The sequence below is a fragment of the Pseudomonas sputi genome, from assembly GCF_021603585.1.
In the GTDB taxonomy this organism is placed as follows: Bacteria; Pseudomonadota; Gammaproteobacteria; order Pseudomonadales; family Pseudomonadaceae; genus Aquipseudomonas; species Aquipseudomonas sputi.
Genome location: NZ_BQHI01000019.1, coordinates 1 through 56,453, shown reverse-complemented (window position 1 = coordinate 56,453; position 56,453 = coordinate 1). Strand labels below are relative to the sequence as shown.

55 protein-coding genes (1 of these 55 running past the window's edge) are annotated in these 56,453 nt (G+C 60.3%); 19 read left to right on the top strand and 36 right to left on the bottom strand.

Annotation, left to right across the window (positions count from 1 at the left end; all coding sequences use genetic code 11):
* A protein-coding gene (locus tag L6D81_RS21770) for a methyl-accepting chemotaxis protein (RefSeq protein WP_236181881.1) crosses the window boundary here: on the bottom strand, positions 1–1,368 show its 5' portion. The gene continues 258 nt to the left of window position 1, outside the view; only the first 1,368 of its 1,626 coding nucleotides appear in the window; its start codon is at positions 1,366–1,368; the stop codon falls past the left edge of the window.
* A gap of 130 nt (positions 1,369–1,498) precedes the next feature.
* Positions 1,499–2,554, bottom strand: a complete 1,056-nt coding sequence (locus tag L6D81_RS21765; protein WP_373874327.1) for an amidohydrolase family protein — start codon at positions 2,552–2,554, stop codon at positions 1,499–1,501.
* A 128-nt stretch (positions 2,555–2,682) separates the two neighbouring features.
* On the opposite strand from L6D81_RS21765, the gene L6D81_RS21760 reads away from it, so the two are divergent.
* Together L6D81_RS21760 and L6D81_RS21755 are read left to right on the top strand one after the other, a co-directional pair.
* The gene (locus L6D81_RS21760) at positions 2,683–3,099 is read left to right on the top strand and encodes an OsmC family protein (RefSeq protein WP_236181879.1); all 417 of its coding nucleotides are present in this window, start codon (positions 2,683–2,685) and stop codon (positions 3,097–3,099) included.
* A 61-nt stretch (positions 3,100–3,160) separates the two neighbouring features.
* Positions 3,161–4,051 (top strand): pirin family protein, encoded by an 891-nt coding sequence (locus tag L6D81_RS21755; RefSeq protein ID WP_236181878.1) that lies wholly within the window; start codon positions 3,161–3,163, stop codon positions 4,049–4,051.
* A 41-nt stretch (positions 4,052–4,092) separates the two neighbouring features.
* On the opposite strand, the gene L6D81_RS21750 is transcribed toward L6D81_RS21755, so the two are convergent.
* The 4 genes from L6D81_RS21750 to L6D81_RS21735 form a co-directional block, all read right to left on the bottom strand.
* Complete coding sequence (locus L6D81_RS21750) at positions 4,093–4,821, bottom strand: dienelactone hydrolase family protein (protein WP_236181877.1); 729 nt, start codon at positions 4,819–4,821, stop codon at positions 4,093–4,095.
* Between the two features lie 68 nt (positions 4,822–4,889).
* Positions 4,890–6,794, bottom strand: a complete 1,905-nt coding sequence (gene htpG, locus L6D81_RS21745; protein ID WP_236181876.1) for a molecular chaperone HtpG — start codon at positions 6,792–6,794, stop codon at positions 4,890–4,892.
* An 81-nt stretch (positions 6,795–6,875) separates the two neighbouring features.
* Positions 6,876–7,328 (bottom strand): PaaI family thioesterase, encoded by a 453-nt coding sequence (locus L6D81_RS21740; RefSeq protein WP_007959014.1) that lies wholly within the window; start codon positions 7,326–7,328, stop codon positions 6,876–6,878.
* Positions 7,325–7,801: a PaaI family thioesterase gene (locus L6D81_RS21735; protein ID WP_236181875.1), complete on the bottom strand. Its 477-nt coding sequence runs from the start codon at positions 7,799–7,801 to the stop codon at positions 7,325–7,327. The genes L6D81_RS21740 and L6D81_RS21735 overlap by 4 nt, the downstream gene beginning before the upstream one ends.
* A 158-nt stretch (positions 7,802–7,959) precedes the next feature.
* Between L6D81_RS21735 and L6D81_RS21730 the strand changes: the two genes are divergently transcribed.
* Positions 7,960–8,196 carry a hypothetical protein gene (locus L6D81_RS21730; RefSeq protein WP_007959016.1) on the top strand — a complete coding sequence of 79 codons (237 nt, stop codon included), beginning with the start codon at positions 7,960–7,962 and terminating at the stop codon, positions 8,194–8,196.
* A gap of 77 nt (positions 8,197–8,273) precedes the next feature.
* On the opposite strand, the gene L6D81_RS21725 is transcribed toward L6D81_RS21730, so the two are convergent.
* The 12 genes from L6D81_RS21725 to sdhC all read right to left on the bottom strand — a co-directional run bounded on the left by L6D81_RS21725 (position 8,274) and on the right by sdhC (position 22,571).
* Positions 8,274–8,675 carry an MAPEG family protein gene (locus L6D81_RS21725; RefSeq protein WP_236181874.1) on the bottom strand — a complete coding sequence of 134 codons (402 nt, stop codon included), beginning with the start codon at positions 8,673–8,675 and terminating at the stop codon, positions 8,274–8,276.
* A complete protein-coding gene (locus L6D81_RS21720; protein WP_085608854.1) occupies positions 8,675–9,412 on the bottom strand; it encodes a DUF599 domain-containing protein in 738 nt (245 codons plus the stop codon). Before L6D81_RS21720 ends, L6D81_RS21725 begins: the two co-directional genes overlap by 1 nt.
* A 151-nt stretch (positions 9,413–9,563) precedes the next feature.
* Entirely contained in the window at positions 9,564–10,877 is a 1,314-nt protein-coding gene (gene brnQ, locus L6D81_RS21715; RefSeq protein WP_236181873.1) for a branched-chain amino acid transport system II carrier protein, read from the bottom strand.
* A 329-nt stretch (positions 10,878–11,206) separates the two neighbouring features.
* Positions 11,207–12,091, bottom strand: coding sequence for a succinate--CoA ligase subunit alpha (gene sucD / locus L6D81_RS21710; protein ID WP_011333119.1), 885 nt, complete (start codon positions 12,089–12,091; stop codon positions 11,207–11,209).
* A complete protein-coding gene (sucC, locus tag L6D81_RS21705) occupies positions 12,091–13,257 on the bottom strand; it encodes an ADP-forming succinate--CoA ligase subunit beta (protein WP_007959029.1) in 1,167 nt (388 codons plus the stop codon). Before sucC ends, sucD begins: the two co-directional genes overlap by 1 nt.
* Before the next feature lie 200 nt (positions 13,258–13,457).
* The gene (lpdA, locus tag L6D81_RS21700) at positions 13,458–14,894 is read right to left on the bottom strand and encodes a dihydrolipoyl dehydrogenase (RefSeq protein WP_236181872.1); all 1,437 of its coding nucleotides are present in this window, start codon (positions 14,892–14,894) and stop codon (positions 13,458–13,460) included.
* A gap of 97 nt (positions 14,895–14,991) precedes the next feature.
* Complete coding sequence (gene odhB / locus L6D81_RS21695) at positions 14,992–16,215, bottom strand: 2-oxoglutarate dehydrogenase complex dihydrolipoyllysine-residue succinyltransferase (protein WP_085648494.1); 1,224 nt, start codon at positions 16,213–16,215, stop codon at positions 14,992–14,994.
* Positions 16,216–16,257: 42 nt separating this feature from the next.
* Positions 16,258–19,089 (bottom strand): 2-oxoglutarate dehydrogenase E1 component, encoded by a 2,832-nt coding sequence (locus tag L6D81_RS21690; RefSeq protein ID WP_236181871.1) that lies wholly within the window; start codon positions 19,087–19,089, stop codon positions 16,258–16,260.
* 253 nt (positions 19,090–19,342) lie between these two features.
* Positions 19,343–20,047, bottom strand: coding sequence for a succinate dehydrogenase iron-sulfur subunit (locus tag L6D81_RS21685; RefSeq protein WP_007959035.1), 705 nt, complete (start codon positions 20,045–20,047; stop codon positions 19,343–19,345).
* An 11-nt stretch (positions 20,048–20,058) separates the two neighbouring features.
* Positions 20,059–21,831, bottom strand: a complete 1,773-nt coding sequence (sdhA, locus tag L6D81_RS21680; RefSeq protein WP_011333114.1) for a succinate dehydrogenase flavoprotein subunit — start codon at positions 21,829–21,831, stop codon at positions 20,059–20,061.
* A gap of 3 nt (positions 21,832–21,834) precedes the next feature.
* The gene (sdhD, locus tag L6D81_RS21675) at positions 21,835–22,203 is read right to left on the bottom strand and encodes a succinate dehydrogenase, hydrophobic membrane anchor protein (protein WP_007977503.1); all 369 of its coding nucleotides are present in this window, start codon (positions 22,201–22,203) and stop codon (positions 21,835–21,837) included.
* Positions 22,197–22,571 carry a succinate dehydrogenase, cytochrome b556 subunit gene (sdhC, locus tag L6D81_RS21670; RefSeq protein WP_011333113.1) on the bottom strand — a complete coding sequence of 125 codons (375 nt, stop codon included), beginning with the start codon at positions 22,569–22,571 and terminating at the stop codon, positions 22,197–22,199. Before sdhC ends, sdhD begins: the two co-directional genes overlap by 7 nt.
* A 365-nt stretch (positions 22,572–22,936) precedes the next feature.
* Between sdhC and gltA the strand changes: the two genes are divergently transcribed.
* Positions 22,937–24,226 carry a citrate synthase gene (gene gltA / locus L6D81_RS21665; protein WP_007959044.1) on the top strand — a complete coding sequence of 430 codons (1,290 nt, stop codon included), beginning with the start codon at positions 22,937–22,939 and terminating at the stop codon, positions 24,224–24,226.
* A gap of 1,041 nt (positions 24,227–25,267) precedes the next feature.
* On the opposite strand, the gene L6D81_RS21660 is transcribed toward gltA, so the two are convergent.
* The 3 genes from L6D81_RS21660 to L6D81_RS21650 all read right to left on the bottom strand — a co-directional run bounded on the left by L6D81_RS21660 (position 25,268) and on the right by L6D81_RS21650 (position 28,316).
* Positions 25,268–26,926, bottom strand: coding sequence for a cation acetate symporter (locus L6D81_RS21660; RefSeq protein WP_236181870.1), 1,659 nt, complete (start codon positions 26,924–26,926; stop codon positions 25,268–25,270).
* Positions 26,923–27,234 (bottom strand): DUF485 domain-containing protein, encoded by a 312-nt coding sequence (locus L6D81_RS21655; RefSeq protein ID WP_011333111.1) that lies wholly within the window; start codon positions 27,232–27,234, stop codon positions 26,923–26,925. The genes L6D81_RS21660 and L6D81_RS21655 overlap by 4 nt, the downstream gene beginning before the upstream one ends.
* Before the next feature lie 230 nt (positions 27,235–27,464).
* Complete coding sequence (locus tag L6D81_RS21650; protein ID WP_236181869.1) at positions 27,465–28,316, bottom strand: glycine betaine ABC transporter substrate-binding protein; 852 nt, start codon at positions 28,314–28,316, stop codon at positions 27,465–27,467.
* A gap of 287 nt (positions 28,317–28,603) precedes the next feature.
* On the opposite strand from L6D81_RS21650, the gene L6D81_RS21645 reads away from it, so the two are divergent.
* Positions 28,604–30,199 (top strand): glycoside hydrolase family 17 protein, encoded by a 1,596-nt coding sequence (locus L6D81_RS21645; protein WP_236181868.1) that lies wholly within the window; start codon positions 28,604–28,606, stop codon positions 30,197–30,199.
* A 119-nt stretch (positions 30,200–30,318) separates the two neighbouring features.
* Here L6D81_RS21645 and L6D81_RS21640 read toward each other — a convergent pair whose 3' ends face one another.
* Positions 30,319–30,672, bottom strand: coding sequence for a hypothetical protein (locus tag L6D81_RS21640; protein WP_236181867.1), 354 nt, complete (start codon positions 30,670–30,672; stop codon positions 30,319–30,321).
* A 223-nt stretch (positions 30,673–30,895) separates the two neighbouring features.
* On the opposite strand from L6D81_RS21640, the gene L6D81_RS21635 reads away from it, so the two are divergent.
* Both L6D81_RS21635 and L6D81_RS21630 read left to right on the top strand, forming a co-directional pair.
* A complete protein-coding gene (locus L6D81_RS21635; RefSeq protein WP_085747084.1) occupies positions 30,896–32,194 on the top strand; it encodes a serine/threonine protein kinase in 1,299 nt (432 codons plus the stop codon).
* Positions 32,187–32,975 (top strand): MlaA family lipoprotein, encoded by a 789-nt coding sequence (locus tag L6D81_RS21630; RefSeq protein ID WP_236181866.1) that lies wholly within the window; start codon positions 32,187–32,189, stop codon positions 32,973–32,975. The genes L6D81_RS21635 and L6D81_RS21630 overlap by 8 nt, the downstream gene beginning before the upstream one ends.
* Positions 32,976–33,039: 64 nt before the next feature.
* Here the strand turns inward: L6D81_RS21630 and L6D81_RS21625 are convergent, their stop codons facing one another.
* Positions 33,040–33,954, bottom strand: coding sequence for a DUF808 domain-containing protein (locus L6D81_RS21625; RefSeq protein WP_236181865.1), 915 nt, complete (start codon positions 33,952–33,954; stop codon positions 33,040–33,042).
* 134 nt (positions 33,955–34,088) lie between these two features.
* Between L6D81_RS21625 and L6D81_RS21620 the strand changes: the two genes are divergently transcribed.
* Positions 34,089–34,694, top strand: coding sequence for a TetR/AcrR family transcriptional regulator (locus L6D81_RS21620; protein ID WP_236181864.1), 606 nt, complete (start codon positions 34,089–34,091; stop codon positions 34,692–34,694).
* Positions 34,695–34,785: 91 nt separating this feature from the next.
* On the opposite strand, the gene L6D81_RS21615 is transcribed toward L6D81_RS21620, so the two are convergent.
* Positions 34,786–35,226, bottom strand: coding sequence for a GlcG/HbpS family heme-binding protein (locus L6D81_RS21615; protein WP_236181863.1), 441 nt, complete (start codon positions 35,224–35,226; stop codon positions 34,786–34,788).
* A gap of 268 nt (positions 35,227–35,494) precedes the next feature.
* Between L6D81_RS21615 and gcl the strand changes: the two genes are divergently transcribed.
* The 8 genes from gcl (at position 35,495) to L6D81_RS21575 (ending at position 44,924) form a co-directional block, all read left to right on the top strand.
* A complete protein-coding gene (gene gcl / locus L6D81_RS21610; protein ID WP_011333103.1) occupies positions 35,495–37,270 on the top strand; it encodes a glyoxylate carboligase in 1,776 nt (591 codons plus the stop codon).
* Positions 37,271–37,331: 61 nt separating this feature from the next.
* Positions 37,332–38,114: a hydroxypyruvate isomerase gene (gene hyi, locus L6D81_RS21605; protein WP_011333102.1), complete on the top strand. Its 783-nt coding sequence runs from the start codon at positions 37,332–37,334 to the stop codon at positions 38,112–38,114.
* Between the two features lie 42 nt (positions 38,115–38,156).
* The gene (locus L6D81_RS21600) at positions 38,157–39,050 is read left to right on the top strand and encodes a 2-hydroxy-3-oxopropionate reductase (RefSeq protein WP_163974329.1); all 894 of its coding nucleotides are present in this window, start codon (positions 38,157–38,159) and stop codon (positions 39,048–39,050) included.
* A 177-nt stretch (positions 39,051–39,227) separates the two neighbouring features.
* Positions 39,228–40,502 carry a glycerate kinase type-2 family protein gene (locus L6D81_RS21595; protein ID WP_236181862.1) on the top strand — a complete coding sequence of 425 codons (1,275 nt, stop codon included), beginning with the start codon at positions 39,228–39,230 and terminating at the stop codon, positions 40,500–40,502.
* Positions 40,499–41,914, top strand: coding sequence for a pyruvate kinase (gene pyk / locus L6D81_RS21590; RefSeq protein WP_207866278.1), 1,416 nt, complete (start codon positions 40,499–40,501; stop codon positions 41,912–41,914). Before L6D81_RS21595 ends, pyk begins: the two co-directional genes overlap by 4 nt.
* Before the next feature lie 145 nt (positions 41,915–42,059).
* Positions 42,060–42,974 (top strand): urea transporter, encoded by a 915-nt coding sequence (locus tag L6D81_RS21585; protein ID WP_236181861.1) that lies wholly within the window; start codon positions 42,060–42,062, stop codon positions 42,972–42,974.
* 21 nt (positions 42,975–42,995) lie between these two features.
* Positions 42,996–43,820, top strand: coding sequence for an ion transporter (locus tag L6D81_RS21580; RefSeq protein WP_236181860.1), 825 nt, complete (start codon positions 42,996–42,998; stop codon positions 43,818–43,820).
* Positions 43,821–43,925: 105 nt separating this feature from the next.
* Positions 43,926–44,924 carry a sulfate ABC transporter substrate-binding protein gene (locus L6D81_RS21575; RefSeq protein ID WP_236181859.1) on the top strand — a complete coding sequence of 333 codons (999 nt, stop codon included), beginning with the start codon at positions 43,926–43,928 and terminating at the stop codon, positions 44,922–44,924.
* 55 nt (positions 44,925–44,979) lie between these two features.
* Here the strand turns inward: L6D81_RS21575 and L6D81_RS21570 are convergent, their stop codons facing one another.
* Entirely contained in the window at positions 44,980–45,600 is a 621-nt protein-coding gene (locus tag L6D81_RS21570) for a DUF5666 domain-containing protein (RefSeq protein WP_236181858.1), read from the bottom strand.
* A gap of 240 nt (positions 45,601–45,840) precedes the next feature.
* Between L6D81_RS21570 and L6D81_RS21565 the strand changes: the two genes are divergently transcribed.
* Positions 45,841–47,028: an MFS transporter gene (locus L6D81_RS21565; protein ID WP_236181857.1), complete on the top strand. Its 1,188-nt coding sequence runs from the start codon at positions 45,841–45,843 to the stop codon at positions 47,026–47,028.
* Positions 47,029–47,074: 46 nt separating this feature from the next.
* Here the strand turns inward: L6D81_RS21565 and L6D81_RS21560 are convergent, their stop codons facing one another.
* Positions 47,075–47,479: a type II toxin-antitoxin system HicB family antitoxin gene (locus L6D81_RS21560; RefSeq protein ID WP_236181856.1), complete on the bottom strand. Its 405-nt coding sequence runs from the start codon at positions 47,477–47,479 to the stop codon at positions 47,075–47,077.
* Positions 47,480–47,757: 278 nt separating this feature from the next.
* Between L6D81_RS21560 and L6D81_RS21555 the strand changes: the two genes are divergently transcribed.
* The gene (locus L6D81_RS21555; protein WP_236181855.1) at positions 47,758–48,225 is read left to right on the top strand and encodes a helix-turn-helix domain-containing protein; all 468 of its coding nucleotides are present in this window, start codon (positions 47,758–47,760) and stop codon (positions 48,223–48,225) included.
* A complete protein-coding gene (locus tag L6D81_RS21550) occupies positions 48,222–48,797 on the top strand; it encodes a PIN domain-containing protein (protein WP_236181854.1) in 576 nt (191 codons plus the stop codon). Before L6D81_RS21555 ends, L6D81_RS21550 begins: the two co-directional genes overlap by 4 nt.
* Before the next feature lie 51 nt (positions 48,798–48,848).
* Here L6D81_RS21550 and L6D81_RS21545 read toward each other — a convergent pair whose 3' ends face one another.
* From L6D81_RS21545 to ccmA, 10 genes are all read right to left on the bottom strand, one after another.
* Positions 48,849–49,256: a hypothetical protein gene (locus L6D81_RS21545; protein WP_085605822.1), complete on the bottom strand. Its 408-nt coding sequence runs from the start codon at positions 49,254–49,256 to the stop codon at positions 48,849–48,851.
* 25 nt (positions 49,257–49,281) lie between these two features.
* Positions 49,282–50,484 (bottom strand): c-type cytochrome biogenesis protein CcmI, encoded by a 1,203-nt coding sequence (gene ccmI, locus L6D81_RS21540; RefSeq protein WP_236181853.1) that lies wholly within the window; start codon positions 50,482–50,484, stop codon positions 49,282–49,284.
* Positions 50,481–50,951 (bottom strand): cytochrome c-type biogenesis protein, encoded by a 471-nt coding sequence (locus L6D81_RS21535; RefSeq protein ID WP_011333089.1) that lies wholly within the window; start codon positions 50,949–50,951, stop codon positions 50,481–50,483. The genes ccmI and L6D81_RS21535 overlap by 4 nt, the downstream gene beginning before the upstream one ends.
* The gene (locus L6D81_RS21530; protein WP_236181852.1) at positions 50,948–51,484 is read right to left on the bottom strand and encodes a DsbE family thiol:disulfide interchange protein; all 537 of its coding nucleotides are present in this window, start codon (positions 51,482–51,484) and stop codon (positions 50,948–50,950) included. Before L6D81_RS21530 ends, L6D81_RS21535 begins: the two co-directional genes overlap by 4 nt.
* Positions 51,481–53,469, bottom strand: coding sequence for a heme lyase CcmF/NrfE family subunit (locus L6D81_RS21525; RefSeq protein ID WP_236181851.1), 1,989 nt, complete (start codon positions 53,467–53,469; stop codon positions 51,481–51,483). The genes L6D81_RS21530 and L6D81_RS21525 overlap by 4 nt, the downstream gene beginning before the upstream one ends.
* A gap of 3 nt (positions 53,470–53,472) precedes the next feature.
* On the bottom strand, positions 53,473–53,928 hold the full coding sequence (ccmE, locus tag L6D81_RS21520) for a cytochrome c maturation protein CcmE (RefSeq protein WP_085699419.1): 456 nt from the start codon (positions 53,926–53,928) through the stop codon (positions 53,473–53,475).
* On the bottom strand, positions 53,925–54,101 hold the full coding sequence (ccmD, locus tag L6D81_RS21515; RefSeq protein ID WP_011333085.1) for a heme exporter protein CcmD: 177 nt from the start codon (positions 54,099–54,101) through the stop codon (positions 53,925–53,927). The genes ccmE and ccmD overlap by 4 nt, the downstream gene beginning before the upstream one ends.
* Positions 54,098–54,853, bottom strand: coding sequence for a heme ABC transporter permease (locus tag L6D81_RS21510; RefSeq protein ID WP_236181850.1), 756 nt, complete (start codon positions 54,851–54,853; stop codon positions 54,098–54,100). Before L6D81_RS21510 ends, ccmD begins: the two co-directional genes overlap by 4 nt.
* A 78-nt stretch (positions 54,854–54,931) precedes the next feature.
* Positions 54,932–55,600 carry a heme exporter protein CcmB gene (ccmB, locus tag L6D81_RS21505; RefSeq protein ID WP_007959235.1) on the bottom strand — a complete coding sequence of 223 codons (669 nt, stop codon included), beginning with the start codon at positions 55,598–55,600 and terminating at the stop codon, positions 54,932–54,934.
* Positions 55,597–56,232, bottom strand: coding sequence for a cytochrome c biogenesis heme-transporting ATPase CcmA (ccmA, locus tag L6D81_RS21500; RefSeq protein ID WP_007959232.1), 636 nt, complete (start codon positions 56,230–56,232; stop codon positions 55,597–55,599). The genes ccmB and ccmA overlap by 4 nt, the downstream gene beginning before the upstream one ends.
* Between the last annotated feature and the right edge of the window lie 221 nt (positions 56,233–56,453).

Here is a 56,453-nt window from a genome sequence, read left to right as displayed (position 1 = left end):
CAGGGTCGAGCGCGCTCGGACGTTGCTTTGCTGCATCGAGCTGACCGCCGAATCGGTGCCCTGCTGAATGCCGCCGATCATCTGCTCGATCTCCTGGGTTGACTGCTGAGTGCGATGAGCCAGCGCCCGCACCTCATCCGCCACCACCGCAAAACCGCGTCCGGCATCCCCCGCCCGCGCCGCCTCGATCGCCGCGTTCAACGCCAGCAGATTGGTCTGTTCGGCAATTGAGCGGATCACATCCAGCACCTTGCTGATGCTGTAGACCTTCTGCGCCAGATCCTCCACCTGCGTGGCATTGGCAGTGACATCGTCCGCCAGCAGCTCGATGGACGACACGGTCTGCTGCACCTGCTCGCGGCCATGCTGGGCAATGCGGTCAGACTCACGGGAAGCCTCGGACGTCGCGACGGCATTGCTCGCCACCTCCTCCACGGCGGCGGTCATCTGATTGACTGCCGTGGCGGCCTGTTCGATTTCCAGGCTCTGCTGGTGCAGCCCCCGCGTCGCGTCCTCGGTGACGCAGCTCAACTCTTCCGAGGCCGAAGCCAGTTGACTGGAGGACTCCGAGATCTGGCGGATGGTGTCCCGCAAGTTGTGCTGCATGCTTTTGAGCGCATGCAGCAGACGCGCCGGTTCGTCCTTGCCGGAAATGCTGATATCCCCGGTCAGATCGCCACCGGCCACCACTTGCGCGACATTGAGCGATTGCGACAGCGGCAGCACGATGCTGCGGGTCAGCAACAACGCCAGCGCGATGGTAATCAGCGCAGTGATGCCGATCATCACCCCGACCCACACCCGCGAGTTGGTGAACACCAGCCGTGCGGCCTCTGTGGCGAGGTTGGCGTTGTGCTTGTTCAACTCGACCAGCTCACGCAGGGTCACTGCAATTTCATCCGCCAGCGGGCTCATCTGCCCGTTGAGAATGGCGGCCGCCTCTTCCACTCGTCCCTGAGCAGACAACGTCATCACCTGCGCCTGCAGTTCCAGGTACTTGTGTTCGGCAACCCTGAAGCGGTCGAACAACGCACGCTCTTCAGGCAGTACGATCAACACGTCATAGCGCTGCTGGGCCTCACTCAAGACACCGCGCAACTCATTGAGCTTGGCCACGTTCTGGTCCAGCGCCTGTGGATCGCGATTGAGCAACAGGCGCATGGTCAACGCGCGCAGGCGCAACATGTCCTGGCTCATCTCGCTCACCGCCATCACACTGGGCAGCCAGTTATTGTCGACCTCGTCGGATTGCGCGCGCATGTTCGCCATCTGCAGCAGGGCGAACGCCCCAAGGGCAAACACCATCAGCGCCAGCACGCCAAAACCCAGCCCGGCCCGGGGCGCAATATTGAGACTACGGATACTCATTGCTCTGGTTCCTTCCAAAAGCGCTGCATCAACCCTGCAGCTGGTTGCTCTAGAAGGTATCGGCCCTTTGGAAAAATGCGTAAGACCAAAACGTGATATCAAATAGCCTTGATACTTCGAACCTACAGCATTAACGATTCAGCGCGGTTTTCTCGGACTTGAGCGATGTTCGCGGCAGGATCGCGAGAAAGTTGTCCCGTGCGACTTTTTTAGCGACCGCCTCGGGCAAGGCGTCGAGAAACGGCTTGAAACCGTGGATTTCCTTGCCGAGTTTATTGAATCGCCCGACCACGTCCGAACCGATCATGAAGCGATCCGGGTAGCGCTCCACCAGTTGCACCCACTCCGCCCGCGGCTGACCCTTTTCGTCCAGCAGATAAGGCGTCAGCAGGCTCCACGACAGATCGATGAACAGGTTCGGATACGCATCCAGCATTCGCGTAAGGGTCGGCAGCAGAAAATCCAGCTGCGTTTGATGACGATGGATTTCGGCGCTGGTGCCGGCATGCGCCCAGATGAACCGCGTGTGCGGATGATTACGCAGCGGCTCTTCGATTTCCTTCAGGTACAGCGGATTCTTCTCACGCTTGGAAGTGATGTTGGAATGCAGCATCACTGGCAGATCGTTTTCGGCGGCCAGGTGATAGATGCGGGTCATGGCTTCGTTGTTGGCGCGTGGCGTGTCGCCGGAGGTCAGTGCCGTAAGGTCGTCGTGACGGGTGAAGACCTCGCCGATGCCCTGCCACAAGCCAGGATACAGATCGAGCATGCGCTGGATATGCGCAGCGGAGTTTTTGTCGTTGGGGTTGAAGCCTGAAAGAAACGGGTGAAAGGACTGACGTTGCTCCGGCGTCAGCTTTTGCACAGCGTCGGCGACAATCACGTCAGTCGCGCTGTACCAATAGGCATCGGCGTCATCGCCGGCGTAATAACGCGGACGCTTCGGCTCGTCTTCATGCCACTTCTTCGCCACGGGAATGCCGGAAATCATCACATGCTCGATGGCATTTTCCTTCATGGCGGTCAGCAATTTCGGCATGCCGGCGGTTTCCTGGAAAAAATCCACGTAATGCAGGTGCGCATCACTGTAGGTGTATTCCCGGGCAGTGGCGGCATTGGTGAAAACCACCAGCCAGGCAAGGCTCAAACGAAACAAGGACACAAGCATTCTCCGGCAGACAGGCATAGCCTAGACCCTCGCCGGGCAACGAGGGTTCACCCGGCGAGAAAGTGGAACGCGCCTGTGTGGGAATGCTCTATACCTGCAAGGTCTTTTTTGATCGAATCCCTTTTCCTGTCGCTTGCGAGGTTCACATGACCGTTACCGTCAATACCGTGTCCGCCGAAGGTTTTCGCCACACCGTACAGATCGATGAGCATGAACTGTTCGCCGATGTCCCGACCACTGCCGGCGGCGAAGGCTCGGCTCCGGAGCCGCACGATTACTTCGACGCCGCCCTCGGCGCCTGCAAGGCCCTGACCCTGAAGCTGTACGCGAAAAAGAAAGAGATTCCGCTGACCGGCGTCGGCGTTGAGGTCAAACGCGACAACAGCGAGGAGCAGAAAGGCAAGTATGCCCTGCACGTAACCCTTACCCTCAAGGGCGTGCTCACCGATGCCCAGCGCGAAGAACTGCTGCGCGTGGCCGATCGCTGCCCGATCCACAAGCTGATGACTACCAGCGAAGTCACTATCGAAACCCACGCCCCCGTCGGCTTCGACAGCCAGTAATCACCCCGACGACACTGGCGGGTTATGCTCCACGCATCACCCGCCCAGCCTGGAATGGACCATGGACACCCAACCCCTGATCATCCGCCCGCGCGCCGAAGACGTCGAAGGCCAGCCGATCCTGCGCCCGCTGCCGTCAGCCAAATGCCGCAGCGTCGGGCCTTTCGTGTTTTTCGACCACATGCTCGAAACGGTTTATCCCGCCGGTAAAGGCATGAACATCCGACAGCACCCGCACATCGGTCTGTCGACCCTCACGTATTTGTTCGACGGGCAGATCCAGCACAAGGACAGCCTGGGTTCGGATCAGGTGGTCAGCGCCGGCGATGTCAGCTGGATGACCGCCGGCACGGCGATCGCTCACGTCGAGCGCACGCCCGAACCGTTGTGGGAACAAAGCTTCAAGATGCACGGCTTGCAAATCTGGCTCGCCTCGCCCAAAGAGCACGAACAAGGCCCGGGGCATTACAGTCACCATCCAGCCTCAACCTTGCCGGTCAGCGATAACCTCGGCGTGCAGATCCGCATGATCGCCGGGTCAGGCTTTTGCCTGGAATCACCGGTGCCGGTGCTTTCTCCTACGCTGTATGCCGAACTGAAGATGCAAACCGCGACCACACTGCTGATCCCGACCGAACATGAAGAGCGGGCGCTGTACGTGTTGAGCGGCGATGTGCAGTTGAATGGCGAAACGATTGAGCCGCATGCGCTGGTGGTGTTGCCGGCCGGGGAAGAGATGAGCCTGTTCGCCGAGAGCGACAGCCACGCCGTGTTGTTCGGCGGTGCGCCACTGGACGGGCCACGGCGGATCAACTGGAATTTTGTCGCGAGCGATCCGGCAGCAATCGATGAGGCGCGACGCAAGTGGGCGGCCGGGGATTGGCCGACAGTGCCAGGGGAAGTGGAGCGGATCGAGCTGCCCAAATCGCGCAGCGAACCGACACCGTTGTAAACGAGAACTCCCACGTTTGGCGTGGGAGTACTTTCAGTCGATCAGCCGTTGAACACTTCTTCCAGCAAGTCATGCATCGACTTGAACGCCCGCGCTGCGGTCTTCGCGTCGTACATCATCTTGCCCGGCACATTGGCGTGCGGATCAGTGAACGAGTGCACCGCGCCGCCATAGCTCAGCAACTGCCAGTCCACACCGGCGGCGTTCATCTCGTCTTCAAATGCCGGCAACTGCTCTTTCGGCACCAGCGGATCCAACGCGCCGTGCAGCACCAGCACCGAGCCCTTGATGTTCTTCGCGTCCGCCGGGTTCGGGGAATCCAGTGTGCCGTGGAACGACACCGCCGCTTTCACCGGGGCACCGGTGCGGGCCAGGTCCAGCGCACAGCAGCCGCCGAAGCAGAAGCCGAACACCGCCAGTTTCGAGGCATCGACCGCCACCTCGCCCTGCTTCTGCAATTGCTCGAATGCGGCCTGCAGACGCTTGCGCAGCAGCGCACGGTCGTCCTTCAGTGGCATCATCGCCGCGCCGGCCTGATCGGCATTCTGCGGACGCACGGCCTGACCGTACACGTCAGCGATCAGCACCACATAACCCTTGGCCGCCACCGATCTGGCGATCTCTTCAGCGCCAGCGCTGACACCCATCCAGTCCGGCGCCATCAGCAGGCCCGGACGCGCACCTGTGTGCTCGGCGTCGAACGCCAGGCGACCTTCATAAGGCTGGCCGTCAATCTGATAGACCACGGAACGTACAGTGACTTGGCTCATTTCTGACTCCTGATTGATTGAACACCAGAATGAAAAAACCCGCCGAAGCGGGTTTTTCTACAGCTTGATCAGGCCGACAGCTCGACCAGCAGCTTGTTCAGACGGGTCACGTAAGCGGCCGGGTCTTTCAAGCTGTCGCCAGCCGCCAGGGCGGCCTGGTCGAAGAGGATGTGCGACAGGTCGCTGAAGCGATCTTCGCTGGCCTCGTTGTCGAGCTTCTCGATCAACGGGTGGCTCGGGTTGAATTCGAAGATCGGCTTCGAATCCGGCACCTTCTGCCCGCTGGCCTCGAGGATCTGACGCATTTGCAGACCCAGGTCCTGCTCGCCAATGGCCAGAATGGCCGGCGAATCGGTCAGGCGATGGGAAACCCGGACTTCGGCAACGGAATCGCCCAGTGCGGTTTTCAGACGCTCGACCAGACCTTCTTTCGACTTGGCGACTTCTTCTGCGGCCTTTTTGTCCTCTTCCGAGTCCAGGTTGCCCAGGTCCAGGTCACCGCGCGCGACGTCGACAAACGTCTTGCCGTCGAACTCGCTGAGGTAGCTCATCAGCCACTCGTCGATGCGATCGGTCAGCAGCAGTACTTCGATGCCTTTCTTGCGGAAGACTTCCAGGTGCGGGCTGTTCTTGACCTGCGCGTAGGTTTCGCCGGTGAGGTAGTAGATCTTGTCCTGGCCTTCCTTGGCGCGCGCCAGGTACTCGGCCAGACCGACGATCTGCTCGCCGTCGGTGCCGTTGGTCGACGCGAAACGCAGCAGACCGGCAATTTTTTCCTTGTTGGCGAAATCTTCTGCCGGGCCTTCTTTCATGACCTGACCGAAGTTTTTCCAGAAGCCTTTGTATTGCTCAGGCTCGTTTTTCGCCAGTTTTTCCAGCATGTCCAGCACGCGCTTGGTCAGCGCCGACTTCATCGAGTCAATGATCGGGTCTTTCTGCAGGATTTCCCGCGACACGTTCAGCGACAGGTCGTTGGAGTCGACCACGCCTTTGATGAAACGCAGGTACAGCGGCAGGAACGACTCGGCCTGATCCATCACGAACACGCGCTGTACGTACAGCTTCAGGCCTTTCGGCGCTTCACGCTGGTACAGATCGAACGGTGCGCGGGCCGGCACGTACAGCAGCGAGCTGTACTCGAGCTTGCCTTCGACCTTGTTGTGGCTCCACGACAGCGGATTTTCGAAGTCGTGGGCGATGTGTTTGTAGAACTCCTGGTATTCCTCGTCCTTCACTTCGGTGCGAGGGCGGGTCCACAGGGCGCTGGCGCGGTTGACGGTTTCCCATTCAACTTCAGGCTTCTCTTCGCCTTCGGCAGCGGCCACTTCTTTCGGCAGCTCGATCGGCAGCGCGATGTGGTCGGAGTACTTCTTGATGATGTTGCGCAGGCGCCAGCCATCGGCAAACTCGTCTTCACCGGCTTTCAGGTGCAGGACGATGCGGGTGCCACGTTCCGGTTTGTCGAGGGTGGCGACTTCGAATTCGCCCTCGCCTTTCGACGACCAGTGCACGCCTTCGCTGGCAGCGGTGCCGGCGCGACGGCTGTACACGTCAACCTGGTCGGCAACGATGAATGCGGAGTAGAAACCCACACCGAACTGACCGATCAGGTGCGAATCCTTCTTCTGATCGCCGGACAGGTTTTTCATGAAATCGGCGGTGCCGGATTTGGCGATGGTACCCAGGTGGGTGATCACATCGTCACGGTTCATGCCGATGCCGTTGTCTTCGAGGGTGACGGTCTTGGCGTCCTTGTCGAAGCTCACACGGATTTTCAGTTCAGCGCCACCTTCGAGCAACTCAGGCTTGGCCAGGGCTTCGAAGCGCAATTTGTCGACGGCGTCAGAGGCGTTCGAGATCAATTCGCGAAGGAAGATTTCCTTGTTGGAATACAGCGAATGGATCATGAGGTGCAGCAGTTGCTTCACCTCGGTCTGGAAGCCCAGGGTTTCCTTTTGAGTTTCCACACTCATGGTCATCAAACTCCAATCAGATGGCATTGGCCGCGACCTTGCCGGTCGGCGGCGGGTTGTTCTGTGAGTTGGGGGCGTGCTTCAGGATTTCAAGGGCTCATCGATTTTGAAATGCGCGCGGGCAGTGGCGATCGGTTCGCTTTCGGTACTTTGCCAGGCCGTGACCGCGACGTTGGCCACCCGCCGGCCCTGACGGCACACCTGACACCGGGCCCAGGTATCGCGAAACTGCCCGGCCCGCAGGTAATCGAGGGAAAAATCGATAATCTTCGGCACACCGGGCGCACCAGTGAAAATCAGCAGGTGCAGGGCCGCGGACAGCTCCATGAATCCGGCAATCACCCCGCCATGGATCGCCGGCAGTAAAGGGTTACCAATGTTGTCCTTGTTGGCCGGCAGTTTGAATAACAAGTCATCACCGACCCGCGAACACTCGACGCCGATGAGTCCGGCGTAGGGGATCAGTTTCAGCAGCGGCGCGTAGTCCCCCTTCTCGTGCGCCTCTTGCAATTGCTGCTTGAAATCATCGCTCATCGGTTTTCTCCCTTGATTGCGCCACCGAAGCCTTTGGTGCCTTTAAGGCCCCTGCCCATGCGCATGAAGGTACCGACCACATGGGCAATCGGCTGCTCGGGATCATCCTGATAGGCAAAGCCGCGAGCGAAGATCACATCGGTGGTGACTCGATAACATTGGGCGAAGCCATACACGTCTTTATGCGGCTCGGCGGCGTGCATGTAGTCGATGCGCAGATCGAGGGTCGGGCAGACTTCGAATTCCGGCAGCACGCACAGGGTCGACATGCCGCACGCGGTGTCCATCAGCGACGTGATCGCCCCGCCGTGGACCACACCGGTCAGCGGGTTGCCCACGATTTGCGCACTGTACGGCAGTACCACCGTCAGACCTTCGCGACTTGCGCTATGCACCTTCAATCCCAGCACCTGACAGTGGCGCAAGGCCGAGAGAAACCGTGTCGCACGCTCAAAAACGGGGTTTTCGGCCATTTGATAATTACTCTTGTTAGTCGCTATTCCCCGTAGTGGAAAGAACAGCAAAAGTTCCATTGCAAAACAAACTTATATATCTGAAAGAAATGAGGAACTTAAGCCTTGGGCCTGAGCTCTTAAGGCCAGTAGTTATTTTCCATAAGGAGAAACACCCCATGCGTAAGACTTTAGCTATTGCCTTGATGTTGACCGCTTCCCTCGGTCTCGCTGCCTGCGATAAAAAATCCGAGGACAAAGCTCAAGATGCCAACCAGCATGCTGAACAAGCTCAGCAAGACATGAACAAAGCTCAGGATAAAGTGAACGACGCAGCGAAAGAAAACGCCGAAGCTGCCAAAGCTCAGGCCGAATCGAACGCTGCAGCGCAAGAAGAAGCTGCCAAGAAGCAATAAGCCGCTTCTCGCTGGCAAAAAAGAAAACCCGCCAAGTGCGGGTTTTCTTTTGCCTGTGATTTTTTACCCATGCTGCCTTAGAGCAAGGCAGTTCTAAAAGTCGGACTAATCATCAACAACAATGAACACACTAAGCCGACCAGCCAGACCAGACTGCGCAGCGTGGGAATATCTGCCAGATAAAACCACAAATAGAAAATCCGTGAGAGTACGAAGATGATCGCCAAGGTATCGATCAGCCATCCCGCCGTCTGCGTGGTATGTGCCACCAGCACGCCAACGGCAAACAGGATGAACGCTTCGATGCTGTTCTGATGTGCCGCCAGCGCCCGGGCACCGTAACCGGTGAGTTGCGCCTGCTGCTGACGCGGCAGGTGGTTGTTGTAACCGCCCTGCTCTTTCATGGCCTTGCTGACCGGCATACGCGCCACGTAAATCAACAGTGCACTGATAAACACACACCAGAACGGAATACTCATCAAGCAGCCTCTTTGTTCGCTTCGGGCAATGGTGCCTCTGTAGGGGTATAGACCATTACATCGAGCACGTCGGAATGAAACTCCCGGCGATACAACACCAGTACCACGCCGGCGCTCATCAACATGAACAGCCACGGGCTGACGAACCACGCCAACATGCTCATCCCGAAGTAATAGGAACGCAGACCGAAGTTGAACTGGTTGGCCGCCATCGAGATCACCCGTGCCGCCCGCGAAGCGAATGCCTTGCGCTCCTGCTCCGAGACCTGCCGCTCGCCGATCATCGGGGCCGAGCCGACAAGAATGGCGGCGAAGTTGTACTGGCGCATGCACCAGCTGAAGGTGAAGAAGGCATAGACGAACACCAGCGCCAGGCACAGCAACTTGATCTCCGACATGCCCTGTGAGGCCTGCTGCACCATCGGAATATCCGCCAGCAATGACACCGCGCGCTCGGAAGCGCCAAGCACGGTCAGAATGCCCGCCAGGATAATCAGCGTGCTGGAGGCGAAGAACGAGGCGTTGCGCTCAAGGTTGCCGATCACGCTGGCGTCGGCGATGCGGTTGTCGCGCAGCAGCATGCGGCGCATCCAGTCTTCGCGGTACAGGTGCAGCACGCTGGCCAGGCACGCGGTGTCACGGGCCTTCCAGGTGGCATAACGGGTGTATCCGCCCCAGCAGATGACAAACCAGAGCGCGGCCAGCAGATGGATCAGGTTGGCTTGGATGAACGACATGCAATTCCCTGTGATGAAGATTTCGGCTCCCCTTCGACGTTAGTCGAGGGAAAAAGACACTGCCTCACGCCCATAAAAAATGCCCCGTATCGATTGATACGGGGCATTTCTGTTTAATCGCTCGGCAGCCGCTTGTGGCGGCCCGGCAGTCTTAGGCGAGCGCTTCGGCGCGCTTGCCCAGCAGGCGGTCGCAAACTACGGCAACCACCAGGGTCATCACGCACGGCACCAGCCACGCCAGACCTTGCTCGCTCAGCGGCAGGTGGGCCAGTTGCGATGGCATCCAGTCAGCCAGACCGGCGCCTTTCAACGCATCGATGGTGCCGAACACGAACGACACCAGCATCACCGGGCCCATGATGCGGCTCTGCTCATGCCAGAACGCAGCGCAGAAGCTCAGGGCCACCAGCACGATGCACGGCGGGTAGATCGCGGTCAGCACCGGGATCGAGAACGCGATCAGCTTGGTCAGGCCCAGGTTGGACACCAGCAGCGAGAACGCCGCCAGGATGATCACCAGGGTCTTGTACGACAGCGGCAGTACGCGGCTGAAGTATTCGGCACAGGCGCAGGTCAGGCCAACCGCCGTCACCAGGCACGCCAGAGAGATCAGCACGGCGAGGAAGCCACTGCCCAGCGAACCGAAGGTGTGTTGCACGTAGGCGTGCAGCACCGCCGCGCCATTGGTTGCGCCTGCAGCCACTTCATGGCTGCCCGCCCCCAGACGGAACAGGCTGACATACACCAGCGCCAGACCGACGCCGGCAATCAACCCGGCGATGATCGCGTAACGGGTGATCAGCGCTGGCGATTCGACGCCACGGGAGCGGATTGCGTTGACGATGACGATGCCGAACACCAGCGCGCCCAAGGTATCCATGGTCAGGTAACCATTGATGAAGCCTTGGGAGAACGGTGCCGCAACGTATTCCGGGGTGGCTACGCCGATGTCACCGGCCGGCAGTGCGAATGCGGCGATGCCGAGCACGGCCAGGGCGATGATCTTCAGTGGCGCGAGGAAGCGCCCGACGGTGTCCAGCAGACGCCCAGGGTAGAGCGAAATGAAGAACACCAGCAGGAAGTACACCGAACTGTAGAGGAACAGTGCCAGCGGGCTCTCGCCGGTCAGCGGCGCCAGACCGACTTCAAAGGAGACGGTCGCGGTTCGCGGGGTGGCGAACAACGGGCCGACGGCCAGGTAGCAAGCCGCTGCGAGCACGCCACCAGCGATTTTGCCGATCGGGCTGCTCAGGGCGTCCATTGCGCCACCGACCTTGGCCAGTGCGACCACGGTGACCACCGGCAGGCCGACAGCCGTGATCAGGAAGCCCAGCGCCGCGATCCAGACGTTAGGCCCGGACTGCAAACCGACGATAGGCGGGAAGATGATGTTGCCGGCCCCGACGAACAGGGCGAATGTCATAAAGCCAAGTGCCAGGATGTCCTGACCTTTCAAAACTTTCATTAAGGAAATACCACACTACTGAATCGGAATTTAGAGGGGGATTTCCCTGTGGGGTTAGGGAAATGCTGTCAATCCGTATAAGACTGACCCGTTTAGCGCGTTGCATGCCTTGTGGGCGGCAGACGCAAAAATGGCGGCTAGCCTAACGAATTTGCCCGACAAACGCACTGTTAGAGGGCGAACTATCCGATACGCGACGTTTCTGTGTCGCGTTTTTGCATGTTATTGGGTGAGTGCTTATAAATTGCCATCGTCCACCCGAACGCCAGAAACGACAAAGGCCACCCGAAGGTGGCCTTTGTTGCTGGAGCAGAGAAATCAGCCGAAGCTTACTTCTTCACTTCCCAGCCAGTCAGCTCGGCCAGGGCCTTGCCGATGTCTGCCAGCGAACGCACGGTTTTCACGCCTGCGTCTTGCAGAGCAGCGAATTTCTCGTCTGCAGTGCCTTTGCCGCCGGAGATGATTGCGCCAGCATGGCCCATGCGCTTGCCCGGAGGAGCAGTCACACCCGCGATGTAGGAAACAACCGGCTTGGTCACGTTGGCCTTGATGTAGGCAGCCGCTTCTTCTTCAGCCGAACCGCCGATCTCGCCGATCATGACGATCGCTTCGGTCTTCGGGTCTTCCTGGAACAGCTTCAGGATGTCGATGAAGTTCGAACCCGGGATCGGGTCACCGCCGATGCCGACGCAAGTCGACTGACCGAAACCGGCGTCAGTGGTCTGCTTCACAGCTTCGTAAGTCAGGGTGCCGGAACGGGAAACGATACCGACCTTGCCTGGCAAGTGAATGTGACCTGGCATGATGCCGATCTTGCATTCGCCTGGGGTGATCACGCCTGGGCAGTTAGGGCCGATCAGGGTAACACCCAGCTCGTCGCACTTAACTTTGGCGTCCAGCATGTCCAGGGTAGGAATGCCTTCGGTGATGCAGACGATCAGCTTGATGCCGCCGAACGCTGCTTCCAGGATCGAGTCCTTGCAGAAAGGAGCCGGAACGTAGATCACGCTGGCGGTGGCGCCAGTGGCTTCTACAGCTTCTTTCACGGTGTTGAACACAGGCAGGTTCAGGTGAGTGGTGCCACCCTTGCCTGGCGTCACGCCGCCAACCATTTTGGTGCCGTAGGCAATGGCTTGTTCGGAGTGGAAAGTACCCTGCGCGCCGGTGAAACCCTGGCAGATGACTTTGGTGTCTTTATTGATCAGGACGCTCATTACTTGCCCTCCGCAGCTTTAACGACTTGTTGAGCAGCGTCGGTCAGGCTGGTAGCAGCGATGATGTTCAAACCGCTTTCTGCCAGTACTTTAGCGCCCAGTTCAGCGTTGTTGCCTTCAAGACGAACAACAACCGGGATTTTCACGCCGACTTCTTTCACTGCACCGATGATGCCTTCGGCAATCATGTCGCAACGAACGATGCCGCCGAAGATGTTAACCAGTACTGCAGCGACATTGCTGTCGGACAGAATGATTTTGAAAGCTTCGGTTACGCGTTCTTTGGTAGCACCACCACCTACGTCGAGGAAGTTGGCTGGCTTGCCGCCGTGCAGGTTGACGATGTCCATGGTACCCATGGCCAGGCCGGCACCGTTCACCATGCAGCCGATGTTGCCTTCCAGCGCTACGTAGTTCAGTTCGAACTTGGCAGCGTGCGCTTCGCGCGGATCGTCCTGCGACGGATCGTGGAAAGTCTTCAGCTTAGGCTGACGGTACATTGCGTTGGCGTCGATGTTGATCTTGGCGTCCAGGCAGTGCAGATCGCCGTCAGCCTTGATCACCAGCGGGTTCACTTCCAGCAGAGCCAGGTCGTGATCCTTGAACAGCTTGGCCAGACCTACGAAGATCTTGGCGAACTGAGCAACCTGCTTGCCTTCCAGACCCAGCTGGAATGCCAGCTCGCGACCCTGGAATGGCTGAGCGCCAACCAGTGGATCGATCGTGGCTTTCAGAATTTTTTCTGGAGTGTCGTGAGCGATTTTCTCGATGTCCACGCCACCTTCGGTGGAAGCCATGAACACGATGCGACGGCTCGAACGGTCAACGACAGCGCCCAGGTACAGCTCTTTAGCGATATCAGTGCACGATTCAACCAGGATCTTGGTGACTGGCTGGCCGTTGGCGTCAGTCTGGTAAGTCACCAGACGCTTGCCCAGCCACTGCTGTGCGAAGGCTTTGGCGTCTTCTTTGCTGCGAACCAGCTTGACGCCGCCCGCTTTACCGCGACCACCGGCGTGAACCTGGGCTTTGACAACCCACTCGTTGCCGCCGATTTTGTCGCAAGCTTCTGCTGCTGCTTCCGGGGTGTCTACTGCGAAACCAGTGGAAACTGGCAGGCCGTATTCAGCGAACAGCTGCTTACCCTGATACTCGTGAAGATTCATGCTTTTTACCGTCTTCGTTAGGTACTGCGCATTCGGCGCTGCGCTCTTTATGAGTGCCGCGCCACCTGTGACTGCTGCTTGCGTAGCCTTTCCGGATACCCGGTGCAGCTACGCAAGGCTGCGTCCAGCGGACATTCCGCGGTGAGTCTTGCACGCAAGGCTCACGACGGGCCGACACCGCCGTGGTTTCTTATTGTGTCTTAACGCTTCTTGCGGTTGGCAATGTGGATGGCGCCGCCATTCACTGCCAAAGCGGCTTCGTGCAACGCTTCAGACAGGGTCGGATGGGAGAAAACCATCATGCCCAGGTCTTCAGCGCTGGTGCCGAATTCCATACCGATCGCGCCCTGCTGAACCAGTTCTGCGGCGCTCGGGCCAATCACGTGCACGCCCAATACGCGGTCAGTCTTGGCATCGGCGATGACCTTGACGAAACCACCGGTATCGTTGGCGGCCATGGCACGGCCGGAGGCTGCGAACGGGAAGGTGCCGACGTTAACTTCAACGCCTTCAGCTTTCAAGGCCTGCTCGGTTTTACCGACCCATGCGATTTCCGGGTGAGTATAAATAACCGAAGGGATCAGGTCATAGTTCATCTGGGCCTTGTGGCCCTTGATGCGCTCGACAACCATGATGCCCTCTTCCGAGGCTTTGTGGGCCAGCATCATGCCGCGAACCACGTCACCAATGGCGAAAACGCCCGGTACGGCGGTTACGCAGTAGTCATCGACCGCGATGAAACCGCGTTCGTCGATTTCCACACCGCTGTCGGCAGCCAGCAGATCAGTGGTCACCGGACGGCGACCAACGGCTACGATCAGCTTGTCGAAAGTGATGGACTGTTCGCCGTTGGCGTCGGTGTAGTTCACAACGACTTCGTCGCCGTTCACTTTCGAGCCGGTTACGCGAGCGCCCAGTTTGATGTCCAGACCCTGCTTGGTCAGGGTTTTCAGCGCTTCCTTGGAAACAGCGGTGTCCGCTGCCATCAGGAAGGTGTCCAGGGCTTCCAGGACAGTCACTTCTGCACCCAGACGCGACCAGACCGAACCCAGTTCCAGACCGATCACACCAGCGCCGATCACGCCCAGACGCTTAGGTACGGATTGGAATTCCAGAGCACCAGTCGAATCGACGATGACTTTCTGGTCGACCGGAGCCGGTGGAATGTCGATCGGACGCGAGCCTGGCGCCAGGATGACGTTTTCGGCTTCGATGACTTCAACCGAGCCGTCCGGCTTGGTGACTTCGACTTTCTTGCCGGCCAGCAGTTTGCCGTGGCCCTGGATCGAAGTGACGCCGTTGGCCTTGAACAGGGTGGCAACACCGCCGGTCAGGTTCTTGACGATGCCAGCCTTGCGGCCAACCATCGCAGCGACGTCCATTTTGACTTCGCCGGTCGAGATACCGTGGACATTGAAGCTTTCTTTCGCTTCCTTGTATTTCCAGGAGCTGTCCAGCAGCGCCTTGGAAGGAATGCAGCCTACGTTCAGGCAGGTGCCGCCCAGGGCTTGCTTGCCTTCAGCATCGGTGTACTTCTCGATGCAGGCAGTGCTCAGGCCGAGTTGCGCGGCCTTGATAGCTGCCACGTAGCCGCCAGGGCCCGCACCGATCACTACTACGTCAAATTTCTGCGACATTCAAAAAATCCTCTTTAGCGAAAAGCTTCAAGCCGCGCGCTGCAAGCCAGGCTGCGTTTTCCCGCAGCTTGAAGCTTGCAGCGCGTGACTGCTTCTATCAGATATCCAGCAACAGACGAGCCGGATCTTCCAGCAGGTTCTTGATGGTCACCAGGAAGGTTACAGCTTCTTTGCCATCGATCAGACGGTGATCGTAGGACAGTGCCAGGTACATCATCGGACGGATCACGACCTGACCATTGATGGCCATCGGACGCTGGATGATGTTGTGCATGCCCAGAATCGCTGCCTGCGGCGGGTTGACGATCGGGGTCGACATCATCGAACCGAAGGTACCACCGTTGGTGATGGTGAAAGTACCGCCGGTCATTTCGTCCATCGACAGTTTGCCGTCACGGGCTTTCTTGCCGAAGGTGGCGATGCCGCCTTCGATTTCAGCCAGGCTCATGTGTTCGGCGTTACGCAGAACCGGAACCACCAGGCCACGGTCGCTGGAAACAGCGACGCCGATGTCGGCATAACCGTGGTAAACGATGTCGTTGCCGTCGATCGAAGCGTTGACCGCCGGGAAGCGTTTCAGTGCTTCGGTGGCAGCCTTCACGAAGAACGACATGAAGCCCAGGCGTACGCCGTTGTGGGACTTCTCGAACAGGTCCTTGTACTTCGAACGCAGGGCCATGACTTCGGTCATGTCGACTTCGTTGAAAGTGGTCAGCATCGCCATGTTCGATTGAGCTTCAACCAGACGCTTGGCAACGGTGGCACGAACGCGGGTCATCGGCACGCGCTTCTCGATGCGGTCGCCAGCGGCGAACACAGGAGCGGCGGCGGCCGGAGCAGCAGCCTTGGCAGGCGCGGCAGCCGGAGCGGCTTTCTTGGCAGCAACGGCTGCAACTACGTCTTCCTTGGTCACGCGACCGCCTTTGCCGGTGCCGGCAACGGAAGCGATGTTGATGCCGTTCTCTTCAGCCAGCTTGCGCGCGGCAGGAGCAGCGATCGGGTCGTCTTCGCCATCAGCGGCAGCAGGTGCAGCGGCGGCAGCGGCCGGAGCAGCAGCGGCAGCCGGAGCAGCGGCAGCAGCGCCGCCTTCAACGATGGAGCCCAGGACTTCGTCGGACAGGACGGTTTCGCCCTCGCCCTTGACGATTGCGCCCAGCACGCCGTCGGCGGTAGCCAGCACTTCCAGTACGACTTTGTCGGTTTCGATGTCGACGATCAGTTCGTCACGCTTGACGGCGTCGCCCGGTTGTTTGTGCCAGGTGGCAACGGTGCCATCGGCAACCGATTCCGGGAAAGTGGGGGCTTTGATCTCGATAGCCATTATCTGTGGTTCCTTAAATTCGGTTTCAGGTGCGCGAAGGCGTTAAACGGTAAACGCGTCTTGCAGCAGTTGCTCCTGCTGCTCGGCGTGCATCGATGCGTAACCACATGCTGGGGCAGCAGAAGCCTCACGGCCCGCGTACTCGAGTACGAGAGATTTGTTGAGGTTGCTGATGCTGCGACGCAGGTGGTGCTGGCTGCAGTACCAGGCGCCCTGGTTCATCGGCTCTTCCTGACACCACACGGCCGCTTTGGCATTGGTGTAAGGAGCCAGGACTTCTTTCAAGTCGTCCTCAGGGAACGGGTACAGCTGCTCGATACGCACGATGGCGATATCTTCGCGGCCTTCGGCACGACGCTTTTCCAGCAGGTCGTAGTAGACCTTGCCGCTGCACAGAACAATGCGCTCGACCTTTTTCGGGTCCAGGGCATCGATTTCCGGGATAACGGTCTGGAACGAACCTTCGGCCAGGTCTTCCAGGGTCGAGATGGCCAGCTTGTGGCGCAGCAGCGACTTTGGAGTCAGAACGACCAATGGCTTGCGCAGCGGGCGAATCACCTGACGGCGCAGCAAGTGGTAGATCTGGGCCGGGGTGGTCGGCATGCACACCTGAATGTTGTGCTCGGCGCACAGCTGCAGGTAACGCTCAAGACGCGCCGAGCTGTGCTCAGGGCCCTGACCTTCGTAGCCGTGTGGCAGCAACATGGTCAGACCGCAGAGACGGCCCCACTTGTGCTCGCCGCTGGTGATGAACTGGTCGATAACAACCTGCGCACCGTTGGCGAAGTCGCCGAACTGGGCTTCCCAGATCACCAGCGCGTTCGGCGTGGTGGTCGAGTAACCGTATTCGAACGCCAGTACGGCTTCTTCCGACAGGAACGAGTCGTACAGGTCGAAGCGTGGCTGACCTTCATACAGATGCTTGAGCGGAATGTAGGTACCGGCATCTTTCTGGTTGTGCAGCACAGCGTGACGGTGCGAGAACGTACCGCGGCCGATGTCCTGACCGGTCATGCGGATCGGGTGACCTTCGAACGCCAGGGTCGCGTACGCCATGGTTTCGGCATAACCCCAGTTGATCGGCAGGCCGCCGGCTTGCATCTTCTGACGGTCTTCGTAGATCTTCGCGACCTGACGCTGAACCACGAAGCCTTCCGGAATTTCCAGCAGCCTGGCGGACAGTTCCTGCAGGGTCTTGAGGTCGAAGCGAGTGTCGTGACGCGCAGTCCAGGCGTGGCCCAGATACGGACGCCAGTCCACGAACAGCTCTTTGTTCGGCTCTTTGACCAGCGATTTCACGACGTGCAGACCGTTGTCCAGCGCGTTGCGGTATTCGTCGACTTTTGCCTGAACACGTTCGGCGTCCAGCACACCACTCTGGGTCAGACGATCAGCGTACAGCTCACGGGTGGTGCGCTGCTTGGTGATCTGCTGATACATCAGAGGCTGGGTGCCGCTTGGCTCGTCGGCCTCGTTATGGCCGCGACGACGGTAGCAGACCAGGTCGATCACCACGTCACGCTTGAACTGCATGCGGTAGTCGATGGCCAGCTGGGTCACGAACAGTACGGCTTCCGGATCATCGCCATTCACATGGAGGATCGGCGCCTGGATCATCTTCGCAACGTCGGTCGCGTACTCGGTGGAACGCGAGTCCAGCGGGTTGCTGATGGTGAAACCGACCTGGTTGTTGATCACGATGTGCACGGTACCGCCGGTCTTGAAACCGCGGGTCTGCGACATCTGGAAGGTTTCCATCACCACGCCTTGACCGGCGAATGCCGCGTCACCGTGGATGGAGATCGGCAGAACCTTCTCACCGGTCGAATCGTTGCGACGATCCTGACGGGCGCGAACCGAACCCTCGACCACCGGGGAAACGATTTCCAGGTGGGACGGGTTGAACGCCATGGCCAGGTGAACTTCACCGCCGGTGGTCATTACGTTGGACGAGAAGCCCTGGTGGTATTTAACGTCACCGGAACCCAGCTCGACCTTCTTCTTGCCTTCGAATTCGTCGAACAGCTCGCGCGGGTTCTTGCCGAAGGTGTTGACCAGTACGTTCAGACGGCCACGGTGGGCCATGCCGATGACGACTTCCTTGGTGCCGTAGGAACCGGAACGCTGGATCAGTTCGTCGAGCATCGGAATCAGGCTTTCGCCGCCTTCCAGACCGAAACGCTTGGTGCCCGGGTATTTGGTACCCAGGTATTTTTCCAGGCCTTCACCGGCCGTCACGCGCTCGAGCAGGTGGCTCTTGATGTCCGCGGAATATTCCGGACGTCCACGCACGCTTTCCAGACGCTGCTGGAACCACTGGCGCTGCTCGGAATCGGTGATGTGCGTAAATTCAGCGCCGATGGTGCGGCAATATGTCTGCTGCAACGCTTCGTGAATTTCGCGTAGGCTCGCTTCCTCTTTGCCGATGAACAGGTCGCCGGCACGGAAGGTCGTATCAAGATCGGCATTGGTCAAGCCGTAGTGATTGATCGACAGGTCTGCAGGTGCAGGACGCTGCCACAGCCCCAGCGGGTCAAGCTGGGCTGCCTGGTGGCCACGCATACGGTAGGCCTGGATCAATCGCAGCACTTCAACTTGCTTCTTCTCGTGCTCACTGCTCACGCTGCCGGCGGAAACCGGTTGGGCGCGGCGCTGGTTCTTTGCCAGCAGCACGAAATGATCGCGAATTGTGGAGTGCGAAACATCGGTGGCAGAGCTGCCGTCGGCAGGCAGCTTCTGAAAGTAGGTGCGCCACTCTTCTGGCACAGCGTTAGGGTCGTGCAGGTAGAGCTCGTAGAGCTCTTCCACATAGGCAGCGTTTCCACCTGAAAGGTAGGCGCTGTTCCACATGCGCTGCATCACGCTTTCTTGCATGCTTGGTCACCCTCGGTTAGGGGAACACCATCGGTGCCGACACCGAGCAAGCTTGCAGAAGTCCGAATGCAGCGACCAAAACAAGCCACTTAGGATCACACTGATAGTCCGGGTACCAGCCCGGATGCCCCTGCTTGTCTCATTTCTTCAAAATAAGAGCCGCAGCTTATGGCTGCTGCTCTGGTTATAGCCATGGCGCGGGTTGAAGCCCGCGCCTAAGCCCTCTGCGGGTACAGCGGTTACAGCAGCTGAATCAAACGCCGCTCGAAAGCAGCATGTTACGGATGTGACCGATGGCCTTAGTCGGGTTCAGGCCTTTCGGACATACGTTGACGCAGTTCATGATGCCCCGGCAGCGGAAGACGCTGAACGGGTCATCGAGGGACGCCAGACGCTCGGACGTCTTGGTGTCACGGCTGTCTGCCAGGAAGCGGTACGCTTGCAGCAGGGCAGCCGGACCCAGGAACTTGTCCGGGTTCCACCAGAAGGACGGGCAAGAGGTCGAGCAGCAGGCGCACAGGATGCACTCGTACAGACCGTCGAGCTTTTCACGCTCTTCAGGGGACTGCAGACGCTCGATGGCCGGAGCCGGCGTGTCGTTCTGCAGGAATGGCTTAACCTTCTCGTATTGCTTGTAGAAGATGCTCATATCGACAACCAGGTCACGGATAACCGGCAAACCTGGCAACGGACGAACGATCAGCTTGTTACCCTTGACGACAGCGGACAGCGGCGTGATGCACGCCAGGCCGTTCTTGCCGTTGATGTTCATGCCGTCGGAGCCGCAGACACCTTCACGGCAGGAGCGACGATAGGAGAAACCTTCGTCCTGCTCTTTGATCAGGGCCAGCACGTCCAGCACCATCAGGTCTTTACCACCGGTATCAACCTGGAATTCCTGCATGAACGGCGCAGCGTCCTGATCAGGGTTGTAACGATAAACACTGACTTGCAACATGGCGGTCACCCTTAATAAGTCCGGACTTTAGGTTCGAAAGTCGGAACAGTCTTCGGCGAGAAGTTAACGGCACGCTTGGCAACGCGTTTCTCACCCGGGAAGTACAGGGTGTGGCACAGCCAGTTTTCGTCGTCACGGTCTTCGAAGTCTTCACGGGCGTGAGCACCGCGGGACTCTTTACGTACTTCGGCAGCGATGGCGGTAGCTTCAGCCACTTCCAGCAGGTTTTGCAGTTCCAGCGCTTCGATACGTGCAGTGTTGAACGCCTGCGACTTATCGTTGATCTTCACGTTGGCGATGCGCTTGCGCAGATCGGCCAGCTGGGCAATACCCTTCTGCATGTATTCGCCGGTACGGAATACGCCGAAGTAGTTCTGCATGCAGCTTTGCAGCTCGCGACGCAGGGTAGCGACGTCTTCGCCGTCGGTACGGTTGTTCAGGGCGTTCAGACGCGCCAGGGCAGCTTCGATGTCGGCTTCGGTAGCGTCGTCGTACTCGATGCCGTCGGTCAGCGCCTTCTCCAGGTGCAGGCCGGCAGCGCGGCCGAATACCACCAAGTCGAGCAGCGAGTTGCCGCCCAGACGGTTGGCACCGTGAACCGATACGCAAGCCACTTCACCTACAGCGAACAGACCAGGAATGATCTGATCCACGCCTTCGGCGTCCTGGGTGATCGCCTGGCCATGAATGTTGGTGGCAACGCCGCCCATCATGTAGTGGCAAGTCGGAACAACCGGAACCGGAGCAACCACCGGGTCAACGTGTGCGAAAGTCTTCGACAGTTCGCAGATGCCTGGCAGACGGCTGTGCAGCACTTCCTCGCCCAGGTGGTCGAGCTTGAGCATCACGTGGTCGCCATTCGGACCGCAACCGTTGCCGGCGATGATTTCTTTAACCATCGAGCGGGCAACCACGTCACGACCGGCAAGGTCTTTGGCGTTCGGAGCATAACGCTCCATGAAACGCTCGCCGTGCTTGTTGATCAGGTAACCACCTTCACCACGGCAACCTTCGGTAACCAGCACACCGGCGCCGGCGATGCCGGTCGGGTGGAACTGCCACATTTCGATGTCTTGTACCGGCACGCCAGCACGCAGAGCCATGCCGACGCCGTCACCGGTGTTGATCAGGGCGTTGGTGGTGGAGGCATAGATACGACCTGCACCGCCGGTAGCCAGTACGGTGGCTTTGGCGCGGATGTAGGTGGTTTCGCCGGTTTCGATGCAGATCGCGATCACACCGACGAATTCGCCCTCCTGGTTTTTCACCAGGTCGACAGCGTAGTACTCGTTCAGGAACGTGGTACCGGCCTTCAGATTGCCCTGATAAAGGGTATGCAGCAGCGCGTGACCGGTACGGTCGGATGCGGCGCAAGTACGGGCAGCCTGCCCGCCTTTACCGTAATCCTTCGACTGACCGCCGAACGGACGCTGGTAGATACGGCCTTGCTCGGTACGCGAGAACGGCAGACCCATGTGGTCCAGCTCGAAAACGGCAGCCGGGCCTTCCTGACACATGTATTCGATAGCGTCCTGGTCACCGATGTAGTCGGAACCCTTGACGGTATCGTACATGTGCCAGCGCCAGTCATCGTTCGGGTCGGCCGAAGCGATGGCGCAGGTGATGCCGCCCTGTGCGGACACAGTGTGCGAACGGGTCGGGAAAACCTTGGTGATCACGGCAGTCTTGTGACCACCCTGTGCCAGTTGCAGCGCTGCGCGCATGCCGGCACCGCCGCCACCAATAATGATGGCGTCGAAAGAAATCGTTGGAATGTTAGCCATGAATCAGATACCCCAGAGAATCTGCACACCCCAGACGAAGTAAGCGAACATCGCGACGCCGCATACTGCCTGGAAAAGGAAACGTACTGCAGTCGCGGACTTGCCCAGCGCCATTGGCGTCAGGTAGTCGGTCGCGATGGTCCACATGCCGACCCAGGCGTGAGCGCCCAGGGCAACCAGTGCCAGCAGACTGAAGATACGCATTCCGTTGTGGGCGAACAGGCCGTGCCATTGGTCGTAGCCAATGCCCGGGTTCGCGGCGAGGTAGCCGATCAGGAATATGAAATAAGCCGCGAGAACGACCGCAGACACACGCTGTGCCATCCAGTCATAGAGGCCTGAACGCGAAAGGTTTGTAACGCTGGTTACCATATCCAAACTCCTGCCAGAACGATCAGCACCACGGAAACGGCGATGATCAGTTTCGAGCCCAGGCGGCCGCCTTCCAGCGTCTCACCGATGCCCATGTCCATGATCAAGTGGCGCACACCGGCAACCAGGTGATACAGAAGAGCGGACAGGAGGCCCCATGCTACGAACTTGGCCAGCGGGCTGGTCAAGCATGCCTTCACCTCGACATAACCTTCCTCGGAACCCAGGGATTTGCCCAATGCATAAAGCATGATGCCAAGTCCCAGGAAGAGGATGATGCCGGAAACACGGTGAAGAAACGACGTAACGCCGGTGATGGGGAGTTTGATGGTCCTTAGGTCTAGGTTTACAGGTCGTTGGCTTTTCACGGCTTTTTTTTTCACACTGAAGAGCCCCTAACAATCAGGGCAAAGTTGTTGGGGAGTGCACTGGTCAGGTAACCACCACCCAGGGATGCGACCCCCAATGAAAGCAAGCCCAAAAGCCCTTGGCGGTCGGTCGCCGAGTATAGACAGTTAGGCTACTAATGACAACGCAATCGCCTACCCCCAATAGCGGATTGCACAAGTCGTATAAAAGGCGTAAATGGCAGGCAATTTCGAGGAAAAAGTACGGTTAAAGCCTTCTGGAGCAAGACTTTAGGCAAATTGACATTCGAATTTATCTCACTATAGTGGTGCGGGCCCTGCGTGGGGGGTCTGTCTGATGATTTCAAGCATAAATAGGAGGCCACATGGCTGACAAAAAAGCGCAGTTGATCATCGAGGGCGCAGCCCCCGTCGAGCTGCCCATTTTAACCGGCACCGTTGGTCCCGATGTTATCGATGTTCGGGGCCTGACGGCCACGGGCCGCTTCACTTTCGACCCCGGTTTCATGTCGACCGCTTCCTGCGAATCGAAGATCACCTATATCGACGGCGACAACGGCATCCTGCTGCACCGCGGCTACCCGATCGAACAGCTGGCTGAAAAGTCGGACTACCTGGAAACCTGCTACCTGCTGCTCAACGGCGAACTGCCGACCGCAGAACAGAAGGCCCAGTTCGTCGGCACCGTGAAGAACCACACCATGGTTCACGAACAGCTGAAAACCTTCTTCAACGGCTTCCGCCGTGACGCCCACCCGATGGCCGTCATGTGTGGTGTAGTCGGCGCCCTCTCGGCCTTCTACCACGACTCCCTCGACATCAATAACCCGCAGCATCGCGAAATCTCCGCGATCCGCCTGGTTGCCAAGATGCCGACCCTGGCCGCGATGGTTTACAAGTACTCCATGGGCCAACCCATGATGTACCCGCGCAACGACCTGTCGTACGCGGAAAACTTCCTGCACATGATGTTCAACACCCCGTGCGAGATCAAACCGATCAGCCCGGTACTCGCCAAGGCCATGGACCGGATCTTCATCCTCCACGCCGACCACGAGCAGAACGCTTCGACCTCCACCGTGCGTCTGGCGGGCTCCTCGGGTGCCAACCCGTTCGCCTGCATCGCCGCCGGGATCGCCGCACTGTGGGGCCCTGCCCACGGCGGTGCGAACGAAGCCGTGCTGACCATGCTCGATGAAATCGGCGATGTCTCGAACATCGACAAGTTCATCGCCAAGGCCAAGGACAAGAACGATCCGTTCAAGCTGATGGGCTTCGGTCACCGGGTCTACAAGAACCGCGACCCACGTGCGACCGTGATGAAGCAGACTTGCGACGAAGTCTTGAAGGAACTGGGCATCCAGAACGATCCGCAACTCGAACTGGCCATGCGCCTGGAAGAGATCGCCCTGACCGACCCATACTTCATCGAACGCTCGCTGTACCCGAACGTCGACTTCTACTCGGGGATCATCCTCAAGGCGATCGGCATTCCGACCAGCATGTTCACTGTGATCTTCGCCCTGGCACGTACTGTCGGCTGGATTTCGCACTGGAAGGAAATGCTCTCCAGCCCGTACAAGATTGGCCGTCCTCGCCAGCTGTACACCGGCTACGAGTCGCGGGATATCACCAAGCTGGAAGACCGCAAATAAGAGCTGTCTTGCGATAGCGTCTTAGCGCTGTACCGGGAACGGCCTCCATGTGAATGGGGGCCGTTTTTGTTTGCTTCATCTCAGCGGCCTTTGGGCCGACTGGTTTTTTTGTTTATTGGGTACATATCCGTTTCTTCGGGTGCTGCCGCTGGCGGTTTCGCTCTTACAGCGACTCACTTTTCCAAACGCCGAAAAGTAAGCAAAAGGCTTTTGCCCCGGCGTACGGCACTTCGCCTAGGCTCAGCGTTCCCTCGCTACGGTGTCCATCAGGGGGCATCGCCTACGGTTTGCTTCGCTGCACCTCCTCTCGATGTATGCGGCTTCGCCGCACGGCGCTGCGCGCCTACCCCCTTATGGACACCTACGCTCGGCCTGCCGAAGGGGCAAAAAACAAAAGCAGATCAAGAGCCAGATCAAGAGCCCCTCACCCTAGCCCTCTCCCGAAGAGAGAGGGGACCGACCGAGTTGATTGGGAGAGTTGTGCCGATGTGCAATACCGCGTCGAACTCAGGCTCTGAAAAGCACAAAAATCGGCTCCCTCTCCTCGGGGAGAGGGCTGGGGGGAGGGGTAAACCCACCACAAAACCAAAGCCAAACACGCCCTGCTCCCCCCACTCAAAACGATGAGCGTTAGCTCGAGTACCGCTTTTGATCGCAGGGCCCGTCGGCAGGCTGAGTGGAGGGATTGATCCGGGGGTGGGAGCGCAGCGACCGTTTGGCGAAGCCAAACACATCGAGAGGAGGTGCAGCGAAGCAAACCGTAGGCGATGCCCCCGGATCAATCCCGGAGCGAAGGAACCCCGAGCCTCAGCGAGGGGCCGTACGTCAGGGTTAGAGACCTTTTGGTTACTTTTGGGGCGTTTGCCAAAAGTGACCCGCCGTAAGGGCGGAACCCCAAGCAGCCGTTACCGCAGCAACGGATATACACACAAATCAAAACCACCCCAAAGAAAGTCCGATAACCGCCCACAAAAAAAATGCCCCAATCTCTCGACCAGGGCATTTCCATTCAAATCAACCTACATATTCAACCTAAAAGCCTCAGTGCGAAACCGCCCCACTAGCCCCCAACCCAGTCTGCGAACGCACAAACTGCGGGAAGAACAGCGCACGCTCATTCTCGGCTTCGGCCGACTTATCGGTGACCGAGAAGAACCAGATGCCGATGAACGCAATGATCATCGAGAACAACGCAGGATACTCGTAAGGGAAGATCGCCTTCTCATGATGCAGAATCTGCACCCAGATGGTAGGGCCGAGAATCATCAGACCCACCGCACTCACCAGCCCCAGCCAGCCGCCAATCATGGCGCCTCGGGTGGTCAGCCTCTTCCAGTACATCGAAAGCAGCAGCACCGGGAAGTTGCAGCTCGCCGCGATGGAGAACGCCAGGCCGACCATGAACGCGATGTTCTGGCTTTCGAACAGGATGCCCAGGCCGATGGCCAGAACGCCCAGTGCGATGGTGGTGATCTTCGAAACGCGGATCTCATCCTTCTCGTTGGCCTTGCCCTTCTTGATCACGCTGGCATACAGGTCGTGAGACACCGCCGAAGCACCGGCCAGGGTCAGGCCCGCCACGACCGCCAGAATGGTCGCGAACGCCACCGCCGAGATGAAGCCGAGGAATACGCTGCCGCCCACGGCGTTGGCCAGGTGCACCGCCGCCATGTTGTTGCCGCCGAGCAGAGCGCCAGCCGCATCTTTAAAGGCCGGGTTGGTGCTGACCAGCAGGATCGCGCCGAAGCCGATGATGAAGGTCAGGATGTAGAAGTAACCGATGAAACCGGTTGCGTACAGCACGCTCTTGCGGGCTTCTTTCGCGTCGCTGACAGTGAAGAAGCGCATCAGGATGTGCGGCAGGCCGGCGGTACCGAACATCAGCGCCAGGCCCAGGGAGAACGCCGAGATCGGATCTTTTACCAGACCGCCCGGGCTCATGATCGCTTCGCCCTTGGCGTGGACCTTGATGGCTTCGGAGAACAGGGTGTTGAAGTCGAAGTTGACGTGCTTCATCACCATCAGCGCCATGAACGAGGCACCGGACAGCAACAGCACCGCCTTGATGATCTGCACCCAGGTGGTCGCCAGCATGCCGCCGAACAGCACGTACAGGCACATCAGGATACCGACCAGAATCACCGCAACGTGGTAGTCGAGACCGAACAATAGCTGGATCAGCTTGCCGGCACCGACCATTTGCGCGATCAGGTAGAACGCCACCACCACCAGCGAACCGCAGGCCGACAGGGTGCGGATCTGGGTTTGCCCAAGGCGGTAGGACGCCACGTCGGCAAAGGTGTATTTACCCAGGTTGCGCAGACGCTCGGCGATCAGGAACAGAATGATCGGCCAGCCCACCAGGAAGCCGATCGAGTAGATCAGGCCGTCGTAGCCGGAGGTGAACACCAGCGCGGAAATCCCCAGGAAGGACGCCGCCGACATATAGTCGCCCGCAATCGCCAGACCGTTCTGGAAACCGGTGATCTTGCCGCCCGCCGCATAGTAGTCGGCCGCAGAGTTGTTGCGTTTGGACGCCCAGTAAGTGATGCACAGGGTCGCGCCAACGAACGCCACGAACATGACGATCGCGGAAACGTTGAGCGGTTGTTTGTGGACTTCGCCGGTCAGGGCGTCAGCGGCCCAGACGGCTGGAGCAAACGCTGCGATGCTCAAAAGAGCCAGTAGACGCCGGATCATTGCTGAGCCTCCTTGAGAATCGCGTTGTTCAGGTCGTCGAACTCGCCATTGGCGCGGCGTACATAAATGCCGGTCAGGATGAAGGCCGAGACAATCAGTCCGACACCGATCGGGATGCCCCAGGTGATGGATGATTCGGGGCTGATTTTCGTCCCGAGCACTTGCGGCCCGTACGCGATCAGAAGGATGAAGCCGGAGTAGAGCCCGAGCATGATCGCCGAGAGTATCCAGGCGAACCTTTCTCTTTTCTTGACCAGCTCCTTGAAGCGCGGGCTGTTCTGAATCGAGAGGTAAATGCTGTCGTTCATTGTTTTTATCCTCGCAGCACAGATTTTTATTTTTGGAACGTATCCACTGTATGCGGCTGCGAGCCGGGTTCCAGACGACCTTAGTAGTAGAACGCCATGACGTTTTTGCCAATTTCCAGACCAGCCGAAAACCGCCATCCCTGCCTATTAATAGAGGACAAACAAAAAAGGCCGCCCGACTGTCATGTCGGGCGGCCCTGGGAAGCGCAGATTAGACGCTTCGGCTTAAATCACTTGGTCCAGTCGGCAACCCGATCCGGGTGCTTGGCAACCCAATCCTTGGCCGCTGCGTCAGGTTTTGCACCGTCCTGAATCGCCAGCATGACTTCGCCGATTTCGTCTTTCGAAGCCCACTGGAAGTTCTTCAGGAACTTGGCCACTTCCGGTGCCTTGGTCGCCAGTTCCTTGCTGCCGATGCTGTTCACGGTTTCAGCTGCGCCGTACACGCCTTTCGGGTCGTCGAGGAAGCGCAGTTTCCACTTGGCGAACATCCAGTGCGGCACCCAGCCGGTGACAGCGATGGATTCGTTTTTCTTCTCGGCGCGGGTCAGCTCGGCAATCATGCCGGCGCCGGAACTGGCCTTGAGGGTGTATTTGTCGAGGCCGTAATCCTTGATCGCCTGATCGGTCTTGAGCATCACGCCTGACCCGGCATCGATGCCGACGATGCGGTTCTTGAAAGTGTCATCGGTTTTCAGGTCTTCGATCGACTTGGCTTTCACATACTCCGGCACGATCAGACCGATTTTCGCGTCCTTGAAGTTCGGGCCGTAATCGACGACCTGATCCTTGTTCTTGGTCCAGTATTCGCCGTGGGTCACCGGCAGCCAGGCCGAAAGCATGGCGTCGAGTTTACCGGTGGCAACGCCCTGCCACATGATGCCGGTGGCGACGGCTTGCAGTTTCACGTCGTAGCCGAGTTTCTGCTTGATCACTTCGGCCGCCACGTGGGTGGTCGCGACGCTGTCGGACCAGCCGTCAACGTAGCCGATGTTCAGGGTCTTGGTTTCAGCACTGGCGAGTGTGGAGCCCATCGCAAGTACCAGAGCGGCACCTGCGCCTAAAAGTCGTCGCATCTTCATCGTTACTTCCCCGAAATGCTGCGCCCGACGGATGCCGGGCATCGTCAACGTGTTGTTATGGTGCTCGGCGCCCCCATCACGCCCGTTCGCAAACTCGTTCGAACATCAGCGGAGTACTGATGAGTCCGATCATCAACCTGACGCACGCAGCGACCTGCTCTGTCAGCGACCTCAAGGCAACGAGAAACGACATCAGAAAGCCATTAACTGCGTCCGGATATTTGGCGCCAGACAATCCGCCCGAACTTTGCATGTCAAAATCGTGCGAGCCACCAACCTCCGTATAAATGCAGGTAACATGCGTCGCTTTGCAGCCACTCGGCCTGACCATGTCCGCGACCTCCCGTTTGCCCTTTCTTCCTTATCTGTTCGCCTGCCTGCTCGGGCTGTTTGCCCTGTGCGGTTTCTGGTACGGCCTCGGTAAACCAGTGATCCTGCCGGACGTCGCCACCCCCACCCACAAGCTGCAATGCGCCTCCTACACGCCATTCGATAAGGACCAGTCGCCGTTCGACGTGCCGTTCAAACTGCGCCCGGAGCGCATGGACGCCGACCTCGCCCTGCTCGCGACCCGCTTCGAATGCATTCGCACCTACTCGATGACCGGCCTCGAAGCGCTGCCGGATCTGGCGCGCAAGCATGGTTTGAAGTTGATGATCGGCGCGTGGGTCAACAGCAATCCGGTGGACACCGAGAAGGAAGTCGATCTGCTGATCGCTTCGGCCAACGCCAACCCGGACGTGGTCAGCGCCGTGATCGTCGGCAACGAAGCCTTGCTGCGCAAGGAGGTCACCGCCACCCAACTGGTGAAGTTGATCAACAGGGTCAAGAGCCACATCAAGCAGCCAGTCACCTATGCGGATGTCTGGGAGTTCTGGCTCAAGCACCCGGAAATCGCGCCGGCGGTGGATTTCCTGACCATTCATTTGCTGCCGTATTGGGAAGACGATCCGTCGAACATCGACGCCGCGCTGCAACATGTGGCGCAAGTGCGCCAGGTTTTCGGCAACAAATTCGCGCCCAAGGACGTGATGATCGGCGAAACCGGCTGGCCGAGCGAAGGTCGCCAGCGTGAGACCGCGTTGCCGAGCCGGGTCAACGAGGCCAAGTTCATTCGCGGCTTTGTCACCCTCGCCGAACAAGAGGGTTGGCGTTACAACCTGATCGAAGCGTTTGATCAGCCGTGGAAGCGCGGCAGCGAAGGTGCGGTCGGCGGTTACTGGGGGCTGTTCGATACGGATCGCCAGGACAAAGGCGTGTTGGCCGGGCCGGTGTCGAATGTGCCGTACTGGTCGCAGTGGCTGGCAGTCGGCGGGCTGATCTTCCTCGGAACATTACTGCTGGGCGGCCGGGTTCGCACGACGCGCTCGGCGCTGATCCTGCCGCTGCTCGGCGCCCTCGCCGCCTGCTCGATCGGCGCCTGGGGCGATCTGGCGCGGGTGACCACGCGGTTTGCCAGCGAATGGCTGTGGGTCGGATTGCTGACCGCTCTGAATCTGTTGGTGCTGACCCATGCCGCGCTGACCTTGAGCGCCCGCAATGGCTGGCGTGAGCGGGCGTTCAACGCTTTCGAGCGACGGGCCGGCTGGCTGGTAGCGGCAGCCGGTTTCGCCGCCGCCGTGATGATGCTCGAGCTGGTGTTCGATCCGCGCTATCGCAGCTTTCCAAGCGTGGCGTTCATTCTGCCGGCGCTGGTTTACCTGTGCCGTCCGGTCAATGTCGCCCGTCGGGAGATCGCCTTGCTGACCTTCATCATCGGCGCGGGCATTGCGCCGCAGCTGTTCCGTGAAGGATTGCAGAATCAGCAGGCCTGGGGCTGGGCGCTGGTCAGCGTGTTGATGGTGGCTGCGTTGTGGCGCTGCCTGCGGGTTCGCAACCGCTGACCTTCAGAGGCTGAACCGGCCTCTTCGCTGGCAAACCCGCTCCCACAGGATTGCTGCCTGCCACAGGTTCTGCGTCCAAATAGATCAAATGTGGGAGCTGACTTGCCAGCGATGGCTGACTATCTAACCAGCCGCAACCCGGCAATCACCAGCGCAAACACCGCCAGCGTCGTGTTGTACAGCGCCAGCGCCGGCAACCCGAACACCAGCGCCAGCGCCGCCAGCCACCACCCTGCCCGGCCCGGCACGACAAAACCGAGCACGGCTGCAGCGATCGCCGCCCAACCCAGCAGCTGGAAATGAATCATCAGGCCCAGGTTCGAGCGCACCGAGCACTCCCAGCGGCTCGCCTCATCCACGCAAATGCCCACCCACTGCGCATCTTCCATGAAGCCATAACGCGCGCCATAACTGGCAGCCAGCCACAACGGCAACAGAAGGAGCAGCAGAATCACGGGCAAGCGGCGGGACATGGAACACTCCAATCGATGAAATCGGCGGCCAGCTTAATCTGCCGCTGCGCATACGCAAGGGCTAACAACTCTTAACTGGTCATTCCTTCCTTGCAAAGTGTATCGTCCGGCTACTATTACTCCGAATTCTGTCAGTTTGGTGTCGTGGCATGGCACTTTGGCGCAAACCCGGTGGTCATAGCCTGCGAACTTCATTCGGCACCTTCCTCTAAGGGATCCAGTCATGCTCCGTTCCTTGCGCTTCGCCGCCTTGTTTGGCGGCCTTATTCTGAGTGCGTCCGCGCTGGCGGTGGATATCGACGCCGCCAGCTATGGCTATCCCCTGACCAACCCGTTCGAGGCGACCATCGCCACCACGCCACCGGACTTGCGCCCGGAACTGCCACTGGACGACGACATCGATCAGGCTGATCGCAGCGTCACCCTGCGTCCCGAGCGCGAATTCATCCTGCCGGACAATTTCTGGCCGGTAAAAAAACTGACTTACCGCATCGCCACTCAGGACAAGGCCGCACCGCTGATCTTCCTGATCGCCGGCACCGGCGCGCGCTACGACAGCACGCTCAACGAATACCTGAAGAAGCTTTATTACAAGGCCGGCTACCACGTGGTGCAGCTGTCATCGCCGACCAGCTTCGACTTCATGAGCGCTGCCTCGCGTTTCGCCACCCCCGGCGTGACCAAGGAAGACGCCGAAGACATGTACCGGGTGATGCAGGCCGTGCGGGCGCAGAACCCGAAGCTGCCGGTCACCGACTATTACCTCAGCGGCTACAGCCTCGGCGCCCTGGACGCGGCGTTCGTTGCCCATCTGGACGAAACCCGGCGCAGCTTCAACTTCAAGAAAGTCCTGCTGCTCAATCCGCCGGTCAACCTCTACACCTCGATCACCAACCTCGACAAGCTGGTGCAGACCGAGGTCAAGGGCATCAACAACAGCACCACGTTCTATGAACTGGTGCTGAGCAAACTGACCCGCTACTTCCAGCAAAAGGGCTACATCGACCTCAACGATGCACTGCTCTATGACTTCCAGCAATCCAAGCAGCACCTGAGCAACGAGCAGATGGCGATGCTGATCGGCACTTCGTTCCGCTTCTCGGCGGCGGATATCGCGTTCACTTCGGACCTGATCAACCGTCGCGGCCTGATCACTCCGCCGAAATTCCCGATCACCGAAGGCACCAGCCTCACGCCGTTCCTCAAGCGTGCGCTGCAATGCGACTTCGACTGCTACCTCACCGAACAGGTGATTCCGATGTGGCGCGCCCGCACCGACGGCGGCAGCCTGCTGCAACTGATCGATCAGGTGAGCTTGTATGCGTTGAAGGATTACCTGCACGACAGCCCGAAAATCGCCGTCATGCACAACGCTGACGACGTGATCCTCGGCCCGGGCGACCTCGGTTTCCTGCGCCGCACCTTCGGCGATCGCCTGACCGTTTACCCGCTGGGCGGCCATTGCGGCAACCTTAACTACCGCGTCAACAGCGACGCCATGCTGGAGTTCTTCCGTGGCTAAATATCTCCTGCTGATTGCAGCGCTCCTCAGTGCAGGTATGGCCCAGGCCGACAACAGCAAGGCCAATGCACCGGTGGTCATCGACAGCGACGGTTTCAAGGAGCCGTTGTCCAAACTCAAGTTCAACCCGGGGCTGGATCAGCGCGAGTTCGAGCGCTCGACCCTCAGCGCGCTGAACGTCTACGACCCGCTGGAAGAGTGGAACCGCCGCGTCTACCACTTCAACTACCGCTTCGACCAATGGGTGTTCCTGCCGGTGGTCGATGGCTATCGCTACATCACCCCGAGCTTCGTGCGCACCGGCGTGAGCAACTTCTTCAACAACATTGGCGACGTACCGAACCTGGTCAACAGCCTGTTGCAGTTCAAGGGCAAGCGCTCGATGGAAACCACCGCGCGCCTGCTGCTCAACACCACCATCGGCATCGCCGGGCTCTGGGATCCGGCCACCGCCATGGGCCTGCCGCGCCAGAGCGAAGACTTCGGCCAGACCCTGGGCTTCTACGGCGTACCGGGCGGCGCTTACTTCGTGCTGCCGATCCTCGGTCCGTCGAACCTGCGCGATACCGCGGGCCTGGCCGTGGACTACACCGCCGAGTCCGCGATCAACTTCCTCAATGTCTCGGAAGTCAGCTCCAACCACCCGGAAGTGTGGGCCTTGCGTGCCGTCGACAAGCGCTATCAGACCAGCTTCCGTTATGGTCAGCTGAACTCACCGTTCGAGTACGAGAAGGTGCGCTACGTCTACACCGAGTCGCGCAAGTTGCAGATCGCCGAGTAAAAACGCCAACCACAAAAAAGGCCATTCGATACGAGTCGAATGGCCTTTTTGTTTGCCTCTGGATTTAACCCTTCAGCGCTTTCCAGACTTTGCCGATTACGGTCACACCCGCCAGCACCACTGCACCCGCGATGATTCCCGCCACGCCGTTCAACAGCATCGGCACCACGAACCCGGCGCCTCCGGCCGCAGCGCCGACGCTTTCGATCCAGTGATGCACCACCGGTACGCCATGGGTCAGGATGCCACCACCGACCAGGAACATCGCCGCCGTGCCGATCACCGACAGGCTTTTCATCATGTACGGCGCGGCGCGCAGGATGCCGTTGCCGATACTTTTGGCCATCTGCCCGGGCTTCTGAGTCAGCCACAGACCGAGGTCGTCGAGTTTGACGATACCGGCCACCAGACCGTAAACGCCCACGGTCATGACGATGGCGATGCCCGACATCACGATCACTTGCTGGGTCAGCGAAGCATCGGCCACGGTGCCGAGGGTAATGGCGATGATTTCCGCCGACAGGATGAAGTCGGTGCGGATGGCGCCCTTGATCTTGTCCTTCTCGTACGCCACCAGATCGGTGGCCGGATCAGCTACGGCTACAACCAACTGGGCGTGCTCAGCCTCGTCTTCGGCCTTGCTGTGCAGGAACTTGTGCGCGAGCTTTTCGAAACCTTCGAAACACAGGTACGCACCACCGACCATCAACAGCGGCGTCACCAGCCATGGCACGAACGCACTGATCGCCAGCGCCGACGGCACCAGGATCAGTTTGTTGACGAAAGAACCCTTGGCCACTGCCCACACGACGGGAATTTCCCGCTCCGCGCGCACACCGGAGACCTGCTGGGCGTTGAGCGCCAAGTCGTCGCCGAGCACGCCGGCGGTCTTCTTGGCAGCCATTTTGGTCATCAACGCAACGTCGTCCAGAACGGTGGCGATGTCGTCGATCAGCACCAGCAAACTGCTTCCTGCCATGAATCATGTTTCCTTATGTGAATAATGCCGCGCAGCATACCGCGACTGCGGGCCACACGGGGCATTGTTGAGCGCCGCGCGAGGCCGGTGCTACCATGCGCAACCGCCAGAACAGGCAAGGAACCACCGGGTTTATGAGCACAATCCGCGAGCGCAACAAAGAACTGATCCTGCGTGCAGCCAGTGAAGAGTTTGCCGACAAGGGCTTCGCTGCGACCAAAACCAGCGACATCGCCGCCAAGGCAGGACTGCCCAAGCCCAACGTCTATTACTACTTCAAGTCCAAGGAAAACCTCTACCGCGAGGTACTGGAAAGTATCATCGTGCCGATCCTGCAGGCCTCGACCCCGTTCAACCCGGACGGCGTACCGAGCGAAGTGCTGAGCGGCTACATCCGCTCGAAGATCCGCATCTCCCGCGACCTGCCCTTCGCCTCCAAGGTGTTCGCCAGCGAAATCATGCACGGCGCCCCGCACCTGAGTGCCGACCTGGTCGAGCAGCTCAATGGCCAGGCCAAGCACAACATCGACTGCATCCAGACCTGGATCGACCGCGGCCAGATCGCCCCGATCGACCCCAACCACCTGATGTTCAGCATCTGGGCCGCGACCCAGACCTACGCCGACTTCGACTGGCAGATCTCCGCCGTCACCGGCAAGGCCAAGCTCGACGAAGCCGACTATGAAGCGGCAGCACAAACCATCATCCGGTTGGTGCTCAAGGGCTGCGAGCCGGACTGAATTCCGCCCCTCCAGACATAAACAAGCCCGCCCTGACATCATCCTGTGAGGGCGGGCTTGTGCGTTTCAGCGACTATCCGGTTTTAGCCACTCAGGCCGCCACCCCCGCATCCGCTCGCAGGTCCAGGGCCTCCACGGCCTTGATTGCCACCTGCTCATCGATGTCCGACAGATCGCCGCTGATGCCGATCGCACCCAGGACGTACCCCGCCTGATCCCGAATCAACACACCACCCGGTGCCGGCACGACGCTGCCCTGCCCCATGCTGTTGAGTGCGGCGATGAACGCCGGGCGTTGTTGCGCGTCCAGCGCCAGCAGGCGTGAGCCCTTGCCCAGGGCGATGGCGCCCCAGGCTTTGCCGATGGCGATGTTCGGGCGCAGCAGGCTGGCGCCGTCTTCGCGTTGCAAGGTGACCAGATGCCCGCCGGTATCCAGTACCGCGATGGTCAGCGGCGCGGCGCAGATGGCCCGCCCTGCACTGATGGCTTCGTTGACCAGCTTGACTGCGACTTCCAAGGTTAAAGCGCTCATGGTGCCGTCCTCATTTTGTTATTGGGAAAGTCGTTGGGCTGCGCTTTTCTGCCGCAGCTCGATGCAACAAATAGAACACAATGAACTATTTTTTTGTATACAATAATTCTCGAAAAGCGCCTCGTGCGACGAAAAGCCACAGCAGAACCGGCCTCCGACGAATGAAACAGGCGCTTGAGAAAATGGATTGACCTGCGCCGTCCGCCGTGAATACACTCTGCGCAAAGCCACTTGTATACAATTACAAAACGTAAAGAGGCACAAAACCATGAGCAAAATGAGAGCAATCGAAGCCGCCGTTCTGGTGATGCGCCGTGAAGGGGTTGATACCGCTTTTGGCATTCCAGGCGCTGCAATCAACCCGCTGTACTCCGCCCTGCAGAAAGTCGGTGGCATCGATCACGTCCTCGCTCGCCACGTTGAAGGCGCCTCGCACATGGCCGAGGGCTACACCCGCACCAAGGCCGGCAACATCGGCGTGTGCATCGGCACTTCCGGCCCGGCCGGTACCGACATGGTCACCGGCCTGTACAGCGCCTCCGCGGACTCGATTCCAATCCTCTGCATCACCGGGCAAGCACCCCGCGCCCGCATGCACAAGGAAGACTTCCAGGCCGTCGACATCACCAGCATCGTCAAGCCGGTGACCAAGTGGGCGACCACCGTTCTGGAGCCGGGCCAAGTGCCTTACGCCTTCCAGAAAGCCTTCTACGAAATGCGCTCCGGCCGTCCAGGCCCGGTGCTGATCGACCTGCCGTTCGACGTGCAGATGGCTGAAATCGAATTCGACATCGACGCCTACCAGCCACTGCCGCTGGCCAAGCCGAGCGCGACCCGCGTGCAAGTCGAAAAAGCCCTGGCGATGCTCGATCAGGCCGAGCGTCCATTGCTGGTTGCCGGCGGCGGCATCATCAACGCCGACGCCAGCGAGTTGCTGGTGGAGTTCGCCGAACTGACCGGCATTCCAGTGATTCCGACCCTGATGGGCTGGGGCACCATTCCGGACGATCACCCGCTGATGGTCGGCATGGTCGGTCTGCAGACTTCGCACCGTTACGGCAACGCCACCCTGCTCAAGTCCGACGTGGTGCTGGGCGTCGGCAACCGCTGGGCCAACCGTCACACCGGCTCGGTCGACGTCTACACCGAAGGCCGCAAGTTCATTCACGTCGACATCGAACCGACTCAGATCGGCCGCGTGTTCACCCCGGACTTGGGCATCGTTTCCGACGCCGCTGCCGCGCTGACCGTGTTCATCGAAGTCGCCCGTGAATGGCAAGCCGCCGGCAAACTGAAAAACCGCAGCGCCTGGCTGCAAGACTGCCAGCAGCGCAAGGCCAGCCTGCAACGCAAGACCCATTTCGACAACGTGCCGGTCAAGCCGCAGCGCGTTTACGAAGAAATGAACCAGGTGTTCGGCAAGGACACCTGCTACGTCAGCACCATTGGTCTGTCGCAAATTGCCGGCGCGCAGTTCCTGCACGTCTACAAGCCGCGTCACTGGATCAACTGCGGCCAGGCCGGCCCGTTGGGCTGGACCATTCCGGCAGCGCTGGGCGTGGTGAAGGCCGATCCGAACCGTAAAGTCGTGGCCCTGTCGGGGGACTATGACTTCCAGTTCATGATCGAAGAACTGGCGGTCGGCGCTCAGTTCAAACTGCCGTACATCCACGTCGTGGTGAACAACTCGTACCTGGGGCTGATCCGTCAGGCCCAGCGCGGGTTCGATATGGACTACTGCGTGCAGTTGTCCTTCGATAACCTGAACGCGCCGGAACTCAACGGTTATGGTGTCGACCACGTCGCAGTCGCCGAAGGCCTGGGCTGCAAAGCACTGCGCGTGTTCGAACCGGCTGACATCGCCCCTGCCCTGCGCAAGGCCGAAGAGCTGATCGAAGAGTTCAAGGTGCCGGTGATCGTCGAGATCATTCTGGAGCGTGTGACCAACATCTCCATGGGAACCGAGATCAACGCCGTCAACGAATTCGAAGACCTGGCGCTGGTCGGCAACGATGCGCCTACCGCGATTTCGCTGCTCGATTAAAACTGCTTGCCGTTCGTTCCCGCGCCGGGCGCGGGAGCGATCAATCTAACGGGAGACCACCATGCCGCGTTTCGCAGCCAACCTGTCCATGCTGTTCACCGAGCAGGATTTCCTTGCCCGTTTCGACGCCGCCGCCAAGGCTGGCTTCAGCGGTGTCGAGTACCTGTTCCCGTACGATTTCAGCTCTGCCGAAATCAAGGCCAGGCTCGACGCCAACGGTCTGACCCAAGTGCTGTTCAACCTGCCGGCCGGTGACTGGGCCAAGGGCGAGCGCGGTATCGCGTGCCTGCCGGACCGGGTCGAAGAGTTCCGCGCCGGGGTCGATCTGGCCATCGCTTACGCCCAGGTGCTGGGCAACACCCAGGTCAACTGCCTGGCCGGTATCCGTCCGCAGGGCGTGGACGATGCCACCGTTGAAAAGACCTTCGTCGCCAACCTCAAGTACGCCGCCGACAAGCTGCAAGCCGTCGGCATCAAACTGGTGATGGAAGCGATCAACACCCGCGACATCCCGGGTTTCTACCTGAACAACACGGCGCAAGCCCTGTCGATTCGCGAGCAGGTCGGCAGCGCCAACCTGTTCCTGCAATACGACATCTACCACATGCAAATCATGGAAGGCGATCTGGCCCGCACCCTGCAATCGCACCTGGCCGAGATCAACCATGTGCAGCTCGCCGACAACCCGGGCCGCAACGAGCCGGGCACTGGCGAAATCAACTACCGCTTCCTGTTCGAACACCTCGATCGCATCGGTTATCAGGGCTGGGTCGGCTGCGAATACAAACCGCTGACCACCACGGAAGCGGGCCTAGGCTGGCTGAAGACCCACAACGCGATCTGACCCCTATTTGCTTGAGCAAGACAAAAACAAGAGGATTTTCTCATGGCTAAAATCGGATTCATCGGCACCGGCATCATGGGCCACCCAATGGCGGCGAACCTGCAGAAAGCCGGTCACAGCCTGTTCCTGTCGGCGCACCACGACGCCGCCCCTGCCGACCTGGTCGCCGCTGGCGCCGTCGCCCTGGCCAACCCGAAAGAAGTGGCCCAGGAAGCTGAATTCATCATCGTCATGGTCCCGGATACCCCGCAGGTCGAAGACGTGCTGTTCCGCGCCGACGGCGTCGCGGCCGGTATCGGCAAAGGCAAAGTCGTGATCGACATGAGTTCGATCTCGCCGACCGCCACCAAGGCTTTCGCCGCGAAGATCAACGAGAAAGGCGCGCAATACCTCGACGCCCCGGTATCCGGCGGTGAAGTCGGCGCCAAGGCCGCGACCCTGAGCATCATGGTCGGTGGCGACGCCGATGCCTTCGAACGCGCACTGCCGCTGTTCCAGGCCATGGGCAAGAACATCACCCTGGTCGGCGGCAATGGCGATGGTCAGACCGCCAAAGTGGCGAACCAGATCATCGTTGCGTTGAACATTCAGGCTGTCGCTGAAGCCCTGCTGTTCGCGTCGAAAAACGGTGCCGATCCAGCCAAGGTGCGTGAAGCGCTGATGGGCGGTTTCGCCTCCTCGAAGATTCTTGAAGTGCACGGCGAGCGCATGATCAAGGGCACCTTCGATCCGGGCTTCCGCATCAGCCTGCACCAGAAGGACCTGAACCTGGCCCTGCAAGGCGCCAAGGAGCTGAACATCAACCTGCCGAACACCGCCAACGCCCAGCAAGTGTTCAGCACCTGCGCGGCCATCGGTGGCAGCAACTGGGACCACTCGGCGCTGATCAAGGGCCTGGAACACATGGCCAACTTCTCGATTCGCGACAAGAAGTAAGCCCTGCCCCGTCGCTCGTTCCCACGTCGAGGCGTCGAACCGTTTGCGTGGGAATGCAGCCCGGGACGCTCCGCATCCCTGCCGAAGCGGACGCACAGCGTCCATTGAGGCATTCCCACGCAGAGCGTGGGAACGATCACCTGCACTAACCAAGAACAATAAGAATGGGAGCCCGCCATGTCGGTCGATCCGCAACAACTGCTGCGCGAGCTGTTTGCCACAGCCATCGACGCGGCCCATCCGAACCAGGTCCTCGAAGCGCATCTGCCGGCCGATCGCACAGGTCGCGTGATCGTCATCGGCGCCGGCAAGGCTGCCGCTGCCATGGCGCAAGTGGTCGAGCGCTGCTGGGAAGGTGAAGTCTCGGGCCTTGTGGTGACCCGCTACGGTCACGGCGCCCCGTGTGAAAAGATCGAAGTGGTCGAAGCCGCGCACCCGGTGCCGGACGCTGCCGGGCTGGCCGTGGCCAAACGGGTGCTGGAACTGGTCAGCAACCTGACCGAAGACGACCGCGTGATTTTCCTGTTGTCCGGTGGCGGCTCTGCCCTGCTGGCGCTGCCGGCCGAAGGCATCACCCTGGCCGACAAACAATCGATCAACAAGGCCCTGCTCAAATCCGGCGCGACCATCGGCGAGATGAACTGCGTGCGCAAGCACCTCTCGGCGATCAAGGGCGGACGCCTGGGCAAAGCCTGCTGGCCAGCAACTGTTTATACCTACGCGATTTCCGATGTACCGGGCGACCTCGCCACGGTCATCGCCTCCGGCCCGACCGTGGCCGACCCGAGCACCAGCGCCGAAGCACTGGCCATCATCAAGCGCTACGGCATCGAGATTCCGGCGTCGGTGCGCAGCTGGCTGCAAAGCCCGGAATCGGAAACCGTCAAACCCGGCGATCCGAGCCTGGCCCGCAGTCACTTCCAGCTGATCGCCCGCCCTCAGCAATCGCTGGACGCGGCGGCGGTGAAATGCCGTCAGGCCGGTTTCAGCACGCTGATCCTCGGCGACCTGGAAGGCGAATCCCGCGAAGTGGCGAAGGTTCACGCCGGCATCGCGCGCCAGATCATTCATCACGGCCAGCCACTGGCAGCGCCGTGCGTGATTCTCTCCGGCGGCGAAACCACGGTGACCGTGCGCGGCAATGGCCGTGGCGGGCGCAACGCCGAATTCCTCCTCAGCCTCACCGACAGCCTCAAGGGCCAACCCGGCGTCTATGCGCTGGCCGGTGACACCGATGGCATCGACGGCTCGGAAGACAACGCCGGCGCGATCATGACCCCGGACAGCTACGCCCGCGCCGCCGCCATGGGCCTGAGCGCCAGCGATGAGCTGGATAACAACAACGGTTACGGCTACTTCGCGGCGCTCGATGCGCTGATCGTCACCGAACCGACCCGCACCAACGTCAACGACTTCCGCGCCATCCTGATCCTCGAGAGCTCTAAATCATGACGCCTGATAAAAAGGTCAAAATCCTCGCCACCCTCGGGCCTGCCGTCGACGGCATCGAAGACATCCGCGAGCTGGTCGAGGCCGGGGTCAATATCTTCCGCCTCAACTTCAGCCACGGCGATCACGCCGACCACGCCAAGCGCTATCAGTGGATCCGCGAAGTCGAGCGCCAGCTCAACTATCCGCTCGGGATCCTGATGGACCTGCAAGGGCCGAAACTGCGGGTCGGCAAGTTCGCTGACGGCAAGGTTCAGTTGCATCGCGGTCAGGCCTTCCGCCTCGATCTGGACGCAACACCGGGCGACGAACGCCGGGTGAACCTGCCGCACCCGGAGATCATCGCGGCGCTGGAAGCCGGGATGGATCTGCTGCTCGATGACGGCAAACTGCGCCTGCGGGTCGTCACCAAATACTCCGACGCGATCGACACCACCGTGCTCAATGGCGGCGAGTTGTCGGACCGCAAAGGCGTGAACGTGCCGCAAGCGGTGCTCGACCTGAGCCCGCTCACCACCAAGGATCGCCGCGACCTTAGCTTCGGTCTGGAGCTGGGGGTGGACTGGGTGGCGCTGTCGTTCGTGCAACGTCCGCAAGACATCCGCGAGGCCCGCGAACTGATCGGCGACAAAGCGTTCCTGATGGCGAAAATCGAGAAGCCGTCGGCCGTCGAGCAACTGCGCGAGATCGCCGAACTGAGCGACGCGATCATGGTGGCTCGCGGTGATCTGGGCGTGGAAGTGCCGGCCGAGAGCGTGCCGCAGATCCAGAAAAACATCATCACCACTTGCCGCCAGCTCGGCAAACCGGTGGTGGTGGCGACGCAGATGCTCGAGTCGATGCGCTTCTCGCCGGCCCCGACCCGCGCCGAAGTCACCGACGTGGCCAACGCCGTGGCCGAAGGCGCCGATGCGGTGATGCTGTCGGCTGAAACGGCGTCCGGTGAGTACCCACTGGAAGCCGTGCAGATGATGAGCAAGATCATCCGCCAGGTGGAGAACGGTCCGGACTACCAGACCCAACTCGACGTCAGCCGGCCGAAAGCCGAAGCGACCGTGTCCGATGCCATCAGCTGCGCGATTCGCCGGATCAGCAACGTGCTGCCGGTGGCGGTGCTGGTCAACTACAGCGAGTCCGGTGCTTCGAGTTTGCGTGCAGCGCGGGAACGGCCGAAAGCGCCGATCCTCAACCTGACGCCGAACCTGCAGACCGCCCGCCGGTTGAGCGTGGCGTGGGGCATTCATTCGGTGGTCAATGATCGCCTGCGCCAGGTGGATGAGGTGTGCTCGACCGCGCTGGAAATCGCTCAGGCACAAGGAATGGCCGAGCGTGGCGACACGTTGCTGATCACCGCGGGTGTGCCGTTCGGGCAGCCCGGATCGACTAATTCGCTGCGGATCGAAACATTGATTTAAGTCACACCTGCGTGGCGAGGGAGCGTGCTCCCGACGCTCGGCATGACGGTTTCCACAAGAGACACCGCATTCACCGAGTACGAGCTCCGTCGCCACAGCTTCACGCAAGACCCTTTGATTTTCCCACTGCCCAGATTCTCCAGACATGCCTGCCAACCATTTCAACACCCACTGCCCTGACTGGGCCGAAGCGTTGCTCAACGGTTTCAGTCAAATCTTCCTCCAGCGCCATCCGCTGTGTGGACTCCTGTGCCTTCTGGCCATTTTATTCACCGCGCCGGTGCTGTTCGCCGGTGCGCTGCTGGGCGCGGTCGCCGGTCTGCTCACCGCGCAACGGCGCAACTACGCCAAGGCGGATCGCCAGGCCGGACTGTTCAGCTACAACGGCGTGCTGGTCGGCCTGTTGCTGAGCCTGTATTTCCCTTGGTCGCCGATGCTGCCGCCGCTGATTCTAGCGGCCGGTGGTCTGAGCGCGATGATCACGCAGCAATGGCTCAAACGCGCACGCCTTACCGAGTTCCTGCCCGCCTACACCGCGCCGTTCGTGTTGCTGAGCTGGGGGTTCCTGTGTTTCGCCGAGCCTTTGTCCAGCGCACCGGCATTAGAACTGAACACGGTGAACCTGCTCGGCGCCGCCCTCAAAGGCTTCGGTCAGGTGATGTTCCTCGACCATCCGTTGGCCGGTGGATTGATCGCTGCCGGTTTGCTGATCGCCAATCGCCGGGCTTTCGCCTGGGCGCTGCTGGCTTCGGCGATCGGTCTGGGCTCCAGCCTGTTGCACCACGACAGCCAGGTCGCGCTGCTGGGTATGGGCGGCTACAACGCGGTGCTCGCCGCCCTCGCCTTCAGCACGCAACGCCAGCAACCGTGGCTGCCGCTGTTCGGCATCGGCCTGGCGCTGCTGTTGACGCCGCTGTTCAGTGCCCTGGGGCTGGCGACGCTCACGGCACCGTTCATTCTCGCCTGCTGGCTGCTGCGCACCGGCGTTCGCCTGATGCAGCAACCGCAGATCAACGTCGCGCCTTGCGCTCACGGGGAGAATCAACCTAGGCTGCGCTGATTGATGGCCAAGGCGATGTGCATGAACGGTAACAACACGTGGCGTGATCGCCTGTACGTGATCATTTTCCAGACCGACACGGTGGCCGGCCGCCGTTTCGACAAGACCCTGCTGCTGATCATCCTCGCCAGTCTGGTGATCGTGATCCTCGACAGCATCGATGAAGTCCACCGGAACTACGCCAATGTGCTGGCGTACATCGAATGGGGCTTCACAATCATCTTCCTCGGCGAGTACCTGCTGCGCCTGTACTGCTCGCCCAGGCCGTTGCGCTACGCCTTCAGTTTCTACGGGTTGGTGGACTTGCTGGCGATCGTGCCCGGCATCCTCGCGCTGTATTACAGCGATGCCCAGTACCTGCTGATCATCCGAGTGATCCGGATGCTGCGGATCTTCCGCGTACTCAAGCTCGGGCCCTACCTGAAACAGGCGCATTACCTGCTCGACGCCCTGCGCGGCAGCAAGCAGAAAATTCTCGTGTTCCTGCTCAGCGTCTGCACCCTGGTCACGGTGTTCGGCACCTTGATGTACGTGGTCGAAGGCCCGCAACACGGCTTCACCAGCATTCCCAAAGGCATCTATTGGGCTATCGTGACCCTGACCACCGTGGGTTACGGCGACATCGTGCCCCGTACCGTGCTGGGCCAGGTGATTTCGTCACTGGTGATGATCACCGGTTATTCGATCATTGCCGTGCCCACCGGGATTTTCACCGCTGAGCTGGCCACCGCCATGCGCGGCGGACAACAGCAGCACGACTGCCCCGTGTGCAAGAAAAGCAGCCATGAACAGGAGGCTTCGTTCTGCTCCCGTTGCGGTAATGCGTTGTTCAAGAAAATGGAATAAGCAAAGTTCTTTTTAATCTTTAAACGATTATGGATGCCCCGCTATAGTCGCTGGCAAATGGCCTCACCTTTGTCAAATACACCCCTACAGAACAAGGAATGCGCAGTGAAAAAACTCTTTGGCGCCTCACTTCTCGCCGCAGGTCTTGCCTTCGGCAGCGTGGCTCAGGCCGCACCGACCCTGCTCAACGTTTCCTACGACGTGATGCGCGATTTCTACAAGGACTACAACGCTGCGTTCCAGAAACACTGGCAAGCCGAGCACAAAGAAGACATCACTGTGCAGATGTCTTTTGGCGGTTCGAGCAAGCAGGCCCGTTCAGTGATCGATGGCCTGCCGGCTGACGTCATCACCATGAACATGGCCACCGACATCAACGCCCTGGCCGATAACGGCCAACTGGTGCCGAAGGACTGGGTCACCCGTCTGCCGAACAACAGCGCGCCGTTCACCTCGGCCACCGTGTTCATCGTGCGCAAGGGCAACCCGAAAGCCCTGAAAGACTGGCCGGACCTGCTCAAGGACGGCGTGCAAGTGATCGTGCCGAACCCGAAAACCTCGGGCAACGGTCGCTACACCTACCTGTCGGCGTGGGGCTACGTGCTGAAAAACGGCGGTGACGAAAACAAGGCCAAGGACTTCGTCGGCAAGCTGTTCAAACAGGCGCCGGTGCTGGATACCGGTGGCCGCGCCGCCACCACCACGTTCATGACCAACCAGATCGGCGATGTGCTGGTGACCTTCGAGAATGAAGCCGAAATGATCGCCCGCGAATTTGGCCGCGACCAGTTCGAAGTCATCTACCCAAGCGTTTCCGCCGAAGCCGAGCCGCCGGTGTCGGTGGTCGACAAAGTGGTCGAGAAGAAAGGCTCCCGCGCCGCTGCCGAGGAATACCTGAAGTTCCTGTGGTCGCCGCAAGGTCAGGAAATCGCCGCCGCCAACTACCTGCGTCCACGTGACCCGGCGGTGCTGGCCAAGTACACCGATCGCTTCCCGAAAGTCGATTTCCTGTCGGTCGAGAAGACCTTCGGCGACTGGCGCACCGTGCAGAAGACCCACTTCAACGATGGCGGAGTCTTCGACCAGATCTACAACGGCCAGTAAGGCGTGAGCTGACATGAAACAGGCGACCTGAAGAGGTCGCCTTTTTTGTTGCCGGCTACATGGGCGGCTTGACGCCATCCTTGCCCGCCGAAATCGATTGCGCAGTCAGCGTGCCGTCCGCGCTCTGGGTCACGAAGGTGACGATCTTCACCCCGACCTTGAGCAGGCTGCGGTCGCCCGGCGTCAGATTGACGATCGGCACGTCCTCCGGCACCAGAATCCTCTGCTGGCCGCCCTTGTAGTTGACGGTCAGCACCCGACCGTTGCTCACCACCAGATCGCCGACGCTGCCATTGGTCATGCTGCTGCCCTTGGCCAGGTCGAACGGCCGATGGCCATCGCCGCTGCCGGCCAGCTCCGGCGGGAACACGTGAACCTCCAACGCCTTGAGCGTGCCATCCTCCTGGGGAATGGCGGCCGAGCCGATGTAGCTGCCGGGCTTGATGTCTTCGATATTGGCCAGGGTGACCGCGCGGACCTTGGTGTCCGGGGTCAACTGAACCACCACGTTTTCACCGGTGTTGACGTGAACCTTGAGCGAGTCGGCACTCACCCCGGTGATCTCGCCGCGCACGCCCATGCGCATGCCGGGCGCTTCGGCGGCCTGCGTGGCAGTGGCGCCGAGCAGACTGATCAGGGCAATCGTTGTGGTGTGGCGAAGCAACTGACGAAACATCGCAATCCTCCGGTGATGAACGCTGAAACCCGCTCACAACATAAGCACGCTATCGAACAAGATGTAAGTGAATGTATCATCGACGCTCAACGGTCGGACGCAAGGTTCGCCGATGAACAATGGATTGTTCGGCGCCACCTGTTCCGCAACGGAATAACTGATATCGATCAGAAGCCTCTACTGCCGGCTCGGCCCGTCCCTTAGCCTCACCGCATTCCTTTTCGCTGGATCGAGAAACCCATGACCGCCACAACTCACGCAATGACCCGAGGCATGGTGCTGCTGTTCGCTTTCTGCTGCGGCGCCATCGTTGCCAACATCTACTACACCCAACCGATCATCGGCCTGATCGCGCCGGACATCGGCCTGAGCGACACCATGGCCAGTTTCATCGTGTCGCTGACCCAGATCGGCTATGCGCTGGGCCTGTTCTTCCTGGTGCCGCTGGCGGATCTGCTGGAAAACCGCCGGTTGATGATCATCACCACCGTGGTGGCGATTGCCAGCCTGCTCGGGGCGGCGTTTACCGATCAGCCGAATGTGTTCCTGCTGATTTCGTTGCTGGTGGGTTTCAGCTCGGTGTCGGTGCAGGTGCTGATTCCATTGGCGGCGCACCTGGCGCCAGAGGAATCCCGCGGCCGAGTGGTCGGCGGGATCATGGGCGGATTGCTGCTGGGGATTCTGCTGGCGCGTCCGGTGTCGAGCGTAGTCGCCGACCACCTCGGCTGGCGGGCGATGTTCATGATCGCAGCCGTCTTGATGGCAGCGATCAGCGTGGTGCTGGCGTTGACCGTACCCAAGCGCCAACCGGATCACAGCGCCTCCTACGGCCAGTTGCTGGGTTCGTTGTGGACGCTGCTGCGCCAACAACCGGTGCTGCGTCAGCGGGCGTTTTACCAGGCCTGCATGTTCGCCACGTTCAGCCTGTTCTGGACCGCCGTGCCGCTGGAACTGGCGCGCAACCATGGCCTGTCCCAGAGTGAAATCGCGATCTTCGCCCTGGTCGGCGCCATCGGTGCCATCGCCGCGCCGATCAGCGGACGCCTGGCCGACGCCGGCCACACCCGCATCGCCTCGCTGCTGGCCATGCTGTTCGCCAGCCTGAGCTTCCTGCCGGCCTTCATCCACCCGGCCTACAGCGTGATCGGCCTGGCCGTGACCGGCGTGGTGCTCGACTTCTGCGTGCAGATGAACATGGTCCTCGGCCAGCGCGCGGTCTACTCCCTCGACGCCAAAAGCCGCGGCCGCCTCAATGCGCTGTACATGACCAGCATCTTCGTCGGCGGCGCCTTCGGCTCCTCGGTGGCCAGTGCGGTGTACGAGCATGGCGGCTGGTTGTGGATTGTGATTGTCGGCAGTGCTTTTCCGCTGCTGGCGCTGGTGCGGTTTTTGAGTGCTTCGCAGAAGACGGTTCTGGCAACGGCCTAGCCTCTGAAAAACACTGCCGAATCGCTGATCCGACAGTGCTCGAAGCTCATTGCCGAACCAGTTTTTCCAGGGCGGCATCCGCCAGGAAAGAGGAACGGCTTTTGACATTGTGCTCACGCACGTAGCGGTCGATCCGCTGGATGACATAGCCCGGCAACGTCACATTGACCTTTTCGGTCTTGCCCATGTACGGCGAGATGTCCAGCTCGAGCATGCCCCAGCCCATGTCGGCAAACTCCGGGTTGTTGCGATGGGTGGCCGCCGAGGTCGGCATCGGAATCGAATCACCATCCGACGCGATCTCCTGCAGCATGATGTGGGCAATCTCGACGGCTGCGTTGTAGGCATCCTCAAACGTATCCCCGGCCGTCACCGCGCCGGGAATATCGGGGATCTGAATCCCGATGGCGGTGTTCTCGTCACCCCACTCGATGCAGATTGGGTATTGCATTGTGAAATTGCCTCGCCCATTAAAGTAACTCTAGAGATACCTTTAGTAGCCTGCGGAAGGTTGTGACACAACGTTGGTTGTTTTGCAGGATGTTTTGACTACCTGTCGGCGGTGTTTCCCACGGGCAGGCTGGCCAGTGTCAAGGCGCGGGCGTTCGTTGAATATGTGCAGGGTTGTTAGCGGAAAAACCATAAAACCCACACCTGTTTCGTTTATTGCGATTTTCGCTTATTTCGAATAACGTTCCGGCATTCCTCATTTCCAAAGCCGGACTCGCCATGTCGACCGTTATTCATCCCTCCATCAGCCTCCCCGTAGAACGCGAAGTCAAAGCCGCCATCGAAGGACAACGCGCCCTGGCCGCTTACCTTGCGACCCATTTCGAGACTCAGCACATCCAGATTTTCGACGAGAAGAACGAAGCTCATCGCGTCGAACTGCCCACCTCAGCCCTGCGCCTGTTGATCGACATTCTGGCGGAGCTGGCAGCCGGCAACGCGGTGCAGGTCGTACCGGTGCATGCCGAATTGACCACCCAGGAAGCCGCGGACCTGCTCAACGTCTCACGTCCACACCTCATAAAACTGCTGGAAAGCGGCGAGTTGTCCTACCACAAAACAGGCAAACACCGACGTGTGCGCTTTGCCGATCTGATGGACTATAAGAACCGGCGCACCAGCGCCAGCGAGCAGGCAATGGCGCTTCTCGCAGAGCAAGCTCAGGCGTTAAGGACAGGATACGAGTGAGGCATTCCTCTTTCACCGCTTTATATGATGCATGCGTCTTGTACCCCGCCCCCTTAAGAGATTTCCTCATGTGGCTTGCCCTCTCGGGGCGATTTCGGGCGCGATGGACCCTGGAGATTCACCGCGAATGGAAACGCAATCTGCTGAAGAACCGACCTGACCTGACGATGGAACAGCTGGATCGTACGGCCGGCCTGATGGATCAAGCGATACCCGACGCCTGTGTCCATGACTATGAAGACCTGATTGCCGGCCTCACCTTGCCCGACTGCGATGATCGTCATGTTCTGGCGGCGGCCATCCGCTGCGGCGCAAGCGTGATAGTGACGTTCAACCAGAAAGACTTTCCCTGCAAATCGCTGGAGCCTCTCGGCATCGAAGCGCAGCATCCGGACGAGTTCGTCGACAACCTCTTGGGGCTTGATCCGGCAGCAGTGGTTGCAGCGGCCCAAAAACAGCGTCGGCAGCTGAAAATGCCTGCCATGGACGTCGAACCCTTTCTTGATCTACTGCAACGACAAGGCCTGATTAAATCGGTCCAGGCACTCAGCAGTTATCACGCGATCCTTTAAAACTCATCACCCCAGACAGCAAAACAGCGATCCTGAGATCGCCGTTTTTCATTACTCCCCGAACTGCTTGCCCAGTCCCGCCGGTACGCCGTGGATGTTGGTTTCTTCCCACGGGCCGTTGGGGCTGATCGAGCGGCTCCAGCCGTTGTTCCAGCGGTAGTAGGTGCGCTGGCGGTAGAAGGTATTGGTCTGGTCGTCGAGTACGTACACGCCCAGTTTCTGGTCCCAGTGGCTGTTGCCGCCCGGTGGCGGGGCGAAACTGGCGGAGGTGCGCGGGACCGGTTTGGCGGGTTTGGCCGGGATGCCCGGTTTGCTCGGCGTCGGAGTGGTCGACGGGGTCGGGCTGGGTTGTGACGGCGGGATCGGCGGCAGCCTGGTGGTCGGCTCCGGTCGTTGCACCGCACATGCGCTCAAGCCCAGGGCCAGTGTGAGGACTGTGATTCGGGCGATGGCGTTCATGGCGGTGCTTTCCTGTTGGTTCCGGCTATTTGTCCGGGCTGTCGATGGTCAGTGTCTGCGGCGCGGTGGTGCTGCTGGCCAGAGGCCCGCTGCGACCGACCCACTCACCGGCGGTCGGCTGACCGGCACGGGAGATGCGCGCAACCAGTTGGACTTCGGGAAAGTTCGACAGTTTCAATTGCGGCATCATCGCGTCGGCATCGCCCAGTTCAACGGTCACCGGCAAATCGGCGACGGTCAGGCGCTTGGCCGCCAGCGGAGCCGGTGGGCCCGAAGTGGCGCGGGCAAAAATGAACACGCTGTCGCCCGGCTGCACCTTGGCTTTGAGCTCGCTGGCCAGATCCACACGCACTTTCAACAGGGCCGCCGCGTTCGTCGCCGGTGCCTGGGCGACCTTGCCGCCGCTGGCTTGCAGTTTTTCAGTGGCGCGGGTGATGCCGCCCTGCAGGGCCTCGCGGGATTTGTCCTGCGGCGGCAGTTGCGCGAGCAGACGGTTCCAGTAGTCGATGGCGTCCTGGTAACGCTCACCTTCGAACGCGGCAATGCCCAACAGGCCGAGGCTGGTGACTTCCTTCGGATCGGCTTTCAGTGCTTCATCGGTCAGGGCCTGAACCTTGTCCGACCATTTTTTGTTGTCGGCGAAGTACTGGGCCTGCGCCCACTGGCCGAGCAGTTCCGGCTGACGACCGGCGAGATTGACCGCGCGCTCGAACATTTTCGCCGCGTCCGCCGGACGATCCTGGGCCATGTAGGTACGACCGAGGAAATACACACCTTCAGCCGAATCCGGTTGGGCGGCGACGGCGCGCTCCAGACGCTGGGTCATCTCTTGCATCGACTGCGGCGCCTGGGCGAACTCGCGGGTCAGTTCGACCTTGTCGCTCGCGCCAAAGTGCAGATACAGACCGAGGCCCAACACCGGCACCAGTACGGCCGCCAGCAAAGGCAGCGGCTTGCCCAAACGCGAAATCCGCGCCGGCGCCACGCCTTCGGTGTCGGCCAGCAGTTCCCGCGCCGCCTCGGCACGGCCGCTGTCCATTTGCGCAGCATCGAGCACGCCTTCGGCCTGCTGCGATTGCAATTCGGCGACGCGTTCCTGATACAGCGCGACGTTGAGAGCGGTTCGATCCTCTTCACGCTGGGCGCGACGTTCACGCAGGACGGGGATCAGCAGAAAACTCAGGGCGACCAGAAGCAACAGCCCTGCGGCAAGCCAGAAATCAATCATTCTTGGTTTTTATCCAACAGTTGGTCGAGGCGCTGACGCTCTTCAGGGGACAGCGATTGCGGCGTCTCGGCGCGCTGCCCGCGACGACGGCGGACGATCACGGCAATCACCACGAAACCGCCCAGCAGCAAGCCGGCCGGGCCGAACCAGAGCAACGCGGTCTTGGCATTGAGCGCCGGTTTATAGCGGACGAAATCACCGTAGCGGTCGACCATGAAGTCGATGATCTGCTGATTGTCCTTGCCCTCGCCGAGCATGCGGAAAATCTCTTTGCGCAGGTCGGCGGCAATCGGCGCGTTGGAGTCGGCGATGTCCTGGTTCTGGCACTTGGGGCAGCGCAGCTCCTTGGTCAGCTCGCGGAAACGCTCGCGATCGCCTTCTTTGGCGAATTCGTAGGTGTCGATGGCCGCGTGGGCCACACCGGCCAGGCTCAAACCCAGCACCATGGCCGCTAAAAAGCGCTTCATGGCTTGGCCTCGTCGACCAGCGCCTGATACTTGGCCGCCAGTTTTTCCCGCCAGACCTGCTCGTCGATCACCCCGACGAACTTGTCGCGGATGATGCCCTTGGCGTCGATGAAGAAGGTTTCCGGCGCGCCGTAGACCCCGAGGTTCAGGCCCAGAGAGCCTTCGTCGTCGCGGATGTCCAGTTGATACGGGTTGTGGAACTCGGCCAGCCACTTCAACGCATCGGCGTTGGTGTCCTTGTAGTTGATGCCATAGATCACCACGCCGCGCTCGGCGAGTTTGTTCAGCACCGGGTGCTCGACCCGGCAGGAAATGCACCAGGTGCCCCAGACGTTGACCAGCGCCGGTTTGCCGAGGATGTCAGCGCGGGTCAGGGTCTTGTCGCCCTGCACCGCCGGCAGGGAAAACTCCGGAAACGGTTTGCCGATCATCGCCGACGGCAGTTCCGCCGGATCCAGGTACAGACCACGATAAAGGAAAACGGCCACCAGCAGGAAAATCGCCAATGGCACCAGCATCAACCAACGTCTCATGCAGCGGCTCCTTCCATGCCCAGCGCTTCACGCACGCGGGCTTTGACCTTGACTCGATAACGCCGATCCAGCGCCGCCAGCAGACCACCGAAACCGGTCAGCAGACCGCCGAACCAGATCCAGCGCACGAACGGTTTCACATGCACCCGCACCGCCCAGGCGCCATCGCCCAGCGGTTCACCCAGGGCGACGTAGAGGTCGCGGGTGAAACCGGCGTCGATCCCGGCCTCGGTCATCACTGAGTTCTGCACGGTGTACAGACGTTTTTCCGGGTGCAGCACGCTGACTTCCTGACCGTTGCGGATCACCCGCACGGTGCCCTTGTCGGAGGTGAAGTTCGGGCCTTCGAAATGTTTGGCGCCTTCGAACACGAACTGATAACCGGCCAGGTCCATCGACTCGCCCGGTGCCAGACGCAGGTCGCGCTCGGCACTGTTCTGGCTCGACAACACCACGCCCAGCGCACAGACGGCGATGCCCAGGTGCGCGATCTGCATGCCCCAGTAACTGCGGGTCAGGGTCGGCAGGCCTTTGATCAAACCTTTGTGGCGAGTCTTGTCGAAAATGTCGCGCACACCGGCCAGTAACACCCAGGCCGCGAGCAGGAAAGTCGCGATCACGGCCCAGTTGAAATCGCCGTAAGCGACACCGGCCACCACCGCCAGCGCAACGCTGCCCAGCAACACCGGAGTGAGCATGCTCACCAGCCATTTCATCGGCGTGTCTTTCCAGCGCACGATCACGCCGACGGCCATCACCAGCATCAACAACGCCATCAACGGAATGAACAGCGCGTTGAAGTACGGCGGGCCGACCGACAGTTTGGCGCCGCTGATCGCATCGAGAATCAGCGGATACAGCGTGCCAAGCAGGATCATCGACGCCGCCACCACCAGCACCAGGTTGTTGCCCAGCAGCAGGGTTTCCCGCGACCACAGGTTGAAACCGACCTGGCTCTTGACCACCGGGGCGCGCAGGGCAAACAGGGTCAGCGAACCACCGACCACAAACAGCAGGAAGATCAGGATGAACACGCCGCGCTCAGGATCCGAGGCAAACGCATGCACCGAGGTCAGCACACCGGAGCGCACAAGGAAGGTGCCGAGCAGGCTCAGGGAGAACGCGGCAATCGCCAGCAACACCGTCCAGCTCTTGAACACGCCACGTTTCTCGGTGACCGCCAGCGAGTGAATCAGCGCCGTGCCCACCAGCCATGGCATGAAGGAAGCGTTTTCCACCGGGTCCCAGAACCACCAGCCGCCCCAGCCGAGTTCGTAGTAGGCCCACCACGAACCGAGGGTGATGCCGATACCGAGGAAGGCCCAGGCAACGATGGTCCACGGACGTGACCAGCGTGCCCACGCCGCATCGAGGCGACCGCCAAGCAGTGCGGCGATAGCGAAGGCAAACGCCACCGAGAAACCGACGTAGCCCATGTACAGCATCGGCGGGTGGACGATCAGGCCGATGTCCTGCAGCAACGGATTGAGGTCACGGCCGTCGGCCGGAATTTGCGGCAGAATCCGCGAAAACGGGTTCGAGGTGAGGATCAGGAACAGCAGGAAACCGGTGCTGATCATGCCCATCACCGCCAGCACGCGAGCGAGCATGACTTGCGGCAACTGCCGGGAGAACACCGACACCGCGAAGGTCCAGCCGCCGAGGATCAACGCCCACAGCAGCAGCGACCCTTCGTGGGCGCCCCACACCGCGCTGAACTTGTAATACCACGGCAGCGCACTGTTGGAGTTCATCGCGACGTAAGCCACGGAGAAATCGTCGGTCATGAAGGCGTAGGTCAGGCAACCGAAGGCGAACAGCAGAAACGCAAACTGCCCCCACGCCGCCGGTTGGGCGAGGCCCATCCACAGACGATCGCCGCGCCAGGCACCGAGCAACGGCACCACGGCCTGCACCAGCGCGAAACACAGCGCGAGGATCATGGCCAGATGGCCGAGCTCGGGAATGAAAATGCTGGATGTCATCGATCAACCCTCCTTCGCAGGGGTTGGCGCGGATTGACCGCTGTCCTTCAGGGCCTTGGTCACTTCAGGCGGCATGTATTTCTCGTCGTGCTTGGCCAGCACTTCATCGGCGACCACCACGCCGTCGGCGTTGAGCTTGCCCAGTGCGACGATGCCCTGCCCTTCGCGGAACAGGTCCGGCAGGATCCCGCGATAGGTGATGGTCACGGACTTGTTGAAGTCGGTGACCACAAATTTGACGTCCAGTGAATCCGGGGAGCGTTGCAGCGAACCCTTCTCGACCATGCCGCCGGCGCGGATACGGGTGTCCTGCGGCGCTTCGCCGTTGGCGATCTGGGTCGGGGTGTAAAACAGGTTGATGTTCTGCTGCAGGGCGCTCAGGGCCAGGCCGACGGCAGCGCCGACCCCGACCAGAATTGCCAGGATGATGATCAGACGCTTTTTACGCAGCGGATTCACTTGCCGTTCTCCCGGCGCAGACGACGCGCCTCTTGTTGCAGATAGCGCTTGCGGGCCGCGATCGGCGCCGCCACGTTGAGGATCAGTACCGCCAGACAGATGCCGTAGGCCGACCAGACATACAGGCCGTGATGGCCCATGGCGAGAAAGTCGCCGAATGACGCGAAACTCATCGAGCGGCCTCCAGGCTGTTCTGCACTTCTTCTTTCACCCAACTGGCGCGGGCTTCGCGCTTGAGCACTTCAAGGCGCATGCGCAGCAACAGCACGGCGCCGAAGAAACAGTAGAAACCCAGCACCGTCAGCAGCAGCGGCAACCACATCTCGGCGGGCATTGCCGGTTTTTCGGTGAGGGTGAAGGTCGCGCCCTGATGCAGGGTGTTCCACCACTCCACCGAGTATTTGATGATCGGAATGTTGATCACGCCGACGATGGCCAGCACCGCGCAGGCCTTGGCGGCGCTGTCGCGATTGCTGATGGCGTTGCCCAGGGCGATCACGCCGAAGTACAGGAACAGCAGAATCAGCATTGAGGTCAGCCGCGCATCCCAGACCCACCACGAACCCCAGGTCGGCTTGCCCCAGATTGCCCCGGTGACCAGCGCCACGGCGGTCATCCACGCGCCGACCGGCGCGGCGCATTGCAGGGCGACGTCGGCCAGTTTCATCTTCCACACCAGCCCGACCACCCCACACACCGCCAGCATCACGTAGATCGACTGAGCGAGCATCGCGGCGGGAACGTGGATGTAGATGATGCGAAAGCTGTTGCCTTGCTGATAGTCCGGCGGCGCGAAGGCCAGGCCCCAGACAACGCCAACGCAGATCAGCAACAACGCTGCGAGGCTCAACCACGGCAAAAACTTGCTGCTGATGCCGTAGAACCACTTGGGCGAGCCGAGCTTGTGAAACCAGGTCCAGTTCATACTGTTTCCATCACGGGTGCCGCTCATCGGTGTGAGCAGTCTCAGGGTCTTTGCTGGTTAAATTTTAACCAGACCTCATTATTCGCCGACGCTGATCTTCAGGCCAGCCGCTATTGCAAAAGGTGTCAGGGTTATCGCCAGGGCGGTCAGGCTGCCAAGCCACAACAGATAACCAATCGCCGGCATCCCCTGCAACGCCGCCTGCAAGGCGCCACTGCCCAGGATCAACACCGGGATGTACAACGGCAGAATCAGCAGCGCCAGCAACAGGCCCCCGCGTTTCAGACCAACCGTCAGCGCCGCGCCCACCGCGCCGAGCAAGCTCAGGACCGGCGTTCCCAGCAGCAACGAAAGCAGCAATACCGGCAGACACGCAGCCGGCAACCCGAGCATCAACGCCAGTAACGGCGAGAGCAAAACCAGTGCCAGCCCGGAAAAAAGCCAGTGTGCCAGCACCTTGGCCAATACCAGAAGTGGCAGGGGGTGCGGCGAAAGGACCCACTGTTCAAGGGAGCCATCTTCGAAATCACTGCGGAACAGCCCGTCCAGCGAGAGCAGGACCGACAACAGCGCCGCCACCCAGACTAACCCCGGGGACAAGTTTTGCAATACTTGAGTTTCCGGGCCGACGGCCAGCGGAAATAAAGCGATGACGATGGCGAAGAAAATCAGCGGATTGGCCAGCTCCGCCGGGCGGCGGAACAGCAGTCGGGATTCACGGGCAACCAGCAGGCCGAACACACTCATACCGCCCAATTCCCCAGATCGATGTCGCGATAACCGGCCGGCATCCGGCTGAGCGTGTGGTGCGTGGTGAGCACCACCAGCCCTCCCCGTTCGCAGTGCCCGGCCAGGTGTTCTTCAAGCTGTGCCACGCCCTGCTTGTCGAGGGCGGTGAACGGTTCGTCGAGAATCCACAACGGCGGGCTGTCCAGATACAACCGCGCCAGTGCCACGCGGCGCTGCTGGCCGGCAGACAGACTGTGGCAGGGAACATCCTCGAAACCGCGCAATCCGACCGCCGCCAGAGCCTGCCAGATCGCGTCGCGTTCGGCGGGTTGATGCAGGGCGCAGAGCCAGGCGAGGTTTTCTTCCGGCGTGAGCAAGTCCTTGATTCCGGCGGCATGGCCGATCCACAACAGGTTGCGCGCCAGCTCGCTGCGTTGCTCGCCCAGCGGCTTGCCGTTGAGCAGCACCTGACCGTCGGTCGGCTGCATCAGACCGGCCAGCAAACGCAACAGGCTGGTCTTGCCGCTGCCGTTGGGGCCACTGATCTGCACCATATCGCCACTGGCCAGTCTCAATTCGAGATTGTCGAAGAGCAGTCTGAGATCACGCTCACACGCGAGGGCAACGGTTTGCAGGACAGGACTGGTCAAGGGTTCACGGGCCTTATACGGTTCAAGTCGGCTCTGGCGCGGCCGTTAAAGAGTTGCAGCATAAATGCAATGACGGCTCAATCCAGAGAGCTGCGTCAAACAATTGCTATGTTTTTTGAACGAATGGAAGGACGGGCGGCATTATACATGGCGTCCCCCGCTCTCCCGAGTGCATTTTCCTCAGGTTGTGTCCGCGTATGACAGGCGAAATGAACATCCTC

Excerpts from the sequence above, each read along its gene's own strand:
- L6D81_RS21635 (WP_085747084.1), top strand. The coding sequence starts at position 30,896 with ATGCTCCGTTCCTTGCGCTTCGCCGCCTTGTTTGGCGGCCTTATTCTG.
- L6D81_RS21585 (WP_236181861.1), top strand. The coding sequence starts at position 42,060 with ATGCCTGCCAACCATTTCAACACCCACTGCCCTGACTGGGCCGAAGCG.
- L6D81_RS21545 (WP_085605822.1), bottom strand. The coding sequence starts at position 49,256 with ATGAACGCCATCGCCCGAATCACAGTCCTCACACTGGCCCTGGGCTTG.
- L6D81_RS21645 (WP_236181868.1), top strand. The coding sequence starts at position 28,604 with ATGCAGGTAACATGCGTCGCTTTGCAGCCACTCGGCCTGACCATGTCC.
- lpdA (WP_236181872.1), bottom strand. The coding sequence starts at position 14,894 with ATGTCGCAGAAATTTGACGTAGTAGTGATCGGTGCGGGCCCTGGCGGC.
- L6D81_RS21750 (WP_236181877.1), bottom strand. The coding sequence starts at position 4,821 with ATGAGCCAAGTCACTGTACGTTCCGTGGTCTATCAGATTGACGGCCAG.
- pyk (WP_207866278.1), top strand. The coding sequence starts at position 40,499 with ATGACGCCTGATAAAAAGGTCAAAATCCTCGCCACCCTCGGGCCTGCC.
- L6D81_RS21570 (WP_236181858.1), bottom strand. The coding sequence starts at position 45,600 with ATGTTTCGTCAGTTGCTTCGCCACACCACAACGATTGCCCTGATCAGT.
- L6D81_RS21640 (WP_236181867.1), bottom strand. The coding sequence starts at position 30,672 with ATGTCCCGCCGCTTGCCCGTGATTCTGCTGCTCCTTCTGTTGCCGTTG.
- htpG (WP_236181876.1), bottom strand. The coding sequence starts at position 6,794 with ATGAGTGTGGAAACTCAAAAGGAAACCCTGGGCTTCCAGACCGAGGTG.
- L6D81_RS21650 (WP_236181869.1), bottom strand. The coding sequence starts at position 28,316 with ATGAAGATGCGACGACTTTTAGGCGCAGGTGCCGCTCTGGTACTTGCG.
- L6D81_RS21595 (WP_236181862.1), top strand. The coding sequence starts at position 39,228 with ATGTCGGTCGATCCGCAACAACTGCTGCGCGAGCTGTTTGCCACAGCC.
- L6D81_RS21720 (WP_085608854.1), bottom strand. The coding sequence starts at position 9,412 with ATGTCGTTCATCCAAGCCAACCTGATCCATCTGCTGGCCGCGCTCTGG.
- L6D81_RS21600 (WP_163974329.1), top strand. The coding sequence starts at position 38,157 with ATGGCTAAAATCGGATTCATCGGCACCGGCATCATGGGCCACCCAATG.
- L6D81_RS21615 (WP_236181863.1), bottom strand. The coding sequence starts at position 35,226 with ATGAGCGCTTTAACCTTGGAAGTCGCAGTCAAGCTGGTCAACGAAGCC.
- L6D81_RS21565 (WP_236181857.1), top strand. The coding sequence starts at position 45,841 with ATGACCGCCACAACTCACGCAATGACCCGAGGCATGGTGCTGCTGTTC.
- L6D81_RS21660 (WP_236181870.1), bottom strand. The coding sequence starts at position 26,926 with ATGATCCGGCGTCTACTGGCTCTTTTGAGCATCGCAGCGTTTGCTCCA.
- L6D81_RS21735 (WP_236181875.1), bottom strand. The coding sequence starts at position 7,801 with ATGGCCGAAAACCCCGTTTTTGAGCGTGCGACACGGTTTCTCTCGGCC.
- L6D81_RS21535 (WP_011333089.1), bottom strand. The coding sequence starts at position 50,951 with ATGAAGCGCTTTTTAGCGGCCATGGTGCTGGGTTTGAGCCTGGCCGGT.
- L6D81_RS21760 (WP_236181879.1), top strand. The coding sequence starts at position 2,683 with ATGACCGTTACCGTCAATACCGTGTCCGCCGAAGGTTTTCGCCACACC.
- L6D81_RS21655 (WP_011333111.1), bottom strand. The coding sequence starts at position 27,234 with ATGAACGACAGCATTTACCTCTCGATTCAGAACAGCCCGCGCTTCAAG.
- L6D81_RS21525 (WP_236181851.1), bottom strand. The coding sequence starts at position 53,469 with ATGACATCCAGCATTTTCATTCCCGAGCTCGGCCATCTGGCCATGATC.
- ccmI (WP_236181853.1), bottom strand. The coding sequence starts at position 50,484 with ATGATTGATTTCTGGCTTGCCGCAGGGCTGTTGCTTCTGGTCGCCCTG.
- gcl (WP_011333103.1), top strand. The coding sequence starts at position 35,495 with ATGAGCAAAATGAGAGCAATCGAAGCCGCCGTTCTGGTGATGCGCCGT.
- odhB (WP_085648494.1), bottom strand. The coding sequence starts at position 16,215 with ATGGCTATCGAGATCAAAGCCCCCACTTTCCCGGAATCGGTTGCCGAT.
- L6D81_RS21560 (WP_236181856.1), bottom strand. The coding sequence starts at position 47,479 with ATGCAATACCCAATCTGCATCGAGTGGGGTGACGAGAACACCGCCATC.
- L6D81_RS21510 (WP_236181850.1), bottom strand. The coding sequence starts at position 54,853 with ATGAACTGGACCTGGTTTCACAAGCTCGGCTCGCCCAAGTGGTTCTAC.
- L6D81_RS21580 (WP_236181860.1), top strand. The coding sequence starts at position 42,996 with ATGAACGGTAACAACACGTGGCGTGATCGCCTGTACGTGATCATTTTC.
- hyi (WP_011333102.1), top strand. The coding sequence starts at position 37,332 with ATGCCGCGTTTCGCAGCCAACCTGTCCATGCTGTTCACCGAGCAGGAT.
- L6D81_RS21740 (WP_007959014.1), bottom strand. The coding sequence starts at position 7,328 with ATGAGCGATGATTTCAAGCAGCAATTGCAAGAGGCGCACGAGAAGGGG.
- L6D81_RS21530 (WP_236181852.1), bottom strand. The coding sequence starts at position 51,484 with ATGAGACGTTGGTTGATGCTGGTGCCATTGGCGATTTTCCTGCTGGTG.
- brnQ (WP_236181873.1), bottom strand. The coding sequence starts at position 10,877 with ATGAAAGTTTTGAAAGGTCAGGACATCCTGGCACTTGGCTTTATGACA.
- ccmB (WP_007959235.1), bottom strand. The coding sequence starts at position 55,600 with ATGAGTGTGTTCGGCCTGCTGGTTGCCCGTGAATCCCGACTGCTGTTC.
- gltA (WP_007959044.1), top strand. The coding sequence starts at position 22,937 with ATGGCTGACAAAAAAGCGCAGTTGATCATCGAGGGCGCAGCCCCCGTC.
- L6D81_RS21685 (WP_007959035.1), bottom strand. The coding sequence starts at position 20,047 with ATGTTGCAAGTCAGTGTTTATCGTTACAACCCTGATCAGGACGCTGCG.
- sdhA (WP_011333114.1), bottom strand. The coding sequence starts at position 21,831 with ATGGCTAACATTCCAACGATTTCTTTCGACGCCATCATTATTGGTGGC.
- L6D81_RS21730 (WP_007959016.1), top strand. The coding sequence starts at position 7,960 with ATGCGTAAGACTTTAGCTATTGCCTTGATGTTGACCGCTTCCCTCGGT.
- L6D81_RS21755 (WP_236181878.1), top strand. The coding sequence starts at position 3,161 with ATGGACACCCAACCCCTGATCATCCGCCCGCGCGCCGAAGACGTCGAA.
- L6D81_RS21620 (WP_236181864.1), top strand. The coding sequence starts at position 34,089 with ATGAGCACAATCCGCGAGCGCAACAAAGAACTGATCCTGCGTGCAGCC.
- sucC (WP_007959029.1), bottom strand. The coding sequence starts at position 13,257 with ATGAATCTTCACGAGTATCAGGGTAAGCAGCTGTTCGCTGAATACGGC.
- L6D81_RS21725 (WP_236181874.1), bottom strand. The coding sequence starts at position 8,675 with ATGAGTATTCCGTTCTGGTGTGTGTTTATCAGTGCACTGTTGATTTAC.
- sdhD (WP_007977503.1), bottom strand. The coding sequence starts at position 22,203 with ATGGTAACCAGCGTTACAAACCTTTCGCGTTCAGGCCTCTATGACTGG.
- L6D81_RS21555 (WP_236181855.1), top strand. The coding sequence starts at position 47,758 with ATGTCGACCGTTATTCATCCCTCCATCAGCCTCCCCGTAGAACGCGAA.
- L6D81_RS21690 (WP_236181871.1), bottom strand. The coding sequence starts at position 19,089 with ATGCAAGAAAGCGTGATGCAGCGCATGTGGAACAGCGCCTACCTTTCA.
- L6D81_RS21765 (WP_373874327.1), bottom strand. The coding sequence starts at position 2,554 with ATGCCTGTCTGCCGGAGAATGCTTGTGTCCTTGTTTCGTTTGAGCCTT.
- L6D81_RS21625 (WP_236181865.1), bottom strand. The coding sequence starts at position 33,954 with ATGGCAGGAAGCAGTTTGCTGGTGCTGATCGACGACATCGCCACCGTT.
- ccmD (WP_011333085.1), bottom strand. The coding sequence starts at position 54,101 with ATGAGTTTCGCGTCATTCGGCGACTTTCTCGCCATGGGCCATCACGGC.
- sucD (WP_011333119.1), bottom strand. The coding sequence starts at position 12,091 with ATGAGCGTCCTGATCAATAAAGACACCAAAGTCATCTGCCAGGGTTTC.